Below are 57,478 nucleotides of genomic sequence, written 5' to 3' on the forward strand. Positions count from 1 at the left end.
CGCGGAGCCGAGGAACCCTGCGGTCGGTCGGCGCGTAGAGGGCGAGGAGGGCGTCGTCCGAGAGGGCCGGCGCCGCCGTGGGAAACAGCTCGTCGATGTTCACAGGTTGTGCCTCGGATCCGCGGGCGCGCGCCAGCCGAGGATCGCCTCGACCATGCGCATGGCATCGACCGACTCGCGGACCGCGTGCATGCGGACGATCCGAGCCCCCAACATCACGCTGACCGTGGCGGCCGCCAGGGATCCTGCGAGTCGGTCGGGCTTGTCGCGCTCGAGGCTCTCCCCGATGAAGTCCTTGTTGGACACGGCCGCGAGCGTGGGCAGCCCGAGCGACGCGATCTCGGCGAGGCGGCGCGTGAGCTCGAGGGTCTGCACGGTGTTCTTGTTCAGGTCGTGCCCCGGGTCGACGATCAGGCGCTCCTCGGGGACACCTCGCGACAGCGCGAAGTCGACCCGGTCTCGGAGGAAATCGGCGACTTCGAGCGCGATGTCGTCGTAGTGGGGGCGCGGCGACGGCTGGCGCGGCGCCGCGAGCGAGTGCGTGATGACGAGCGTCGCCTCGGAGGCCGCGACGACATCGGCCACCCTCGGATCGTGGATGCCCGTGGTGTCGTTGATGACACTCGCTCCGGCTGCGATGGCGCGCTCTGCCACCTCGGGCCGGAAGGTGTCGACGGAGATGACGACGTCCGACTGCTGCGCGAGCGCCGCGACGACCGGCACGACCCGGGCCGCCTCCTCTGCGGCGGGCAGCTCGGGCCCGGGAGCGAACGGGACGCCGCCGATGTCGACCCAGTCGGCGCCGTCACCCGCTGCAGCCACGGCCGCCTCGACCGCGCGGTCGAGGGCGAAGGTCGCGCCCTGGTCGAAGAACGAATCGGGGGTACGGTTGACGATCGCCATGACGGCGATCTGCCGATCGAAATCGAAGGTGCGGCGGCCGATCCTGCGCACCGGCGACCGGAGCGCGGGCAGCACGAAGCCGGCCGGGAGGGTGCTGTCGCTCACGCTTCGGCTCCGCCCCGGGACGCCGACGGCGCGATCAGCGCGATCGCCTCGGCCCGACCGGCGGGCTCGGAGAGGACACCGCGGCTGGCGATCGTGACGGTGGAGCTGTGCGTCTGGCGGGAGCCGCGCGAGGTGACGCACCCGTGGACGGCGTCGAGCACGACGAGGACGCCGGCCGCTCGGACACCGCTCTGCAGGGCCTCGGCGATCTCTTCGCCGAGCCGCTCCTGAAGCTGGGGCCGCGACGCGAGCGCATCGACGAGCCCGGGGATCTTCCCGAGTCCGACGATCTGCGTTCCCGGCACGTAGGCGACGTGCGCGACGCCGAGGAACGGCAGCAGGTGGTGCTCGCACACCGAGCGGAATTCGATGTCGCGCACGATGACGAGCTCACCGAGCTGACCTTCGTCGGCAGCGACGACGCTTCCGCCCAGCAGCGCGGACACGTCGACCTCGAGGCCGGCGAAGAACTCCTCGTAGGCGTCGGCGACCCGGCGCGGGGTGTCCACGAGGCCCGCGCGCGCGGGATCGTCGCCGATCGCGGCGAGGATCTCGGCCACGGCTCGTTCGATTCGCGGCCGGTCGAACTTCGATGTCATCGTGCTGCTGTACCCCTTCGTGTACCCCACCCGTGCAGGAGGTCCGGGGGAACAGTATCCCGAGTCCCCGGAAGGCGCACGCGCGTCAGGCGTCGGCGCCGATGACGCCGACGGGGAGTTGCCGGACGAAGATGTCCGCGGTCTTCGCTCCGACGCCCTTGTAGGCCGTGAGCGCCTGCCGCAGAGCCGCAACGTCTTTCGACGTACGGACGAGACGGTTGACCGACCCGTGATCGCTGACGATGCCGCCCATCACGTCGTGCAACTCGTCCGCCATGACGTAGTCGATGCGGGCGTAGTGGCCCTCGTCGAGGATCCTGCGCAGATTTTCGCGCCCCACCTCGGCGAACGTCGCCGGGCTCGTGAACCCGCGCTCGATCAACACCCTGTACGTCGCGGCAGACACCTGCTGCTGGACCGGCCGCCCGAACAGGATGCTCGCCAGGAGCCAGCGGTAGAGCGCCTGCGGCGTGGGCTCGTTCAGGTCGATGTCGAGATCGGTGGGCTGGAGATTGTCGGCCATGCGGCGACGCTACGCCGAGCCGGAAGGCCGTGTTCGAGCGCCCGCCGTCAGGACCGACCGAGCACCAGGCGGTCGAGGTAGCCGCCCGAGAACGTGCCGTCGGGGTCGTACTTCGCAACCAGCGCCCGGAAGTCGTCGAGGCGCGGGTAGCGCTCGGCGATCTGCTCGGGGGTGACGACGCTGACCTTGCCCCAGTGCGGACGCGGCGTGAAAGGCGCCAGGACCGCCTCGAGATCCGGCAGGATCGCCGCCACCTCGTCGGTGTGCTTGGCCCAGGTGAAGTGGATGCAGAGGGTGTCGCGACCCTGCGTCTCGCTCATCCAGAAGTCGTCGGCCTTCACAGTGCGGAGCTCGGTGACGAGGAGGTGAGGCTGGATGCGATCGGCGAGGGTACGCACGGCGGCAACCGCGGCTGCGCCGTCGTCGAGGCCGACGAAGTACTCGGTCTGGATCTCGTCGCCGTTCGACGGGGTGCGATCGATGCGGAAGTGCGGGAGGCGCTCCTGCCACGGACCGACCGAGCCGTCCATCGGCGTCGTGTTGTCGTCTTTGCCGACGAACTCGGCGCGGCGCGGGCTGCGCTTCGCACCGAAGTACTCGTCGGGCACCTCGACGTCGTCTCTGCCCTCGGGGATACGAGTCTTCACCCACATCTGCGTGATGTCGTCGCCGTAGACCGTGAAGAGGCTCACGCTGTAGCCGAGGCTCATCACCTCGCGCAGCTTCGCGCCCTCGATCGCCTCCCACGGGAGCCCGAGGTAGACGTCTTGGCGGACGCGGTAGCTCGGCTCGACGTCGAGCGACACGCGTGTGACGACGCCGAGCGCGCCGAGGTGGATGACGCTCCCGTCGAACTCCGGATCGCCGCGACGGACGGTGCGTAGACCGCCGTCGGCCGTCACGAACTCGAGCGCGTTGACCGCCGTCGAGAGCGAGCCGTTGCCGACGCCGGAGCCGTGCGTGCCCGTGGCGGTCGCGCCGCCGACGGAGATGTGCGGCAGAGAACCCATGTTGTGGAGGGCCAGCCCCGCCGCCTCGAGTGCGGTGGCGACGACCGCGTACCGGGTGCCCGCGCCCACGGTGACCGAGCGGCGGTCGTCGGCGATGACGATGTCGGCCGGGATCTCCGTGGTGCTGACCAGGACGCCGGGGCCGTCGGCGACGTCGTTGAACGAGTGCCGGGTGCCGAGAGCGCGCACGCGGGGCTCTTTCGCCACGATTTCTCGCAGCTCGGCGACGGAGGTCGGGTTGATGATGCGAGAGGCTCCGAACACGTGCGTGCCGGCCCAGTTCTGCTCGCGTTCGGCGGTGAACGTCATGCGGTCACTCTAGTCGATGTGAACGCTCACATCGAGGTCTTCCACCGTCGTGCCACCGACCTCGATCAGCTCGTCGCCGAGGTGCCGCGTGAAGATCCTGCTACCGCGCCCCTGGGTGATGTCGAGATCGCGTCCGAGCCGGGCCGTGATCGACACCGCGGCCGCACCGGTGGCTTCGTCTTCGACGATCCCCATCTCCGGAGCGAACATGCGAGACCGGAGAGCGCCCCGGCCCTCGTCGACCCAGGCGTACGCGTAGTGGTGGCCGTGCGTGAAGCCCGCGGGGTCGAGGGCGTCGACGTCGGCGGGCGAGTCGAGAGGGATCCAGGAGAAGTCCGGCGTCCAGGAGGCTCGGGCCGAGACCCAGGCCACGTCGCCGTCGAACCGGACACCGATATCGCCCGCGGGCACGACGAGGACATCCGCCGGAGTGCCCCGCTCGCGCAGCCACCACGCCGTGCCGACCGTCGGATGGCCGGCGAACGGGAGCTCTTTCGCGGGAGTGAAGATGCGGATCGTGGCGACGCTGCGCGCACCGGGCTCGTTCGCCGTATCGGCCCCGGCGGCGGTCGGGTCGATGAAGACCGTCTCGCTGAAGCCGAGCCGGCGGGCGATCTCCTGCTCGTGGCCGTGCCAGGCGGGGGCGGGGTGGTCGGGGTGGTCGGGGTGGTCGGGGTGGTCGGGGTGGTCGGAGGTTTGATCGCGGTCGGCGGCGTGGGGGTGTCGGTGTCAGTGACGCGGGCGGTGTCGGCGCTGTCGGCAGCCACGGTGGCTGCGGCGCTGTCGGCGACGGGGGCGCTGTCGGCGACGGAGGCGCTGTCGGCGACGGAGGCGCTGTCGGCGGTGACGATGCCGAGGGGTTGCCGAGCTCGCCGGTGTCGGTGGTGAAGACACGGACGACGTGGACCCTCACGGTCAGGCCTTGGGCGGGTGCGGCCGCGGTCGGGGCGTCGTGGTCTTCGGTCATGACTTCAGCCTGGCACGGCGGACCGCGCGTTTCGGTGGGTTACGGCGGCGCCTCAGCCTCGCGTCGTGAAAGCCGCGTAGACGGCCGAGATGTCGTCGCCACCGTGCCCGGACGAGGAGGCATCGGCATACACGTCTGCAAGTGCGCCGAGCAGGCGTCCGTCGACGCCGGCACCGAGGGCCGCGTCGGCGATCAAGCCGATGTCTTTGCGCAGACCGTCGAGCGCGAACGCCGGCTCGAAGGTACCGGCGAGCATGTTGCCGCCCTTCTGGTGGGCGTAGGGCGTATCGGATGCCCCGCCGTCGATGGCCTCGAGGAACAGCTCGCCTTCAAGGCCGAGCGCCTGCGCCAGAGCGAGTGACTGGGCGGTTGCCGCGGTGATGCTGGCGATCCACGCGTTCGCCGCGAGTTTGAGGGCCGAGCCGTTGCCGACTCGTGATCCTGTGTTCACCGTCTTCTGACCGATCGCGTCGAGCACCGGAGCGGCCTTCTCGATCAGTGCGGTGTCTCCGGCGGCGAGCATGACGAGTTTCCCGGTCTCGGCCGGCGCCTTGGTGCCCAGCATCATCGCCTCGATGAGCGGCACTCCCGCGCTCTCGGCCGCCTTGACCACGCGAGCCGTGCCGTCGAGCCCGATGGTGCTGGCCTGAACCCAGACCGCCTCGCCCGAGACGGAGCCGGCCGCTTCGGAGAGCACGCTCAGGACGGAGTCCGCATCGAAGACGATCGACAGGATCACCTCGGCATCGGTCACCGCCTCGGCGGGAGTCTCGGCGACCGCGGCCCCTTCGTCGGCGAACGGGGTGGCTTTGTCGGCAGAGCGGTTCCAGACGGTGACGTCGAACCCCTCGCGAATGAGGGTTCGGGCGACGCCCTGCCCCATGATTCCGAGCCCGAGGACTGCCACCTTCATCTGTCGATCTCCCTCCGCGGACCCCTGCGGCCCACAACCCCTAGGAGGCTACGCCGCGCGCCTTGGCCGACGGCGAGCGCTCAGGCCGTCGGCGAGCAGACGCGGCGACGCCCGGGTCTGCCCCGGAGCCGCGACTTCGAAACAACGCGCCCGCCACGACTGCTCCCAGCGCCATGGCAGCGAGCAGGATCGCGAAGCCGCCCGGCGCGACGCCGAACTCGACGCCGCGAGCGGCGCTCCAGCCGGCGTGCCCGACGCCCTGCAGCACGAGGTCTTCGGCGTCGGAACCCCCGAGCATCACGATCAAGAAGGCCAGGAGGATTGCGTCGAGCCCAGCCAAGAGACCGGCCAGGCCGCCTCCGACGAAGGCGAAGGACAGGCGCCGCCTCGGGACGGCCTGAAGTGACGTCGACATGAGCCTCCTCGGATTCGACAATGCGACATCCAATATGCTACATGACTCAGCCGTCGATGGCCAGGCTTTTCCGGAAGCGCAGATAGCTGATCTCTTCGAGATCTCCGTCCAGGTCGAACAAGGGTCGATACCCCAGCGCCAGATAGAGCCCCACGGCCTCCGGCTGGCGCGCACCCGTCGTCAGGGCGATGGTGGTGTAGCCGCGCCTGGCCGCTTCGGTCTCCAGCTCGGCCATGACGCGCCGACCGTATCCGTGCCGTCGATGGTCGGGGTGGGTCCAGATGCGTTTCATCTCGGCGGTCGTCTCGTCTTCTCGCAGGAAGGCTCCTCCGGCCAGCGCCTCGCCGTCGCGCTCGAGGATCAGGAACGCGCCGCCCCTGGCCTCCGTGAAGAGGTCGGCGGGGTAGCGGCTCAGCTCGACGGACGACGGGATCCCGTCGTTCAATCCGTACCGCTCGTCGTAGTCGCGCCCCAGGTCCGCGACGAGCGGCGCCGCGAGCGCGGAGTCGGGGCTCGTCCAGGTGACGCGTGGGACGGCGGGCCGTCGGCCTTGGGCGGGGGTGGCGGCGGCAGCGGGCTGTCCGGCGTGGCCGGGGTGGCCGGGCTCGGCGGTAGCGGTGGGCTGTCCGGCGTGGCCGGGGTGGCCGGGCTCGGCGCCGACCGGCTCTCCGGCGAGGCCGGGCTCGGCGGCGGCCGGCTCTTCGGGCTGCGGCGCGGTGGAACTCATGCGCCGACGCTAGATGGGGCCGCCGCCGCGCGTCAATTCGCGTGACTCCGTGCTGCTGCTTCGGGCCTCGACCCCCGTGTCGCCGAGATTGCAGTTCGGTCGTCTGTTCGGCCGGCACAGGCGGCTCAACCGTGACCTCACCACGCGCGACGCCCGCACTCGCGCCCGAGATCGCAGCAACTGTCGCCTCGCCGGCCCGCACCCGACATCTACAGCGATCTCACGCGCAGCCGGGAGTGCGGCTCCCCGGCGCCAGGCAGTTCCAGCCGCCGAGATCGCCCTCGAGCCCAACCCCGCGTCAGCGCAGGCGGCCCACCTGCGGCTTCGCTACCGCGCCACCGCGCGCGGCGACCCGCCGCCCCGCACCCCCGCAGCCCCGTAGCCCGACAGCCCACAGGCAGCGCGATCTCGCGCACGCGGGCAGCCGGACCGGGGAACCGCGGCGGGCGGCGGCGACTCAGCGCCAGTCGTCGGGCGGGACGGACTCGTCGTAGGGGTCGTCAGGTGGCGCATCGGGCCAGCCGGCGTCGTCGAGAGCCGGATCGGGGTCGGGCGAGAAACTCGAGACCGGCGAAGAAGACGCGGCCGCGGCCGCACCGTTCCGCCTGCTGCGCGGAGCCGGGCCACCGCGCGTCGAACCACCGGCCAGCGAGCCACCGGCGCCCGAACCACCCGAAGCACCGCTTCGCGCCCCGGCGCCAGCACGTGCACCCGCACCCGCGCTCCCGCCAACACCAGCACCAGCACCAGCACCAGCACCAGCACCACCAACGCCAGCACCAACACCACCACCAGCACCAGCACCAGCACCACCACCACCACCACCACCACCACCACCAGCAACGGCCTCCGGCGCACCACCGGCCACGAGGTCGAGCAGCTGCTGGCCGTAGGTGTCGAGCTTCTTCTGGCCGACGCCGGAGATGGCGGCGAGCTGGTCGAAGGAGGTGGGCTGGGCGGCAGCGACGCCGCGAAGGGTGACGTCGCCGAAGACGACGTAGGCCGGCACGCCGGAGGCCTTGGCCGTGAGAGAGCGCCACGACCTCAGCGACTCGAACAGGGGAACGGCCGAGGCGGGCAGGTCGACGGGCGCCGAGGAACGACCGCGGCCGGTGCGGGACGACCGCGCAGCGCGCGCCGGCTCTTTGCGGAGGCGCACGGGTCGGGAACCGCCGAGCACGGCCGTCGAGCCCTCGGTCAGGAGCAGCGTGCCGTAGCCGTCGGGCGACACCGCGAGGAGTTCTTGCGCGAGGAGCTGGCGGACGACGCCGCGCCACTCGACGTCGCTCAGTTCGGTGCCGATGCCGAAGGTCGAGAGGGCGGAGTGGCCGTTCTGTTCCATGCGCGGGGTGTTCTTGCCCAGCAGGATGTCGATGAGGTGGCCGGCGCCGAACTGCTGGTTGCGCTCGCGCTTGAGGCGGACGATGGTCGACAGGAGTTTCTGCGCCGGAACCGTGCCGTCGACGGCGGTCGGCGGGTTGAGGCAGGTGTCGCAGTTACCGCAGGCGGTGGACGCCTGGCCGAAGTACCCGAGGAGCTGCACGCGCCGGCACTCGACGGTCTCGCAGAGGGCGAGCATCGCGTCGAGGTGCACGCTGAGCTTGCGGCGGTGCTCGGCGTCGCCTTCGGACTGGTCGATCATCCGGCGTTGCTGCATGACGTCTTGCAGGCCGTAGGCGAGCCAGGCGGTCGAGGGCAGGCCGTCACGGCCGGCGCGGCCGGTCTCTTGGTAATACCCCTCGACGGACTTGGGCAGGTCGAGGTGAGCAACGAAACGCACGTCGGGCTTGTCGATGCCCATGCCGAAGGCGACCGTGGCGACCATGACGATGCCGTCTTCGCGGAGGAACCGCGACTGGTTTCGCTGGCGGGTGCCGGCGTCGAGACCCGCGTGGTACGGCAGCGCCGGGATGCCGTTGGCGACGAGCGCCTGGGCCGTCTTCTCGACGGAATTGCGCGAGAGGCAGTAGACGATGCCCGCGTCGCCCGCGTGCTCGGTCTGGATGAGGCGCAGGACCTGCTTCAGCGGCTGGTCTTTCGCCTCGATGCGGTACTGGATGTTGGGCCTGTCGAAGTCGGCCACGAAATGCGCAGCCCCGTCGAGCTGCAGCCGCGACGAGATCTCGCGGTGAGTCTGCTCGGTCGCGGTCGCCGTGAGAGCGATGCGCGGCACGGCGGGCCAGCGCTCGTGCAGCACCGAGAGCTCGAGGTAGTCGGGGCGGAAGTCGTGCCCCCACTGCGCGACGCAGTGCGCCTCGTCGATGGCGAAGAGGGCGATCGTGCCCTGGTCGAGCAGCTGCTTGGTCGACTCGAGCTTGAGGCGCTCGGGCGCGAGATAGAGCATGTCGAGCTCACCGGAGCGGAAAGCCTGTTCGACCAGGCGACGGGCGTCAGGATCTTGGGTGCTGTTCAGGAAGGCCGCGCGGACGCCGACGGCCTCGAGGGCGTCGACCTGGTCTTGCATGAGGGCGATGAGCGGCGAGACGACGATGCCGACGCCGTCGCGGACGAGCGCGGGCACCTGGTAGCAGAGCGACTTGCCGCCACCGGTGGGCATGAGAACGAGCGCGTCGCCGCCCGAGACGACCTGGTCGATGATGGCCGCCTGATTGCCGCGGAACGCGTCGTACCCGAACACTCTGTGGAGCACGTCGAGGGGCTGCGGGGAGCCCGGCCGATCGTCGAGGGTACTGGTGGAAGTCACTCGGCGAGTTTAGGAGAGACCACCGACGTGGCGCCCGGGTTGTCCACAGGGCTGACGCGTTCGGGCTCGTGCTTGCGGGCGACCCAGGTCACCATCAGGACGTAGGCCGCCGACGAGATCACCGTGATGGCCGCACCCGCGGGCGATCCGTCCGACTGGGACGTCGCCACGACCGGAGCCGCGAGGATGAAGACCAGGAGATTGTTGAGCACGTGGCCGACGAGGCCGGCCTCGAGACCACCGGTCCGCCAGGTCAGGTAGGCGAACGACACGCCCAGCGCGGCGACGTCGAGCTTGCCCCACGCGTTGTAGTTGTGGGCGAACGCGAAGCCCACGGTCGGCACGACGATGCCGACGACCGGCCACCGGAACCAGGAGCCGAAGGTCTGCATGCCGAAGCCGCGGAAGGCGAATTCCTCGCCGGCCGACTGAAGAGGCACGAAGAGCAGGATCAGCAGGATCGAGACCAGGAGGGGAACGAGCGGCGTCGCCTGCCCGCTGCTGTTCGATTCGCCCTGCCACGACGCCGGCACCGCGTAGTTCAGGCCGAAGGTCACGGCCAGGTAGACGAGCCCGGGCACGATGCACCGGGCGAGCCAGCGCCAGCGGATCCTGCCCCTGACGGAAGCGAGGGTTCCGAACGAGCCGAGCCCCAGGATCCTGACCGCGATGATCACCGAGGGCAGCATCGTCGCGAGGGAGCCGAGCGTGAACAGCATCACGAGCGGGTTCGAGGCGTCTTGCTGGTTGTGGTTCCAGGCCTTCAGAAGCTCGGTGCGGGCCCCTGCGCCGCCGACGGAACCGACGATCAGCAGCACGATCCACTGGTAGACGATCTGCAGCGCGTAGTAGAACCCGATGCCCACGACGAACGCGACCAGCGGCTTCCACCAGCGGTAGGTCGACCGGGCGCGGAACAGCCGGTGGTAGGCGAGACTCACCCACCGAGGGTAGCGCGCAGGATCGGGAGGCTCCCGTGCCCGGGTGGTCCCGCCCGCTCGGCGCGGGGCCGCTCAGTCGGCGATCAGGCGCTTGCCGAAGCCGAGGGCTCCGTCGGGGGTGAAGCCCAGGTGCTCGTAGAAGCCGATGACCCGGTCGTTGCCCGAACGGATCTGGATGTTGATCTTGGGGCAGCCGAGCTCGAGCAGCAGGCGCTCGGCCTCTGCCATCAGCTGCGCACCGAGCCGCTCGCCCTGGTGGTCGGGCGCGACGGCCACGTAGTACACCCAGCCCCGGTGGCCGTCGTAACCGGCCATGGCGGTCGCGATGAGGGGATCCTGGTCGCCTGCGCCGTCGACGCCGACGAGGAAGAGCTCGCGCTGGACGCGGAGTTTGCGAGCGATGTCTCGGCGAGGGTCGTTCCACGGGCGGGTGAGGCCGCAGGTCTCCCACAGCGCGACGACGGTTTCGGTGTCTTCCTCACGGAACGGGCGGATCAGCATCGCTCCATTCTGCCCGGTGGCAGAGCCGCTCTGCCTGGTGGCAGAGCCGCCGAGCGCGGCGCCGGACCTCCCGGCGCCCGATCCCGTCGCCGTCAGACGCCGGCCGTCGACGTCAGGACCGAGGAACCGTCGGGGCGCCGGCGCACCTCGATGCGGTCGGCGATCCGCTGTTTGAGATCTTCGACGTGGCTGACGATTCCGACGACTCGACCCGAGGCGGAGAGCCGCCCCAGCTCGGACATGACCGAGTCGAGCGTCTCGGGGTCGAGCGTGCCGAAGCCCTCGTCGACGAACAGCGTGCCGAGGTCGATGCCACCGGCCTCGGCCTGGACGACGTCGGCCAGGCCGAGGGCGAGGCTGAGCGAGGCGTAGAACGTCTCGCCACCGCTGAAACTCTTCGGATCGCGCGTGGTGTCGGTCGCGTTGTCGCGGATCGCGAGCGCGAGTCCGGTCTTGCGAGCTCGCGAAGAGGTCTCGCGGTCGGAGGCCTCGAGCTGGTAGCGGCCGCTCGACATGACTCCCAAGCGGGAGTTGGCGGCAGCGACGACGTCGTCGAAGCGCCGCAGGAGGACGTAGGTGCCGAGCGTGACGCCGGTGCGGTTCTCGGGGCCGGCGGCGGCAGCGACGTCGGCCATTCGGACCACGGCGCGCGTCTCGGCAGCGACGGACTGCTCGGCGGTGAGAGCCGCGTCGAACGCCCGGAGAGCACGGTCGGAGCGCTCGGCGCGGTCGAGGGCGACGGCGGCCTCGTCGGCCAGCACGGAGGCGACGGACGACGCCTCGGCCGCTGCCGCCGCGGCGGCCTCGACGTCGGGGTGCTCGTCGCCGGTCAGCTCGGCCACGTCGGGTGCGGCGAGCCCGGCTGCGACGACCGCCGACTCGCGGTCGTACTCGCCGACGCTCGCCTCGAGGCGGCGGAGCTCGACGGGGTCGACCAGCGCGGCGGCCGCCTCAGCGGCGGAGTCGAATTCGGCCCTCTCGACGGCAGCGGCGAGTTCGGCCGCGCGTTCGCGCTGATCGTCGCCAGCACGGTCGAGGGCGCGACGGGCGTCGACGAGCGTCGTGCACGCCCCTCGCTCTCGGCGTGCGGCGTCGACGAGAGCCACGATGTCGGTGCCGGGCGGGTGATCGGCGAGCGCCGCCGCAACCGCCCCGGTGGACTCGTCGATCGCCTCCCAAACGCCGTCGAGACGAGCGGACTCGGCAGCCAGCGCGACCCGAGAAGCCTGCAGGATCTCGCTCGCACGGCCCGTCTCGGCGTCGAACGTCGCGACCTCGGCCACAAGCCGGTCGTGCGCTTCGACGGCATCCTCGGCCGTCGCGAGCGCGGCCCGCGCGCCGGCGAGCCGCTGGTCGGCCGCAGCTTCGAGGGCAGCGATGTCGACGGCTTCTGCGGCGTGAGCCATGCCCGCGACCGGATCGCCGGGGGCGGCTTCGTCGGCGGTCTTGTCGTCGGCTGTCCTGGTGTCCGCGATCCGGTCGTCGACGACGTTGCCAGGGGTCGCGTCAGTGACGCTCTCGTCGAGGATGCTGCCGTCGGCGACGCTCCGGTCGGCGACAACAGCGCTCTCGCGAGCGGCCGCCACGGCGTCGGCGAGACGGCCGGCCAGGGCGCTCGCCTCGTCGCGCGCTTCTCCGAGGCTCCGCTCGGCGGCGCCCCGGTGGGCCTCTGCCCGCTCGACATCGTCGGACGTGGGGTGGTCGTCGACGAGCGGGGCCGGGGCGGGATGGGCGGTCGCGCCGCACACCGAACACGGTTCGCCGTCGACGAGAGCCAGAGCGAGTTCGCCGGCCATGCCGGTGATCCGGCGTCGACGGAGCGCGGTCTCTGCGTCGACCGCCGCGTGGGCGTGCGCGGCCGCATCGGCCACGCGCGCCGAGGCGTCTGCGGCAGCCACCCGCAGCTCGGCGAGTCGACGCACTCGGTCGAGTGCCGCCAGCGCCTCCCGCAGCGCCGTCCGGGCGGGGTCGAGCGCGCCGGCGCTCGTTGCCGCTGCCTCCACCGACTCGGCGAGTTCGACACGAGTAAGCGCGCGCCTCGCGAGCGCCTCCCCGTCTGCGGCCAGGCCGTCGCGCCTGACGCCGAGGGCAGCGACGTCGCGCTCGTGCGCCGCCCGCCGGTCGCCGAGGGTCGCCTCGACGGCAGCGAGGGCCTGCAGGCGTTCAACATCGGCCACAGCCCGGTCGCGCCGTTCGACCAGCTGATCGAGAGCCAGGGCGGCCAGGGCAGGATGCTCCGCCTCGGCACGCGAGAACACCTCACCCGCCCGTTCGAGAGCACTCGAAGCCGCAGCGAGGGCGGCCGCGGGCCCCTGCGCCGGTGCTGCGCGTCGACCGCCCTCGAGGCGGGACCGCTCGTCGTCGACATCCTCGTGGATCGCGGTCAGCGCGAGCCGACGATCGAGCAGGACGGCTCGCCGAGTCAGCGCCTCGGCGAGCTTCACCTGGGCCGACCGCGCGACTTCTGCGGCGTCTCGTGCGGCCCGCGCCTCATCGCGGAGCGCGGTCGCGGCGACAGCGGCGGCACCGAACGACTGGACGGCGTCGCGGGCCTCGGCGGCCTCGAGTTCGTCGTCGCCCGCGGCCCCGCGGAGCCCGGCGAGCGCCTCGGCGACGGCCACCTCGGCCGCCGCGACGGACGCGTGGGCCGCGCGACGCCTGGCCACCAGTTCGTCGGTCGTGCGGTCGTAGATCTCGGTGCCGAACAGCGACTGCAGCACCAGCCGTCGGTCTTCACCGCTGGCGCCGAGGAAGCGCGCGAACTCCCCTGCGGAAGCACGATCGTCTGGAGGAACTGCTCTTTCGTGAGCCCGATGATCCTGCGGATCTCGACTCCGACCTCTTGTGCGCGCGACGAGAGGGGTTCGCCGTCTGTCGCGTCGGGGCTCGCGAGGCGCACGAGTGTCACGGCCTGGTTGACCCGGGTCGTGCCTGTTCCGCGGGTCTTGGGGCGGTCCCATGCCGGGGTGCGACGAATGCGGTGGACGCCGGACGTCGTCTCGAAGACGAGCTCGACGTACGGCTCGACGGTCGGTGCGGCGTGATGGCTGTGGAGCCGGTCGTCGCTCGACGAGGAGCCGGCGAGCCCGCCGTAGAGGGCGAAGACGATCGCGTCGATGATGGTCGACTTGCCGCTGCCCGTCGGCCCCTCGAGAAGGAAGACGCCGGAGGCGCCGAGCGCCGCGAAGTCGATGGAGTACTCGGCCGCATAGGGGCCGACGGCGCGCAGGGTGAGCCGATGGAGATCCATCAGAGGCTCGTCTCGCGCGCGAGCGCCGTCTCGTAGGCCGTGCGCAGGACCGCCGCCTCGGTCTCGGTGGGTGCGCCGCCCGTGGCGAAGGCGACGAAGTCGACCGCGACCTCGACCGGGTCGGCGTCGGCCGCGACCGCTCGGCGATCGCTCACGGAGACCCCGCCGACGGGGGTGTGCTGGATGGCGAGGGCGTAGGGGAAGTGGTCGCGCACGAGGGCGTGGAGGTTCGCAGGATGCACGGGGTCGGTCACGAACACCCGAAGCCAGGCGTCGCGCAGGTCGTCGAACTCACCGCCGAGCAGGGTCGCCAGATCGCCGGTCACTTCGGCCAGCCGCCGGGGTACCGGAGCCGGGATCAACTCGACCTCGACTCGACCGTCTGAATCGAGGTCGACGAGGGCCGACGACTTGACCTGGTTCTTCTCTCCGAAGGAGAAGGCCAGAGGCGAGCCCGAATACCGGATGACGGGAGAGCCCGTGCCGATCGACTGCGCCCCGTGGAGGTGCCCGAGCGCCACGTAGTCGAAGCCCTCGAACGACGACGACGGCACGGAGTCGACCCCGCCCACGCGGATGTCTCGCTCGCTCTCGCTAGCGGTGCCACCCACGACGAAGGCGTGGGCCAGGACGACGGAACGCGTACCAGGACGCGTCGCGAGGTCGGCCCGCACCCGGTCGAGCGCCGCCGTGACGACGGCGTCGTGCGAACGCGCCAGCGGTTCGTCACCGTCGGCCGCGAGCAGTCCGCGCACCGAATCGGGGTCGAGGTAGGGCAGTCCGTAGAAGGCGACCGGGCCGTCGCCATCGGAGACGACGACGGGTTCGTCGAGCGCCTCGACCGACGCGAGCAGGTGGACGCCGTCGCGCATGAGCCCGGCGCCGAAACCGAGTCGCACGGCGGAGTCGTGGTTGCCCGGCGTGACGACGACGGTGGCCGCCTCGCTCAGGCGCCCGAGCGCCTCCGACAGCAGCCGAACGGTCGGAACCGCGGGAATCGCTCGATCGTAGACGTCGCCCGCGACGAGCACGACGTCGACCTCGCGCTCGCGCACGACCTCGACGAGGTGATCGAGAAACGCTCGCTGGTGCTCGAGCAGGTCGACGCCGTGCAGGGTGCGCCCCAGGTGCCAGTCGCTGGTGTGCAGGATGCGCAAGCGGTCGCCTCTCGAGATCGGAACGCTCGTCACTGTACCCAGCCCCGCCGACATCGCTGCTCGCCCGACAGGAGCAGTGGGCACCGCTCGCGGGCGGGGCAGGAGGCGCTCTCCGCGCCGAGTGCGCCGACCGCGGGCGACAATGGGCACCGCTCGCGGGCGGGGCAGGAGGCGCTCTCCGCGCCGAGTGCGCCGACCGCGGGCGGCAGTGGGCACCTCTCGCGGGCGGGGCAGGAGGCGCTCTCCGCGCCGAGTGCGCCGACCGCGGGCGGCAGTGGGCACCTCTCGCCGGCGGTGAGATCCCCGTATCCCGCCCTCGACGCCCTCGGCCAGCACGGGGTGATGAGGTGTTGTTCCTGCGGTGTCACCTGTGAGAGGTGCTGGGCTGAGTTGTGCGTGCGTGACGCGGTCCGCTGCCCATCGCGGGGACAGGTGAGGCGGGTTGGCCGCCGCCTCGTCGGCTCCGTGCTCGCTCCGGTGGCGTCTACCGACTCACCGCGCTCGCTCTGCCCGCCTGCCGACGGGCGGCTTTCAATCGGCCAGATCGGCCTCCCAGTTCGCCTGCTGGATCAGGACGTCGAGCTCACGGAGGCGCCGAGCGACGTCGTCGGCCTGCGATCGGACGGCTGCCGTGGGCAGGGCCGAGATCTGCCGCAGCTCGCTGCGAAGCTGACGGTAGCCGCCGAACTCTCCGGCGCCCGCGGCGGCGTCTGCCGCGGCGACGAGCACGGCGTGCCGGGTGCGGAGGACGTCGCGGTGCGCGAGGGCCTCGGTCATGGTGCGGCCGTCGTCGAGGATGGTCGAGGCGTTCGTGAGATTGACCGCGACGACGAGCTGCTCGAGCGCGTCGAGCACCCCGCCGATCTCGGTGAGCAGTGCGCCGGCGTCTTCGCCGGGTTCTTCGCCCTCCTGGTACCGCGCGTTGCTGACGATCCGCTGGCGCAACTGTTCGACGCGCTTCTGCAGATCTGCCCGGTTGATGAGTGCTTCGGCGAGCTTCATGCCAGCATCCTGGCACGACCCGGTGGCCGAGCGCTGCCCTCGTTCGGGGTATTTCGATTGTCGAGTAATCAGCTAGACTAAGATATCTCGATGTTCGAAGCACTTTCGCCCCAGGAGAAGCCATGACCACCAGCGAGGCACACAAGCTCACGCCGGCCACCGCTGTGCCGTCGACCACGTCCGCCTCCGATGAGAAGCTCGGCGAGCTCCTCCACTCGTTCCGGCTCATGCAGTTGCAACACGGGCGCGTGATCATCCACAAGAGCGAAGAACTCGCGATGGGAGCCACCGACATCCGCGCCCTGTTCTTCATCGCCGAAGCCGGCGAGCACGGCGCGACGCCGAAACAGGTCGCCGAGTTCCTCGAGCTGTCCACCGGTGCCACGACGAGCCTCGTCGACCGCATGGTCGAAGCCGGCACGCTCTTTCGCGAGGCTCACCCGACCGACCGGCGCAGCGTGATCCTGCAGGTCACTCCCGGCGGTCACGCCGCTGTCGCGACCGTGGCCGACGTCTACCGCTGCGCTCTCGCCCGCGTCATCCCCGAGGCGTCCTTCGACGCGATGTCGCAGCTGTTCCGCGACCTGGCCGCGGCGCTGACGGCCGGCTCGGGGTCCTCCGAGCCGTCAGAGAGCTGAGGGGCGCCCCCTCTCGCACGCGGGCGGCGATCTGAACGGCTGTCGGCGGCCGGTCGTAGCGTAGGTGCATGACGCCTGCCGAACTCCTCATCGAATCGTTCACTCGCATCCCCTCGATCATCGACCGCGCGACGGCCGATCTCGACGCTCAGCAGCTCTCCGCACGCCCCGGCCCCGGCACCAACACGATCGCGTGGCTCGTTTGGCACACTGCGCGCGGCCAAGACGTCCAGATCGCCGACCTCCAGGGTTCCGACGAGGTCTGGACGACCGACGGCTGGTACGACCGCTTCGAGTTGCCGTTCGGCCCCGACGAGATGGGCTACGGCATGAGCGCCGGCGACGTCGCGCGCGTCGTCGCCACTGCCGACCTCCTCACGGGCTACCTCGACGCGGTCACCGCTCGCACTCGTGGCTACCTGGAGGGCCTCACCGAGGCCGATCTCGACGACGTCGTCGACCCCGGCTGGAATCCCCCGGTCACCCGCGGCGTGCGCCTCGTCAGCATCGTGGACGACTGCGTGCAGCACGCCGGCCAGGCCAGCTACGCGCGCGGCATCCTCGACCGGCTGTAGCGGCGTCCCGCATTTCCGTGCGCCGGGGCCGCAGGATCCCGTGCTACCGCAACGAGTGGGTTGATTTGCTCGCTCCGAGCGCAGAAAGCGTGCATTTCCGCCCTTTCGCCGCGCCACCGCAGGGGCAGAGGCAAACGAAGGGCAGGGGCAGGGGCATGCCCAGACGCAGAACGGGCGCCCACCCCGCTTTCGCGAAGGGGACGCCCGTCGAGGCGAAGCGCCGGCTAGGCGCCGGCGAGCTCGTCGAGGAGCACGTCGCCGGGGCGGACGTCGACCATCTTCGCCTTGATCTCGGCGCGGTCGAGGAGCTCTTCCATCCGGCGACGGCGAGCGCGCGTGATCAGCGTGACGACGGTGCCCTCCTTGCCGGCGCGGCCGGTGCGGCCGGAGCGGTGCATGTAGGTCTTGTACTCGTCGGGAGCGTCGGCCTGGATGACCAGCTCGATGTCGTCGACGTGGATGCCGCGGGCAGCGACGTCGGTTGCGACGAGCACGTTGACGCGACCCGAGGTGAGCAGTTGGAGGTTGCGCGTGCGTCGCGACTGGTTCAGGTCTCCGTGGAGGCTGGTCGACGCGATCCCGGCGTCTTCGAGCTGATCCGCGAGCTGCTCGGCGAAGGCGCGGGTACGAGCGAAGACGAGGGTCTTGCCCTTGCCCTGGGCGAGCTGCTCGATGATGGCGCTCTTGTCGCGCTGCTCGATGAGGAGCACGCGGTGATCGATCGTCGAGGAGGCCTGGTCTTCACCGGCGACCTCGTGGACGGCCGGGTCGGTCAGGAACTCGTCGACCAGCTTGGCCACGCCCTTGTCGAGGGTGGCGCTGAAGAGGAGCTTCTGAGCGCGCGCACCGTGACGGGTGACCGTCGCGGTCTCGCGGAGGATGCGCTGCACCGGCTCGAGGAAGCCGAGGTCGCACATGTGGTCGGCCTCGTCGAGGACGGTCACGGTGACCTCGCTCAGGTCGAGACGGCCCTGCTCGATGAGGTCTTCGATGCGCCCGGGAGTCCCGATGACGATGTCGACGCCGCGCTGGAGGGAGTGGACCTGGCGCTGCTGCGGAACGCCGCCGTAGATCTGAGTCGTGAAGAGACCGACGGAGCGAGCGATCGGCTGCACCGTGTTGTCGATCTGCATCGCGAGCTCACGAGTCGGCGCGAGGATCAGCGCGCGGGGCTTCCGGCCCATCTTGCGGTCCTTGGCGCCGCCGTGCTCGAGGAGCTTCTCGGCCAGCGGTGCGCCGAAGGCGATGGTCTTGCCGGAGCCGGTGCGGCCGCGGCCGAGGACGTCCTTGCCTGCGATGACGTCGGGGATGGTCGCCGCCTGGATCGGGAACGGCGACGGCGCGCCCATCGCGATCAGCTGACGGGTCAGGTTGTCGCCGAGGCCCAGGTCGCCCCAGGTCTTGCCCGCGACCTCGCCGGCCGTGATGACCTCGGCCTGGAGCTTCTCGAGCTTCACGTCGTCTTCGGGGGTGAAGTGCGTATCGCGCTTCGGGTAGTAGTCGCTGCTGCGGCTGTCGCGGTCGGTGCGAGCCGCGCGGCCGCTGCCGTCGAAACGGTCGTTGCGGGGCGCACGGTCTTCGCGGTCGAAGGAGCGGGCCGGGCGGTCGTCGCGAGCCGGACGGCTGCTGCGCTCGTCGCGGTCGTAGGACCGGGCCGGGCGGTCGTCGCGAGCCGGACGGCTGCTGCGCTCGTCGCGATCGTAGGAGCGGGCCGGGCGGTCGTCGCGAGCCGGACGGCTGCTGCGCTCGTCGCGGTCGAAGCTGCGGGCCGGGCGGTCCGAGCGTGCGGGACGGTCGTCGCGGTCGGTGCGAGCCGGGCGGCTGCTGCCGTCGAAACGGTCGTTGCGGGGCGCACGGTCGTCGCGGTCGTAGGAGCGGGCCGGGCGGTCGTCGCGGGGCGGGCGGTTGCCGCGCTCGTCACGGTCGACGCCGCGGGCCGGACGCGTGTCGCGGTCGTAGCCGCGCGCCGGGCGGTCGGCGCGGTCGTTACGGGCCGGGCGGTCACGGTCGAACGAGCGAGCAGGACGATCGTATCCGCGGGCGGCACGGTCGGCGCGGTCGATGGAACGGGCCGGGCGGTCGAAGCGGTCGTCGCGGGGAGCGCGGTCGTCGCGGGCCGGACGCGAGTCACGGTCGTAGCCGCGGGCCGGACGCTCGTAGCGGTCGGTGCCGCGGGCGCCGTTGCGGGCGTCGCGGTCCTCGCGGTTGCCGCCGAAGCGAGGGTTCGAACCGGCGGGCTTGCGCGGTTCCCAGTTGGGGCGACCGGCGCCTCGGGTGTCACTGCGGCCGGCGTCACCGGAGCGGTTGTTGCCACGGGCGTCGCGGTCGGCGGCGTCCCAGCGCTTCTTGACGGGAGCGCCCTCGGCCTCGGGGCGGTACCCGCGGTGCTTGGGGCTCTTCGATCCTGATTTCGGAGCCGATCGGTCGGACTTGGGGCGCGCGGAGGCGGACTTGTCGTAAGGAGACATGGTTCTTCCTGGGTTCTGTCAGGTGACGCAATAAATGAAAAGCACCCGGGCAGCCATTGGCCAGGGACCGTTCGCGGTAGTTAAATGGTCACCGCGTGATTTCGTCTCAGCAGATCGCTGAGATTCCGGCCCCGGAGACATACAAACCCAACCGCGGCATCCCGCGGTGTCTCGAGCCGACTTGCCTACGTTACTCGACGCCTGTCCCCCGATCAAGTGGGCGGGCTACAACGGAGGGATGACCGAACTCCTCGTCCGGCAGGGCGACATCACCGTCTATCCCACCGACGTCATCGTGAACGCGGCCAACTCGAGTCTCCTCGGCGGCGGGGGCGTGGACGGCGCCATCCACCGCGCGGCAGGGCCCGAGCTCCTCGTCGAATGCCGCCGGATCGGAGGCTGCCCGACCGGCGATGCCAGAATGACCGGTGCCTACGGCATCACGACGGCCCGCAGGATCATCCACACGGTCGGCCCCGTCTATCGGAGCCACTCCCCCGCCGAAGCGTCGCGACTCCTCGCCTCCTGCTACAGCCGGTCCCTCGAGCTCGTGGCGGGCGGCGGGTTCGAATCGGTCGCCTTCCCGTCGATCTCGACCGGCGTCTACGGCTACCCGGTCACGCAGGCAGCTGGTGTGGCCGTAGCCGCCGTCCGCGCGTGGCTCGCGGCCCACCCGGCGACGAGCGTCAGCCGCGTGACCCTGGTCGCCCACAGTGCCGCCGACCTCGACGTGCTGACGGCCGCCGTCGCCTGATGTGCGGTCGGGCACCGTGCCCTGGTGCCTGGTCCGACGGAGATCTCGCGAGATGGCTGGTTCTGTCGGGACAGCTCGCCGCACCCGACAGAACCAGCCATCTCACGGCCCGACGCGCTCCGCGGGCGCCCGCCGACGACCGAGGGGCGGCGGGATCGCACGTCGACCGGCCCGACGCGACCGTCGCACGACCCAACGGCGATCCCGGCGAGCTAGTCCGCGGCCTCCGACGAAGCAGCAGCAGTAGCAGTAGCCCGACGATCAGCCCGCTTCTCGCGCGAGTGCTCGTAGAGGTAGTAAAGAATCGGCAGGACGATCAGCGTCAGCACCGTCGACGACACCAGGCCGCCGATCACGACGATGGCGAGCGGCTGGGAGATGAAACTGCCGTGGCCCGTGAGCCCGAGGGCCAGCGGCGTCAGGGCGAAGATCGTCGCGAGGGCGGTCATCAGGATGGGGCGGAGTCGCCGGGACGTGCCCTCGATGAGCGCCTCGCGCACCCGCAGCCCCTTGCGTCGGTACTGGTTGACGAGGTCGATGAGGACGATCGCGTTCGTCACCACGATTCCCACCAGCATCAGCACGCCGATGAGGGACGGGACGCCGAGGGGGATGTTCGCGATGAGCTGGAGCAGGATCGCGCCGGTGGCCGCGAACGGGATCGACACCAGCAGGAGGAGCGGCTGGAGCAGGCTCTTGAAGGCCGCGACCATGACGATGTAGACGATCAGGATCGCGATGACGAGGGCGATGCCGAGGTCTTGGAAGGCCGTGCCCTGCTGGGCGGTGACGCCGCCGATGGTGGCGTCGGCTCCCTTCGGCAGGCTGACCCCGTCGAGCGCCTTGGTGACCTGCGAGTTGGCCGACGAGAGGTCGTCGGAGGACGGCGTGATCGTGATGGTCGCACTGCGGACGGCGTTCTCGGTGGTGATCGAGGTGGGCCCGTCGGTCTGGCTGACACTCGCGATCGACGAGAGCGGCACGGTGCCCGTCGCCGTCGGGATCTTGATGCCTTTCAGCCCGTCGAGAGTCGTCGGCGGCGCGGTCGGAATGGTGTAGATGTCGACCGTCGATCCGCTGATCTCGAGCGAGCCGATGTCGAACGGCTGGACGGCCTGCGACACGAGGCCACCGACCTCGAGCTCGGTGAGCCCGTACGAGGCCGCTTTCGCCCGGTCGACGACGACACCGATGAGCGGCTGCGCGGCCGCGAGGTTCGACGTGGCGCTCGCGGTCGAGGAAGGCCCTGCATGGCCTTGAGCACACGCTCGGAGGCCGTCTGCAGCGTCGCGGCGTCGTTCGAGGTGACGTCGACCTCGATGTCGTTGCTCGACCCGAAGCCGCTCGACGGTTCGACGGTGATGTCGCCCGCGTCTTTCACCGCGGCGAGCTTCGTGCGCAGCGAGGCCGTCAGGGCGTCCTGGTCGGCGTTCTCGTCGGTGGTGATCTGGTAGGTCACCGTGCTGCCGCCGGTTCCGCCGAAGAAGGACGCGAGGGAGTTGCCGCTCGACCCGATGGTGAGCTGGACCGTCTCGACGCCCTTGGTCGACCCGAGGACCTTCTCGACCTTCTTCGCGGCGTCCGACTGCGTCTGGAGGCTGGATGCGGCCGGGAGCACCTGCGACACGGCCAGCGTGTTCTGCCCGCTGGAGCCGAGGAAGTTCGTCTTGAGGAGCAGCGCCGCGCCACCGGATCCGCCCAGGACCAGGACCGCGACGACGATCGTGACGACCGGATGCCGCAGAGTGCCCGTGAGGATCGGCAGGTAGGCGCGGCGCAGACGATCCAGCCGGTCGGCCGGAGCCCCGGAGCCCGGAGCAGAAGCACCACGAGGACCAGAACGACGGGCACCGGCACCTCCGGCATCAACGCCGCGGCCCCGCCCGTTGACGTAGTCGACGGCGGAGGTCGGCAGGGCGTCTCCTTCGAGCTCGGCCTCGCTCGCGACTGCATCGGCGTGCTTGTGGGCCTTCGGCGCGCGCATGAACCAGTAGCCGAGCACGGGCACGATCGTCAGCGAGACGAAGAGCGACGCGAGCAGCGCGATGACGACCGTCAGGGCGAACGGCCGGAACAGCTCGCCGACCTCGCTCTGCACGAATGCCAGCGGCAGGAACACGACGACCGTGGTGATGGTCGAGGCGGTGACGGCGCCGGCGACTTCGCGCACGGCGGAGGTGATCGCGTGGACGCGGTCGGCGCCCGGCACGAGGTGCCGCTTGATGTTCTCGGTGACGACGATCGAGTCGTCGACGACGCGGCCGATGGCGATGGTGAGAGCACCCAGGGTGAGGATGTTGAGCGTGTAGCCGGTGGCCAGCAGGCCGATGAACGTGATGAGCACGCTGGTCGGGATGCTGATGGCGGTGACCAGCGTCGACCGGATCGAGAGCAGGAAGATCAGGATGATGATCACTGCGAACACGAGACCGAGCAGCCCCTCGGTGGAGAGGCTGTCGATCGACTGCTGGATGAAGGGGGCCTGGTCGAAGACGACGGAGATCTTCGCACCGTCGCCCAGGTTCGTCTCGAGCGAGGGGATCTGATCGCGGATCAGGGTCGACACGTCGACGGTGTTCGACTCGAGCGTCTTGGTGACCGCGACGGTCAGGGCGTCCTTGCCGTCGACGCGCGAGATCGAGGTGACGGGTGCGCTCGTGAGCTTCACCGTGGCGACGTCGCCGATCGTGGTCGGATCGAGGGCGCCCGTCAGCGGCGACTTCGCACCACTCAGGGGCAGCCCCTTCACCTGGTCGACGCCGGTGAGCTTCTGACCCGCCTGAATCGAAAGGGTCTTGCCGTTCTGCGTGATCTGCCCGCCGGGCACCAGGCTGCCGTTGTCGTCGAGGGCGTCTTTGATCGCCGAGGTGGTCAGCCCGACGGCGGCGAGCTTGGACGCCACCGGCTCGATGGTCACGCGCTGGCCGGCGTCGCCGTACACGGAGGCCTGCCGGACGCCGTCGAGTTTCTGGAGGGCAGGCACGGTGATATTGGTGAGGTCGTCGACGAGCTTCTGCTTGTCGGCCGGGCCGCCCGTGACGGCCAGCTGCACGACGGGCAGATCGTCGAGGCTGCCGCTCACGACCTGGGTGTTGACGCTGTCGGGCAGCGAGACGGTGTCGATCGCCTGCTGGATCTTCTCCTCGGTCGCCGCGAGGTCGGTGCCGTAGGCGAAGGAGGCCGAGATGTTGCTCTCGGAGGTCTGCGACGTCGCGGTGGTCGACTGGAGACCGGGGATCACCTGGATCGCCTTCTCGATCGGACTCGAGACGCTGTCGTTCACCACCTGGGGCGATGCGCCGGGGTAGGCGCTCACGATCGCGATCTGCGGGAGCGTGATGTTCGGGATCAGCTCCTGCTTGAGGGAGGTGAGCGCGTAGCCACCGAAGATCGCGACGACGATCGTGATGAGAGCGATGAGCGCCCGGTTGCGCAGGCTGAAGACCGAGAGGAGATGCACGGACGCTCCGGAAGTGAGGAGAGGGAGAGGGGACGGTGCTCTTATCGAACACCCGTGGCGCTGAAGGCTCGCTGAAGCGGCGAGGTCCACTCGGGCCCGATTGGCTCTTGGGCCGCGGCACTCGACCGAGGACAGTAGCGGCATGCCCTCCTCGCTCGTCTGGACCCGTCGCATCCTGCAGCTCTTCGTCGGCCAGTTCGCCTACGGCCTGGGCGCCGCCCTGATGATCCGGGCCGACATCGGCCTCGACCCCTGGGACGTCCTCACGCAGGGGATCTCGCGACGCACAGGCCTCAGCTTCGGCACGCTGACGGTGATCATCGGCGCACTCGTCCTTCTCGCCTGGATCCCGCTCCGGCAGCGCCCGGGCTTCGGCACACTCCTCAACGTCGCCCTCGTCGGGCCCGCGATCGACGTCGGGCTGGCCTGGTTCCCGAGCGCGAACGGGTGGTGGCCGCAGGCCCTCGAGTTCGCCGCCGGGCTCGTCGTCCTCGCCCTCGCGTCGGGCCTGTACATCGGCGCGCGCCTCGGCCCCGGCCCACGCGACGGTCTCATGACGGGGCTGCACTCGCGCCTCGGCTGGCCCCTCTGGCTGGCGCGCACTCTGGTCGAGGGGACCGTCCTCCTCGTCGGCTGGCTCCTGGGCGGCAGCGTCGGCGTCGGCACGGTGGCCTTCGCCGCGCTCATCGGGCCGATGGTGGGCAGGACCATCCCGTGGCTGCGCGTGCCGGACGCCTCCTCGGCCCCGAAATCACCCGGAGCACCGGCGCCCTCGAAGACCGACTCGAGGTCGCGCGTCTCCTGACCCGGGAATTGGGGGAATACCCTGCTGGCGTCCAGTGTTGACAGGCCCTTCGACAGGATTAGGCTTGCGGCTCGTGACTAACGACGTACGGTCTCCCAAGCGTTGGCTGATCGGCGAACCCCTGTCTTCCGAGAAGCTCGAGGGGCAACTCCTCCCGAAGCATCTCGCCCTGCCCATCTTCGCGAGCGACCCGCTCAGCTCCGTGGCCTACGCGCCGCAGGAGCTCCTGATGATCCTGCTCATCGGTGGCGTCGGGTTCCTCACGCTTGCTCCGGGTGTCGCAGCCGCCGTCGTGATCCTGCTCATCGTCGTCGTCCTGTCGTACCGCCAGCTCATCAAGGCCTACCCCTCGGGCGGCGGCGACTACGAGGTCGCGCGCAAGAACCTCGGCGAGAAGCCCGGCCTCATCGTCGCCTCGGCCCTGCTCGTCGACTACGTCATGACCGTCGCCGTGTCGGTCGCGTCGGGCGTCGACAACATCATCTCCGCCGTCCCCGAGCTCAACGGGATCCGCGTCGAGATGGCGATCTTCTTCGTGATCCTGCTCGCTGCCGTCAACCTCCGCGGGGTCCGCGAGTCGGGCAAGGCCTTCGCCGTGCCGACCTACCTCTTCATCACGAGCGTGTTCGTGATGATCGTCGTCGCCCTCATCCGCACCGCCGCCGGCAACCCGCCCGTGGCCGAGAGCGCGAACTTCACCGTGCACGGCGACCAGGTGGCCCACGCCGCGTTCATCCTGCTCCTGCTGCGCGCCTTCGCGAGCGGCTGCTCGGCCCTCACCGGAGTCGAGGCCATCGCCAACGGCGTGCCGGCCTTCCGGTATCCCAAGGTCAAGAACGCGCAGAAGACCCTGGCCCTGATGGGCGGTATCGCGATCGTCCTGTTCGCCGGTCTCGTGAGCGTCGCCCTGATCTCCAAGGTGCACTACGCGGAGGCCTCCTGCGACCTGATCGGCCTCAAGAACTGCGCGAACACTCCGCAACCCAGCCTCATCTCGCAGATCGCGACGAGCGTCTTCGGCGCCGGGAGCCTGCCGTTCTACATCATCCAGGCCGTCACGGCGGCGGTCCTGCTCCTCGCGGCCAACACGGCGTTCAACGGCTTCCCGCTGCTCGGCTCCATCCTGGCTCGCGACACCTACGCCCCCAAGGCCCTGAACAGCCGCGGCGACCGCCTCATCTACTCCAACGGCGTCATCGTGCTCGCGATCATCGCCAGCGTGATCATGCTGATCTTCCGCGCCAACGTGACCCAGCTGATCCAGCTGTACATCATCGGCGTCTTCGTGTCGTTCACGCTCGGACAGTCGGGCATGGTCCGGCACTGGATCCGCCTGCTGAAAGACCCGTTGACGGTCGACCGGGGGCAGATCAAGCGGTCGCTGACGATCAACATGATCGGAGCGATCCTGACCTTCACGGTCCTCGTCGTCGTCACGATCACCAAGTTCACGCACGGCGCCTGGATCGTCTTCGTCGTGATGCCGATCCTCTTCACCCTCATGCTCGGTGTGAACCGGTACTACCGCGACGTCGACGTCGAGGTGGAGGTCGATGCCACGACGACCTTCGGCGCGTCGGGCGACCACGCGATCGTGCTCGTGGGCAAGATGCAGAAGCCCGTGCTCAAGGCGATCGACTACGCCATCGCTGCGCGCCACGACTCGCTCGAAGCCATCCACGTGAGCGTGGAGCAGGAGGCGACGGAGAAGCTGCAGAAGCAGTGGGACGACATGAACATCGAGATCCCGCTCATCATCATCCCGTCGCCGTACCGCGACGTGGCCGTGCCGGTGATCAAGTACATCAAGGCGCACCGCGAGGAGTTCGGCGCCGAGGTCGTCACCGTCTACACCCCGATCTACATCGTCGGCCACTGGTGGGAGTCGCTGCTGCACAACCACCGCTCGCGCCGCATCCGCCAGCGCCTGATGCTCGCGCACGGCGTCACGGTCGCGCTGGTGCCGTGGCTCCTCGACTCCTCCGAGCTCCTCTACGGCCGGCGCTCGCGCTTCCTTCCCGGGCAGGATCGCCGCGGTGAACCGGTCCGTCCGGCCAAGCCGCTGCCCCGGACCGCGCACGCGAACGCGGCCGCTGCCCACCAGGCGCAGGAAGCCGCCGACGCCGCGGCAGCGGCAGCTCACAAGGAGTTCGCCGGAGCCGGCAAGGCCTCCACCTCGAAGGCCCGCCGCAAGGCCGCGGCCGCGCGCTCGACAGCCCGCAACAGCGCGTCGGCGCCCTCCAAGAAGTCGCAGGACGACGGGTCCGCCGGCCGCTGACGGCCCCTCCCACCCGGCTCCGCCCCCCGCCCAAGCCCTCCACGTTCGTCGTGCGCAACCGACCGCCGTCGGCGAAAGCGAGCGGCAAGCCGCGCATGGCCGAGGGTGCCGAGCAGTTCTCAGCGCCAGACGACCTGGGGGCGCAGCAGACGGTGCCGCGGGTCGCCCGCCGAGGCGACGTCTCCCAGCACCGGCTCGTCGGCCACGTCGTCCAGCAGCAGCTCCAGCGCCGCGGCGGCCACCTGCTCGAGCGGCTGCTCCACGCTCGGCAGGCCGACGGCGCTGGCCACGGGCGTGTTGTCGTAGCCGACGATCGGGACCGAGGCTCCGAGCACCATGAGCGCTCCGAGAGCCAGCGAGTCGCTCGCGCAGACGATTCCGTCGAACTCGACGCCGCGCGCCAGAAGACCTCGGACCGCGTCGGACGCGAGCGAGACGCCGTCCTCGCAGGCCAGCTGGAGGTCGTCCAGGGTCGCGGAGTCGAGGGGAGACGGCGCCGCCTCCATGGCCTCGCGCCAGCCGCGGCGGCGTTCGTCTCCGGTGCCGGACGGCGACGGCCAGCCCAGGTAGGCCACGCGCCGAGCGCCGAGCTCGAGCAGCGAGCGCGTCGCCTCGGCGAGCCCGTGCCGCCCGTCGACGTCGACCCAGCGGTGCGCGCCGTCGGCCATGTCGTCGACACCCCAGGGCCGTCCGAAGGTGACGAACGGGGCGTCCTGCGCGATCAGCCACTCCGTCCGAGGGTCGTCGTAGGTGGTGGAGGTCAGCACGAAGCCGTCGACGTCGGCCCCGTCGAGCAGACGCTCGAACTGGCGGATCTCGTCTTCCGGATCGGTGGCGGTGAAGAGCAGGATCCGCAGGCGGCGAGCGTCGGCCTGCTCGGTCACGGCGTGCAGGAACCGGTCGAGCACCGATCCCGAGATGCCGTTGGTCACCGGGTCGAGCCGGATGCCGATCGTCGAGCTCTTGCGGGTGCGGAGGCGACGAGCCGAGGCGTGGGGCCGATAGCCGAGTTCTTTGATGGCGTGCTCGACGCGCTCCCGAGTGGCGCCCTTCACGATGTCGGGCGCGTTGAGCACGTTCGACACGGTCTGCCGCGAGACGCCTGCGAGGGCGGCCACGTCGTACACCGTGGGCTGGCGAAGCACGCCACCCCGCTTGGCTGGAGCTGACACGGGCACCTCCTTGTGAGCCTGCTGCACCTGACCCGTACGTTACCGGACTGTTTCCCTCTTCTGGAGGGCGCAGGATCCTGCGCCTTGACAGGTCGGGACGCCGCGGCCTACAGTCTTGCTCAGAAAGTTTGATCGTTCAAATTCTTGCACCGAAGCAACGCCGGAGCAGACGCCGAGGCGCTGACGATCACCTCGCAGAGCCGCGATGCACCACACACAAGGAGAAACACCATGCAACGACGCAAGTCCTCCCGCCTGCTCGCCATCGGCGCGCTCGCGGCCGCGACGGCCCTCGGCCTCACGGCCTGCGGTTCCGGATTCTCGAGCTCGTCGGGCTCGACCTCCGCAGCCAGCACCAAAGATCTCACCCACAAGGACACCGCGCTGAGCGTGCTGATCGGTTCGTCCGGCCCGGCCGAGACGAAGGCCGTCACCGACGCCGTGTCGTCGTGGTCGAAGTCGAGCGGCACCAAGGCCTCGGTGACTGCCGCCTCGAGCCTCGATCAGCAGCTCGCCCAGGGCTTCGCCTCCGGCAAGCCGGCCGACGTGTTCTACGTCGCGAGCTCGGCCGTCGCCGGGTACGCCAAGGCCGGCGACCTGCTGGCCTACGGCAAGATGCTGCCGAAAAAGAGCGACTTCTACCCGACGCTCGTCAAGAGCTTCACGGTCAACGGCACGTTCTACTGCGCGCCGAAAGACGTCTCGACCCTCGGCCTGGTCATCAACACCGACATGTGGAAGCAGGCGGGCCTCACCGACGCCGACGTGCCCACCACCTGGGCCCAGCTCAAGACGGTCGCCGCCAAACTGACCACGTCCGGCCACGTCGGACTCGCCATGAGCCCGCAGTACGAGCGCCTCGGCGCGTTCATGGCCGAGGCGGGCGGCACGATCACGAACGCCAAGGGCACCAAGGCGACGATCGACTCCGCGGCCAACGCCAAGGGCCTCTCGTACGTGCAGGACATGCTCAAGGCGGGCTCCGCGAAGTTCTCCACCGACCAGGGCACCGGCTGGGGCGGCGAGTCGTTCGGCAAGGGTCTGGCTGCGATGACCGTCGAGGGCAACTGGCTCACGGGTGCGCTCCAGACCGACTACCCGAACATCAAGTACAAGGTCGCCGAGATGCCCGCGGGACCTGCGGGCAAGGGCACCCTCCAGTTCACCAACTGCTGGGGCATCGCGAAAGACAGCCCGAACCAGGCCGCAGCGCTCAAGCTCGTCGAGAAGCTGACCAGCGCCTCTCAGCAGCTCAGCTTCTCGAAGCAGTTCGGGGTGCTCCCGTCGATCCAGTCGGCCGCCTCCACGTGGAAGTCGCAGAACGCGGCCCTCGTGCCGTTCCTCGACTCGGTCGCCTTCGCTGACGGCGTGCCCAACCAGGACGGCTCCGCCGACGTCGTGACGGCGTTCGACACCCAGCTGCCCTCCCTGAAGACAGGCGACCCGAAGGCGCTGCTCGCGACGTTCCAGAAGAACTTCGCAGCGGTCCTCGCGAAGTAGGACGACATGGCCATCTCACTCAGAGCGCCAGGGCGCTCGAACCAGGCTCCGCAGAAGAAGAGGGCGCCCAGGCGCCAGGGCATCGCCGGCTGGATCTTCGTCTCGCCGACGCTGATCATCCTCGGGCTCTTCCTGCTGATCCCCGTGCTCATGGCGCTCTGGGTGAGCTTCTCCGACTGGTCGGGCAACGGTTCGCCGTTCTCCGCCGGCGTCCATTTCATCGGCACGAAGAACTACCAGCAGCTCCTCTCCGGAGGAGGGCTCGCCGAGACGAACCTCGGCACCAGCCTCCGCAACAACGCGTGGTACGTGCTTCTCGTGGTGCCGATCCAGACCGCCGTCTCGCTGTTCCTCGCGGTCCTGGTCAACCGCGCCGTGCTCCGCGGTCGCGGCTTCTTCCGCACGGCGTTCTACTTCCCGTCGGTCACCAGCTCGGTCGCGATCACCGTGCTCTGGCTGTTCCTCTTCTCCACCACGGGTGCCGTCAACAAGGCGCTCTCGTACTTCGGCCTGCACGGGCCGAACTGGTTCAACGACCCGAACGGGCTCGTCCACATCGTGTTCGGCTGGTTCGGGGTCCACACCGGCCCCGCGGCCTTGACGCAGCACACGGCCCTCGGCGTCTCCTGGTGGGACTGGCTGGCCGGCCCCTCGGTCGCCATGACGGCCTTCATCATCATGGCCGTCTTCACGACGAGCGGCACCTTCATGCTGCTGTTCATCGCCGCGCTGCAGAACCTCGGCGGCGACGTGCAGGAGGCCGCCATGATGGACGGCGCGAACGGCTGGCAGCGATTCTGGCGGATCACGCTCCCGCAGCTGCGCCCCACCCTCTTCACCGTTCTCACTCTGGGCCTGATCGGCACCTGGCAGATCTTCGACCAGATCTACACCGGCACCAAGGGCGCCCCGGAGAACACCACCCTGACCCCCTCGTACCTGTCGTACACCTCCGCCTTCGGCAATCAGGAGTGGGGGCAGGGAGCGGCCATCGCCTTCATCCTGTTCATCATCATCGTGGTGCTGACGATCCTTCAGCGCGCCGTCCTCCGCGAGCGCCGGGTCTCCAAGCGCCGGATGCGTCAGTACGACCCGAGCCTCCAGTCCACCTCGTCGAAGGAGCTGTCCCGATGAGCACCAACGCGTCCATCGCCGACGTCACCGCCGCGGGCGCCGAGATCGAGACCGCCGACGAGCGGGTCACGCCGCTCAAGCCGAAGCGCACCAAGGCGTTCTTCGCGTCGTCGATCGTGATCTACCTCATCCTCGTCGCGATCGCCGTCCTCTACATCTTCCCCTTCCTGATCAACATCGCGACCTCGTTCAAGACGGAGTCGGACGCGGCCGCCGACCCGCTGTCGCTGATCCCGCAGACCTGGACGACGGCTGCTTTCCGGACCCTCTTCATCAACAGCGACTTCCCGACCTGGGCGAAGAACTCGGCCATCGTCGCCGTGTTCGTGACGGCGGGCAGGGTCTTCTTCGACTCCCTGGCCGGCTACGCGCTCGCCCGATTGACCTTCCGCGGTCGCAACGTGATCTTCGCGTGCCTCATCGCGGTCATGGCGGTTCCGAGCGTCGTCCTGCTGATCCCCAAGTTCCTCGTGATCAACCAGCTCGGCATCTACGACTCCTACGCGGGGATGATCATCCCCCTGCTGGTCGACGCGGCCGGCGTCTTCATCATGAAGAACTTCTTCGAGTCGATCCCGGCCTCCGTGGAGGAGCAGGCGGCCATCGACGGTGCCGGCACATTCCGGATCTTCTGGTCGATCGTGCTCCCGATGGCGCGGCCGGCGCTCATCACGATCATCATCCTGTCGTTCCAGGGGTCGTGGAACGAGCTCGCGCAGTTCATCATCTCGGCCCAGAATCCGGCCCTCACGACCCTGACCAAGGGCGTCGCCAGCCTGGCCTCCGGATCCCTCAGCGCAGGCACGCAGTACCCGCTCAAACTCGCCGCCGCCGCCATCATGACGATCCCGGTCGCCGTCATGTTCTTCATCTTCCAGAAGCAGATCATGAACACCAGCGAGGGCGCGGTGAAGGAATGACGGCCGTCGCGCCGACGATCCTCGCGACCTGCGGCGGCCTGAACCCCGGCACCTGGACCGACTCCGTGTACGGCCCGCTCGTGCTCGAGGCGATCCGGCTGGCGCGCGTGCCCTCCGACCGGACCCCGCGGGTGCTGCACGTCAACACGGCCGGAGGCGACCAGCGGTTCGTCGAGGGCCAGGAGGTCGAAGCGAGCAGGATCGCGGGCGCTCACGCCTCGCACCTCCGCTTCTTCCCCAAGCGCAACGCGCAGGATCTCGCGGCCACCGTCCGTGACGCCGACGTCGTCTGGGTCTCGGGAGGCAGTCTCGTCAACCTGCTCGCCGTCTGGCGGGCGCACGGCCTCGACGAGGTCCTGCGCGACGCCTGGCGCAACGGCGTCGTCCTCGCGGGAGGCTCGGCCGGCGCGCTCTGCTGGCACACCGGCGGAGTCACCACCTCGTTCGGGCCCTCCGCCTCTGTTGTCGCCGACGGGCTCGGCTTCGTTCCGGGCTCGTTGGCGGTGCACTACGACTCGGACGAGTCCCGGGCTCCCGCGTACGAACACGGCATCGCCACGGGAGTCCTCGCCCCCGGCATCGCGCTCGACGAGGGGACCGGGGTGGTCTTCCGGGACGACGGCGACGGCCCCGCACTCGTGGACGTCGTCAGCGAGCGCACCGACGGGCGCGTGCAGAGCGTCGAGCCGACCACCGACGGGCGCACCGTGACCCGCGCCCTCACCCCACGCATCCTGCCCTGACCTCTCCCTTCTTCCCCCGACTCGACCTTGGAGCCGAATCCATGACCGACACCCTCCCCCAGACGGCGCTGCAGCCGTTCCTCGACGCCGAGACCGTGGTGCTCCGCGCCCCGGCGCAGGCCTGGTCGGCCTCGGACGGCACGATGGGCGCGGCTGCGATCCACGGCGTGTACCTGGGCGACGTGCGCCTGCTGTCCGGCCTGACCCTCGAGGTGGGCGGCGCCGTCCCGGAGCCGATCGCCACGGTGCCGCTCGGTGCTTCCGCCGTCCGATTCGAATCCCTCCTGCGCGGCCTCGACGATCCGGGCGCCGACCCGGACGTGCGGGCGAGCCTCGCGCGCATCACGGCGACCACGGGCATCCACGAACGTCTCACGCTGACCTCCCGGCTCGACCGCGAGGTGACCACGGTGGTGCGGATGCAGCTCGTGCCCGACACGACCACCATGGAGACGATCAAGTCCGGGCGCGGTCCGGCGGGAGCCCCTGCCGTGTCGACGAGCGCAGGATCCGCGAGCTGGCAGGGCGAGGCGGCTCACGTCACCCTCGACGGCCGCGGCGCCGAGATCGAGGTGGACGCCGCCGGGCTCACCCTCACCTGGCCGGTCACGATCCCGGCGGGAGGGGCCGTGACCGTGGGGTTCGACCTCCAGGCCACCGTCGACACCGCTGTCGTGGCGGGAGTCCGCGCGCCCGCCCGCTGGAGCGCGCTGGATCCTGCACCCTCGGACGACCGCCTGGCCCGCTGGCTCGAGCGCGCCCTCGACGATCTCGAGGCGCTGCGCCTCACGACGAGCTCGGCCCCCACCGACGTGTTCCTGGCCGCCGGAGCCCCCTGGTTCTTCACCCTGTTCGGGCGCGACTCCCTCTGGGCGGCTCGATTCCTGCTGCCGGTCGACGATGGCCTGGCCCTGGCGTCCGGCACCCTGAAAGTCCTCGCAGGACTCCAGGGCACCGAGTCCGTCGCCGACACGGCCGAGCAGCCGGGCAAGATCATGCACGAGCTGAGGTCGCAGACGCTCACCCTCGGCGACAGCGGCATCAGCCTCCCGCCGCTCTACTTCGGCACCGTCGACGCCACGGCGCTGTGGGTCTGCCTGCTGCACGACGCGTGGAGCTGGGGCCTGCCCGACTCGGTCGTCGTCGAACTGCTGCCGCACCTGTCGCGCGCGCTCGAGTGGATGCGCGACGACGGCGACTCCGACGGCGACGGTCTTCTCGAGTACGTCGACGAGACCGGCCACGGCCTCTCGAACCAGGGCTGGAAGGACTCCGGCGACAGCGTGCAGTGGCGCGACGGAACCCTCGCCGAGGGGCCGATCGCGCTCGTCGAGGTGCAGGCCTATGCCTACGAGGCCGCGACGCACGGCGCCGACCTGCTCGACCGTTTCGGTGAGCCCGGGAGCGGAGCCCCGTGGCGCGCCTGGGCCGCGCGCCTTCGGGAGCAGTTCCACGAGAGCTTCTGGATCGACGACCCCGACGGCGCCTACCTCGCCATCGCCCTCGACGCCTCGAAGCGCCCGGTCGATACCGTGACCAGCAACCTCGGTCACGTCCTCGGCACCGGGCTGCTGTCTCCGGAGCAGGCCGCGCTCGTCGCCGCCCGGCTCGTGTCGCCCGCCATGTCGTCCGGATTCGGCCTCCGCACCATGTCGACGGACTCCGCGGGCTACTGGCCGCTCAGCTACCACGGCGGCAGCGTCTGGACCCACGACACCGCCATCGCCATCGCCGGGCTCGCCCGCGACGGCTTCGACGCCGAAGCCCGCGAGCTCGCCGAGGGCCTTCTGGCCGCGGCACCGGCGTTCGACTACCGCATGCCCGAGCTGCACTCCGGCGACGACGCCCGCGAGATCCCTCGCCCCGTGCCGTATCCCGCCGCGTGCCGCCCCCAGGCCTGGTCGGCCGCCGCCTCGGTGGCCGTCTGGCAGGCGCTGCACGGCGTCACGCCGCCGAGGGCCTGACCGCCAGGAGTCGTCGACCTTCGGGCCGCGCCGGCCCGCACACGCGACGTCGATCCACTCACGCGGGCGGATCGACGTCGCGTGTGCGGACCGGCGCCTGACGGCTCGGAGAGCGCCTCGTCGACAGGGCCAGGAGCACCTGGCGGGCGATCACTCGGCCGGCACGGTTGGCTCCGATCGTGGAGGCCTGCGGCCCATACCCGGCGAAGAACAGCCGCGGATCGCTCTGCGAGGCGCCTCGCGCGACGACCAGGCCGCCGTCGCCGCTGCGCAGTTTGAGCGGCGCCAGGTGCCGCAGCTCGGGGCGGAACCCGGTGGCCCAGAGGATGGCGTCGGCGCGCCGGAAGGTCCCGTCGACGAAGCGCACCCCGTCGGGCTCGATCGACGTGAACATCGGGTGCTCGACCAGGATGCCGCGATCGATTCCGGCGCGGTTGCGGCGGCTCAGGGGCACACCGGTGCCGCTCACGATGCTCGGCAGGGCGAAGCCGGCCCGCGCCGCTTCGTCCTGCTCGGCGACCGCAGCGGCACCCATCTCGACACCGAGCTCCTGCTGGTCGAACCAGTCGACCGGGCGCCTGGTCACCCAGGTCGTGTGCGCCTCGACCTTCTCGAGCTCGAGCAGGAAGCCGATCGCGCTCGTGCCGCCGCCCACGACGACGACGTCCTGACCCGCGAACTCGGCGGCGTCGGTGTACTCGGCCGTGGTCAGCTGCCTCCCCGCGAACGAGTCGCGGCCCGGGTACCAGGGGCGGAAGGGCGACCCCCAGGTTCCCGTGGCGTTCACCACGATCTCGGTGTCGAGGAAGTGCGGAAGGCCGGCGCCGTCGAGGGACCGCACGGTGAGGGCGTGATCCTGCGCCTCGTCGACGGCCCGGACGTCGACCGGTCGCCGCACCTGGAGGTCGTAGAACCGCTCGTAGCGGTCGTAGTAGTCGGACACGACGTCTTTGGCGGGCGCGGACCTGTCTGCCGTCTCGAAGCTGAGCCCGAGGTCGGCCATTCCGGGGAGGTCGTTGACCCTGTGGGCCGTGCCCAGACGCAGGGCCCGCCAGCGGAACTGCCACGCCCCACCCGTGCTCGGACCGCGGTCGAGGACGACGAAATCACTCCCCGGCTGGAGGCCGAGACGCCTGAGGTAATAGGCGACCGAGAGGCCGGCCTGACCGGCCCCGATCACGACGACACGGGTGCGTTCGGTGTCTTCGCGCACCTCGGGACCGACTGCCATGACTCCATTCTGGCCGGGACGGAACCCTGAGCCTGGCACCAGAGGCACATGCTAAGGTTGCGACTAGTTTTGCACCATTTACCTGTCGGTAGTTCCCGTTGCTCGACGTGCTCGTCAATCTCGTTTTGACCTGGCGTCGCCCGGGGCCAGAATCACGAGGGGGTCTCGCATGGGGCGCGGCCGTCAAAAAGCTAAGCACACCAAAGTTGCCCGTGAGTTGAAATACTTCAGCCCGGACACCAACTATGGTGCGCTCGAAAAAGAGCTGTCCACGCCGCACCCCGACGGTGAACAGTATGTCGACAAGTGGGCCGACGAGGTCGACGACGAGACCGACGAGTACGTCGACCGCTACGCGGACGACTTCGACGCCGAGCACGAGCAGCACAAGAGCGCGTAACCGCGGCTCGAGCGCTTTCTTCGGCGAACTCGCACCGACATGGCGCCAGGTTCGACGCGGCTCCGAGCCGTCCGCCCCCTCGCTCGGTGCCCGCTCGTCTCGTCGCTCAGTGGAAGAGGCGTACGACCTCGGGCATGAGCGCGAGCACGACGACGAACACTCCCGCAGCGGCGGTCAGCGCCGCCGTGCGACGGCCCCCGGTGATTGCGGTGAACGACTCGGTCTTCTCGTCCGGCACTTCGACGGTGCGAACGGTGACCTCGTGGTCGTGAACGGTGACGGTTCGGGTGAGTGACATTCGGGCCTCGTGGATGTTCTAGCCACTCCTCGTTGAGCAGCGCTCAATAGTAAGCCCATCGAGCCCGTTTTGTCCCGCGTTCTGCGGACAGACCTGTTCCCCCTGTGCCCCGGAAGTCCCCCTGCCGATCACGCGGTGCAGAATGAACGAAATCCGCCCGACGGCGCAGGCCGTGGGCGGATTTCGTGCAGGCGACGAGGGGTCAGCCGGCGTAGTCCCCGACCAGGCGCACGGCACCGCCGTCGACTCCCTTGGCACCCTGCTCGAAACCGGTCAGGTCTCGCACGGAGGTCGAGACGACGCCGACCTGCCAGGTCGGAATGCCCGCCCCGGACAGCAGCGCCGTGATCGTCTCCGCGTGGGCCGCCGAGACCACGGCGATCATCCCGATACCGAGGTTCCAGGTCCCCTCACTCGACTCGAGGCTCGAACCCGCGATGTCGCTGAGCACGCGGAAGACCACCGAGGGCGACCAGGATGCCCGGTCGAGCTCCGTCCAGGAACCCACAGGCAGGACCCGCGCCAGGTTCGCGGCGATGCCGCCACCGGTGACGTGGCTGAGCGCGTGCACGCCCCCGGCCACCGAGACGTCGTCGAGCACGTCGAGCAGGGGGTCGTGTAGAGCCGCGTGGGCTCGAGCAGCGCCTCGCCGATCGGACCGCCCAGGTCGGCGTTCGCATCGGTGTAGCCGAGGTCGGCGGAGCGCAGGATGTGCCGCACCAGCGAGAACCCGTTGGAGTGCAGCCCCGACGACTCGAGCGCCAGCACGACGTCGCCGTCTTCGACCAGGTGCGGGCCGAGCTGCTTCGTGGCTTCCACGGCACCGACGGCTGCGCCGGCCACGTCGTAGTCGTCGGGACCGAGCAGACCGGGGTGCTCCGCCGTCTCGCCGCCGACGAGGGCGGTACCGGTGGCCGAGCAGCCTCGCGCGATCCCGGCGACGATGTCGGCGATGCGCGACGGCACCACTTTGCCGCAGGCGATGTAGTCGGTCATGAAGAGCGGGCGGGCACCGACCACGACGATGTCGTCGACGACCATGCCGACGAGATCCTGACCGATGGTGTCGTGTTTGTCGAGCGCCTGCGCGATGGCGACCTTCGTCCCGACGCCATCGGTGCTGGTCGCCAGGAGGGGCCTGTCGAACGCCTTCAGGAAGGACACGTCGAAGAGACCGGCGAATCCTCCGACACCGCCCAGGACATTCGAGGAGTGCGTCGCGGAGACCGCCGATTTCATGAGCTCTACGGCGAGATCACCCGCTGCGGTGTCGACCCCGGCCTCGGCGTAGGAGCTCGAGGACGTCGTCGGGACCGAGGAGGTCGGGGGGAGTTCGCCAATTCTTCATCCAATCGCAGGCATGACAGACTGTGTGGGTAAGTCCAACTCTACGGTCTGGAGCCAGCTGCGCATGTGCGGCATCGTCGGTCTCGTCGCGCACGAGCCAGCAAACCAACTCGTCTACGACTCGCTTCTCCTCCTCCAGCACAGGGGTCAGGATTCCACCGGCATCGCGACCGCTGAAGGCAGCGTCTTCCACGTGCACAAGACGCGGGGTCAGGTCCGGGAGTCGTTCCGAACCCGCGACATGAGGGCTCTGCTGGGCAACATGGGCCTCGGCCACGTCCGCTACGCCACCAAGGGCGCGGCATCGAACGAGCAGGAGGCGCAGCCGTTCTACGTGAACGCCCCGTACGGCCTGGTGCTCATCCACAACGGCAACCTGACCAACACGCGCGAGCTCACCAGCGAGCTGTTCCACATCGACCGCCGGCACCTCAACACCAACAGCGACACCGAGCTGCTGGTCAACGTCCTCGCCCACGAGCTGCAGGAGCAGGTCAACGGGCACGAGCTCGATCCCGAGCAGATCTTCGCCGCCGTCACGCGCGTCCACGACCGCGTCGAGGGCTCCTACGCCGCGATCGCCATGATCGCGGGGCACGGCCTGCTCGCCTTCCGCGACCCCTTCGGCATCCGACCCCTCATCCTCGGCAAGCGGCTCGCCGAGAACGGCTCCGGCAAAGAGGAGTGGATCGTCGCCTCCGAGAGCCTCGTGCTCGAATCCGGCGGCTACGAGGTCGTCCGCGACGTCGCTCCCGGCGAGGCCGTCTTCATCTCCCTCTCGGGCGAGATGGTCTCCAAGCAGTGCCACGCGAACCCGCGCCTCGTGCCGTGCTCCTTCGAATACGTCTACCTGGCCCGCCCCGACTCGGTCATGAACGGCATCTCCGTGTACGACGCACGGCTCCGTCTCGGCGACCGCCTCGCCGACACCATCGCGAAGTACGCCCCGACCGGCGACATCGACGTGGTCATGCCCATCCCCGACTCGTCGCGCCCGGCCGCATCGCAGGTCGCTCAGAAGCTCGGCATCGAGTACCGCGAGGGCTTCTACAAGAACCGCTACGTCGGACGCACCTTCATCATGCCCGGTCAGGCCGAGCGCAAGCGCTCGGTGCGCCAGAAGCTCAATGCCATGGGCTCCGAGTTCAAGGGCAAGAACATCCTCATCGTCGACGACTCGATCGTGCGCGGCACCACCTCGCGCGAGATCGTCGAGATGGCCCGCGCCGCCGGCGCCAACAAGGTGACCTTCACCTCGGCCGCCCCGCCGGTCCGGTACCCGCACGTCTACGGCATCAACATGCCGACCCGGCAGGAGCTCATCGCTCACGACCGCAAGATCCCCGAGATCGCCCAGGTGCTCGGCGCCGACCACCTCATCTACCAGGAGGTCGAAGACATGCGCTCGGCCATCACCGAGGGGTCCGGCGTCACCGACCTCGAGATGAGCTGCTTCACCGGCGACTACGTCACCGGCAGCGTCAGCCCCGAGTACCTCGCCTGGGTCGAGGCCAACCAGCTCAGCTAGGGCGTTTCTGCCACGTGGCCCGCGGTAACGCCCTGGCCCCACTTCCCCTCCACGCCGTTCCGCCGAAAGGCCGCGGTCTGCCCCAGCGTCTCGTCGCGCCGGGCAGGCCGTGGCCTTTTCGTTGCGGTCGGAGCAATGGCCGTCGACTCGGCAGGTCGACTTGCGCCGTTCGTCAACAGACCTGTACGTTTCATGGAATCCGGAGTGCAATATTTCGGGATGACACATGGATACGAGATCTACAACGGATCTCGGAGAGAAGGAGAGAAGATCAATGAAAAAGACTCTGGCGGCTTTCGCTGCGACGACTCTGGCCGCAGGTCTCGCGATCGGAGCTGCCGTGCCGGCACAGGCGGGCATCGTGCTTTATCAGTACAGCGATTACAAGACGTCACTCGGCGATTTCGGGCGGGGCACGTCATTTGTCGGAACGAAGGCCAACGACAAGGCGTCATCGCTAAAGGTGTCGGCGCCAGCGGGCTACGCCATCTTGCACCAGCACCGCGACTACGTGGGTAAGCGCACCGGCAAGTTCCTTCTCGGAACCCCGAGCCTCTCGAGCTGGAGCTTCGACAACACCACGAGCAGCGTCAGCTGAGCTCGGCGGATCGCCAGCGGAGACGTTGGCGATCCGCGCTCGCCCGCGTTGATTCACCAAACGAGGAATCCTATGAATAACCGAACGCTCACGTCGCTCGCCCTCGCATTCGCCAGCTTTATCGGGCTGACGGCATGCACCGCAGCCGAGCCGGAAAGAACCAAGTCCAACGCCCCACTTCCGCCAGTAAGCATCAAAAAATACGGCGATGTCGTCGCCGCACTGGACTTCGACCACGCGACCGCCCAGACGCCTCTCAGTCGCATCGATCGCAACGCTCCTCGATTCAGTACAAAAATCTTTCACGCCATTGCAGTGGGGACTGATCGGTGCCTCACCGAGCAAGGCTTTCAGGAAGTCTCGTCGAAGACGGATTGGAGCCCGTATCCCGAGTCGGAAGACCGCCAGTACGGTCTGTGGAGTGTGGAGTACGCGAGTAAATATGGCGTCTCGCTCGCTCCGAACAGGGGCCCTCGCGAGCTCGACACTCTCGCCCTGGGTGTGGAATTCAACAAGGCCTATGCCGATTGCATGGATTCGGCGAAGGACGACCTGAAAGAGATTCTCACCTACACCGACAGCCCTGATATCGACAGCACAATCAAGTGGCAGTCGCACGACAGGACTCGGGCAAGTAAGGCGGGCAAAAAAGCTCTTGTCGACTGGCGCGCTTGCATGGAGAAAGCCGGTGTCGTACTCGACCCCGACGACAGCAGACCGTCCGCTCAGTATCAGGTGAGAAGCAAGGAGGCGGAGATCAAAGTTTCGGTCTTGGAGGCGAAATGCGGAGTCGACACCGGCGCTGTGCGGACCTTGTACGACACGCAGGCGAGATACGAGGCGGCGTACCTGGACGCCCAGGCGGCCCAGGTCAAGGCGTTCGTGAAGAAGCGTGACAAAGTGCTCCACGAGCTCGACGAAGCGATCGCGGGCCGGTGACGGCAAAGACAGACGAGGTGGATGGCGTCGAAGTCGCCCTGCAGCGAGTCAGGCACCCGGCGCGGCTGTTCGGGTTCGGTGTCGCGATGGCGGTCGTGCTGGTGGGAGCGTTCGTCGCCGGGCTCTTCGTGAAGGCGCCCACCGACGACGCCCTCGAGGCAGCGAAGACCGTCGTTCCCGTGGTCGTCACGGTCGAGAATCGGGTGGTCGACGACGGATTCACGATTCCGGCCTCGGTGACCGCCGGCAAGACCCTCGACGTCACGATCACCGAAGCGTCGATCCCGGCGCCGGCGTCCGCGGGCAGGCAGGAAAGCAGCGCCACGGGCGCATCCGATGAGAGACAGCAAGCTGGCGATCGCGTCCTGGTGACGGCGACGGCGATCACACCGGGCGACACCATCGGCTACGGGCGGCTGCTCGGCGAGGTCTCCGGGCGACCGGTCTTCTCGCTGCCGTCCTCTGTGCCCCTCTATCGAGATCTGCTCCCCGCGGCGGAGGGCAACGACGTGTCCGCACTTCAAACCACGCTCATCGACCTCGGCTACTACGGCGTGCGCAAGACCGGAGTGCTCGACGCCGGAACACTCGACGCAGCACGTCGCCTTTATGCGAAGGCCGGCTACAGCCTTCCGTTCGTCGCTGCCGGCGTTCCGGGCATCGCGTGGCGGGAGTTCGCGGGCCTTCCGACGCCAGACACGAAGGTGGTGTCGGCGGCACCCGTCGGAACGACGCTCTCCAGCGACATCGCCCTGCTGCGGCTCCAGATCTCGCCCGCGGTCCTGACAGCACGGATCACCGCCGTCCTCAAGGACGACCTGCTGGCCGGGACACCCGTCGGCGTGTCCGTGAACGGGGCCGATCCGGCGAAGTCGTCCGTGCTTGCGGTCGGTGCCTTCACGACAGACGAGGAGTCGGGTGCCTCCGGCTATCCGATCACCGTGGGCCTGCCCAGCGATGCGGCCATCGCTGGCGATTCCACCATCGCGCTCACGCCCCTCGAGAAGCCCGCTGCCGGTCCGGCCATACCTGTCGTGGCACTGCGTCAAGGCACCGAGGGCGTCTCCGTCACCGTCGAAGCCGAGAAAGCGGCCGTCGACGCCGCGAAAGCGACCGCGGCTCACAACCTGGTCCGCGTCGAGGTGTTGACGCAGCAGAACGGCTGGGCGTCGATCAAGCCGAACCCGAAGCTTCCGGTGGGCACGAAGCTCGTGGTCGAGCCGTGACGAGCTCTCGATCCTCGGCCGAGCCGATCCTGCAGCTTCGAGATGTCGAGCGCGTCTACGGCGCAGGATCCTCGGCGACGTTCGCGCTCAGAAGGGTCTCTCTCACTGTCATGCCCGGCGAGTTCGTCGCCATCGTCGGACCGTCCGGCGCCGGGAAGTCGACCCTGCTGAATGTCATCGGGCTGCTCGACACCGCCACCGGGGGCACCCATCGTCTCGCAGGAGTCGACGTGCGGACGCTCCGTGAAGTCGACCGAAACCGGGCGCGCTCGGAACAGATCGGATTCGTCTTCCAGGACTCCCACGTGCTCCTCGACGACTCCGCAGCCGTCAACGCGTCGCTCGCGCTGAAGATCCAGGGACTCCCGCAGCCGGAGCGGCGACGACGAGTCGGCGCCGCTCTCGGCTCCCTCGGCATGCTTCACCGAGCGACCGAAAGAGCGGCCAACCTCTCGGGCGGCGAGCGCCAGCGCGTCGCCATCGCCCGTGCCATGGCCACGCGGCCCGCACTCCTGCTCGCCGACGAGCCCACGGGTGCCCTCGACTCGGAGAACACGCGGCGGATCATCGACCATCTGCTCGAACTCAACCGAGCCGGCGTCACCGTCCTGGTCATCACGCACGAGGAGGAGGTCTCGCGTGCTGCGAGCCGGGTGGTCCGACTCGTCGACGGCCGACTCGACGACGGGATCAGCGACGCCGCGCTCGAGCCGTCACTCTCGGGCGCGGATACCACAGCACCAGCGGCCACAGCGGCCACTCACGGATCACACGACCGACCCGCACGACGTCGTCTGCGCCGTTTCGCGGACGAGCTGCTCGACGCCGTCTCGAGCCACAGCGGGCGACCCGGTCGAACCGCGCTGCTCCTGACCGCGTTCCTGCTCGGCACGGGCGGGCTCGTCTGCTCGCTCGGCATCAGCCAGAGCGCCGCCGCACAGGTCGCCGAGCGGCTCACGGCGGCCAGTCTCGACGAGGTCGTGGTGCGATCTGGCGACGAACGCACCGCACTCCGGAGCGGGTTCTACGACCGCCGGGACCCCGCCAGTCCGATCCTCGCGATCAGCGAGCTCGAAGGCGTCCGCGAGGTCGGCTACGTCGCCTCCGTCCCTCCGAGCAACGCCCGGCTAACGCTCCTCTCGCCGCTGGCCGTGAAGTCGCAGCCGTCGTTCCTCGGTCCTGTTCGGGTGGCCGACGCGCAGTACCTCATTGCGCAGGGCGCCGTGACGTCAGGGACGACGAGCCGCGCCCTTCTGAACAACTCGTGGAGCGGCGACGTCGCGCTCGTCGGCAGGGCGGCGGCGAAAGACCTCGGTGTGGCTGGCAGCGGTCCGGGCGCGGCCGTCTGGATCGGCGGCAGCCCCGTCGACGTCGTCGGCACCATCGTCGACGGCGGCCGTGATCCGCTGCTCGAGCGCGCTGTGATCCTGTCGCCCTCTGTCGGCGCGCGGCTGAACGTCGAAGACCCTCACCTCGTCGTGCGCACCGAACCCGGATTCCCCGCGCCCCTCGCAGAGGCGATCCCCGTGGCGGCGTCGGCCGGAAACCCCGAGTCGGTCCGAGTCGAAACCGTCGCCGACCTCCGATCGCTTCGCATCGGCGTGGCCACCGACCTCGGAACCCTGGTCGCGATCAGCTCCTGGATCCTGCTCGCCCTGGCCTCGCTCAGCGCCGCGACCGCGATGTACCTGTCGGTGCAGTCACGGGCGCCGGAGATCGCGCTGAGACGGGCCGTCGGCGCGAGCCGCCTGTCGATCTGGCGCATCTTCACATTGGAGGGATTCGTCATCGGCACGGCCGGGGCCTTGCCGGTGGCGCGGTCGGCCTGTGCGGCATCCTGGTGGCCTGCGCGGCACAGGGTTGGACGCCGTCGCTCGATCTCACCGTGGTCGCGACCGGCGTCGGGGCGGGCTCCATCACCGGCATCCTCTCGGCGGCCTACCCGGCACTGGTCGCTGCACGATCCGATCCTGCAGCGGCCATCCGGCGGTGAGCATCCAGAAATGGGGGCCCGCTCCTCCGGCGCTTTGCATAGGCTGAACCGCATGTTCGACGCGCCCCCGCCGGATCCTGCCACCCGACTGGTCGAGGATCGTCCTCTCGATGGCGTGTCCGCGGTGCGGATCCGCGGGCTCTTCAAGCGCTTCGGCGACAAGATCGCGGTCGGCGGGATCGACCTCGACGTGCCCGCCGGGTCGTTCTACGGGCTGGTCGGACCCAACGGAGCCGGCAAGACGACCACGCTGTCGATGGCGACCGGGCTGCTGCGCCCCGACGCCGGGCAGCTGAGCATCCTCGGTGTCGACGTGTGGCCGGATCCCCTCGCGGCCAAGCGCCTCGTCGGTGTTCTCAGCGACGGAATCGCCCTCTTCGACCGCCTCAGCGGCGAGCAGCTCGTCACCTACCACGGGCTTCTCAACGGAATGGACCGCGAGACCGTACGAGCTCGCACACGCGATCTCCTCGAGCTTCTCGACCTCACCGAGGCCGCCGGCAAACTCGTCGTCGACTACTCGGCCGGAATGACGAAGAAGATCGCCCTGGCCACCGCTCTGATCCATGCGCCGCGGCTGCTGGTCCTCGACGAGCCGTTCGAATCCGTCGACCCCGTCTCGGCGGCCAACATCCGCGACATCCTTCACGGCTACGTCGACTCGGGCGGCACCGTCATCGTGTCGAGCCACGCGATGGACCTCGTGCAACGCATGTGCGACCACGTCGCGATCATCGCCGGCGGCCGAGTGCTCGCCGCCGGCACCGTCGACGAGGTCCGCGCGGGCCAGGACCTCGAAGACCGGTTCGTCGACCTCGTCGGCGGCCGCCACTACTCGAAGGGCCCGGAGTGGTTGCGCACCTCCTGAGGCTCCGTCTCCTCGTGCTGCGGAACACTCTCGCGAGGAGCCCGTGGCAGCTGGTCGCCGTGATCATCGGGGGCGTCTACGGCCTCGGGATCCTGCTCGTGATCCTGCTGGGCCTGATCGCCCTCAGTTTCGCGTCGGCCGAGCTCACCCGGACCATCACGGTCCTGGCAGGATCGGCCACCATCCTCGGCTGGATGATCGTGCCCCTGTTGACGTCGGGCATCGATCAGACCCTGAGCGTCTCCCGCCTCAAGATCTTCCCGCTGGCTCCGACCCGTCTCGTCGTCGCGCTGGCGGTGTGCGGCGTGCTCGGGATCCCCGGCGCCGTGACGCTCCTCGCGGGAGCCTTCACCGCCGCCGCCTGGTGGCAGCAGCCCGCGGTCGCCGTCGTCGCCGTCGTCGCGGCGTGCCTCGCGGTGCTGACCTGCGTCTGCGGGTCCCGGCTGATCGAGTCGCTCAACGCGAGCCTGAGCGCGCGGCGGCGCTACCGCGAGATCTCGGGCGTGCTGATCCTGATTCCGCTCCTCCTGCTCGGACCGCTCATCACGGTGCTCTCGACGGGGCTCCAGGGGGCGTCGCAGGCGCTGCCCCGGCTCGCCGAGGGGCTCTCCTGGTCTCCGCTCGGCGCCGCCTGGTCGATTCCCGGCGACCTCGCGACCGGCCACGGCGGTGCAGCCGCCCTGAAAGCCCTGATCGCCCTGGCGACGTTGGCGCTGGTCGTCCTGGCCTGGCGCCGCAGCCTGGCCGCAGCGCTCGTCTCGACCCTCCAGCCGGTGACCAAAGCCGCCGCGAGCGGCAGGATCGGCCTGTTCTCACGGTTCCCTGCGACCCCGACCGGGGCCGTGGCCGCGCGGGCCCTCACCTACTGGGTGCGCGATCCTCGCTACAGTCGGCAGCTGATCCTGATTCCCATCTTCCCGATCCTGCTCTTCGTGAACAGTCGGACCACGGGGCTGGACGGCCTCGTCTCGGCGTCCGGCCCGATCGTCGCCGTGCTCGTCTCCCTGTCGATCTTCACCGACCTGTCGTACGACTCGACCGCGTTCGCCGCCCACCTCTCCGCCGGAGTATCGGGGCGGGCCGACCGCACCGGCCGCGTCTTCGCGGCGGCGACGTTCGCGCTGCCGATCGTGATCGGGATCACCATCGGCTCCGTCGGCGTCACGGGCACCTGGTCGGCGCTCCCCGCGCTGCTGGGCCTGTCGCTCGGACTCCTGCTGAGCGGGTTCGGTCTGTCGAGCGTGTCCTCCGCTCGGATCGTCCTCCCCGTACCGGCACCCGGCGACAGCCCGTTCGCGGCGAAGACCGGCGCGGGCTTCACGACGTCGGTGACGACGCTGGCCACGTGGGGCATTCTCGCGATCCTGGCCCTGCCCGAGATCGTCCTGGCGATCACCGCCGGCGCGACTTCGAGCCTTCTGCTGGGCTGGATCGCCCTCATCGTCGGCCTCGGGCTCGGCGGATCACTGCTCCTGCTGGGGATCAGGATCGGCGGGCGCGAACTGGATCAGCGCGGCCCGGAGCTCCTGACCCGACTGCGCGTGCAGAAGTAGCTTCGACTACTCGAGCTCGCCGTCGACCGGGTCGGCCTCGTTCTCGGCCGGCTCGGGGCTCTCGACGACGGTGCGCTCCGTCTCGATGCTGCGGGCACGCCGATTCGCGACGGCGTCGAAGATCACCGCGACGATCGCGCCGAACAGGGCACCGATCGCTATCCCGTAGAGGACGAAGTAGCCGAAGGCCTGTACGAAAGGGGTCTCGTCGCTGCCGGGAGCAACCGCCACGGCGATGAACGTCGCCACGATGCCCAGCACGATTCCGCCGAAGATGAAGACGGGGTATTTCGGCGCCCGCCGCACTCGCACCTCGTCGCGGGTCGTTTCGACCTGCGGTTCGGGTTGCTGGGGACTCTGGGGTGCCGTGCTCACCGCTCCATTGTCGCAGGATCCCGCGAGCCACCCGGCCCGGCCTCTTCACGGCGAGCGGTCGTCCCCCTGCCGTAACGCGTTTGGCGGACATCTCAACCCGCCGCGGCGGGTTGGATTGTCTGCCAAACGCGTTACGGCAGCCTTTGTCACCTCCAGGGGATCGGCAGGAAAGCGCTGATGTCAGCACGGCTGCCGGACGCGGAGACGAGAGCGCGGTCGACGGCCTCGGCCCAGCTGAGCCTCCCGTCGGCGAGCGCCACGAAGGTGAGCGCGTCGGTCTCGACGACGTTGGGCGGGGTGCCGCGGGTGTGGCTGAGCCCCTCCATGAACTGGACGGCGCCGAAGGGTGGGACTCTCACCTCGACGGTCGCCCCCGGCTCACGGTCGCCCAGCATCTGCAGCAGGTACCGCACGGCCGTCGCCTTCACCGGTCGGGCAGCCGCGTCCCCCTCGGCGAGCGCCGCGGCAACGGCGGCGACGCCCGCCGCGGGGTCGATCCGTACTTTTGCCATGGCCAAGAGCCTAAGGCGGTGAAGATAGGATCCTCGGGTGCGCATTCTCGTCCTCGGTTCCGGTGCTCGCGAGCACGCCATCGTCACGGCTCTCCTCCGCGAAGGCGCAGGGCACCACATCATCGCCGCCCCCGGCAACGCGGGCCTGGCAGCCGACGTCGAAGTGGTCCACCTCGACGCGACCAACGGCAAGGTCGTGACGGAGTACGCGCTCGAGAACGACATCGAGCTCGTCGTCGTGGGTCCCGAGGCCCCACTCGTCGCCGGCGTCGCCGACGTCCTGCGCGCCCACAGCATCCCCGTCTTCGGCCCCGGCAAGCGCGCCGCGGCGCTCGAGGGCTCCAAGACCTTCGCCAAGCGGATCATGGACGAAGCGCGCGTGCCCACCGGCCGCGCCGTCCGCACCGGCAACCTGGCCGAGGCCACCGCCTCGCTCGACGAGTTCGGCGCCCCCTACGTCGTCAAGGCCGACGGTCTCGCCGCGGGCAAGGGCGTGCTCGTCACGGACGACCGCGACGCCGCCCTCGAGCACGCGACGTACTGGCTGCAGCACGGCTCGGTCCTGATCGAGGAGTTCCTCGAGGGCCCCGAAGTCTCGCTCTTCCTGCTCTCCGACGGCCACACCGTCGTCCCGCTCAGCCCTGCGCAAGACTTCAAACGCCTGCTCGACGGCGACGGCGGCCCGAACACCGGCGGCATGGGCGCCTACTCGCCGCTGCCCTGGCTCGCCGACCGCTTCGGCAGCGAAGGCGACTTCGTCGAAGAGGTCATCGAGACGATCGCCCTCCCGACGGTCCGCCAGCTCGCCAAAGAGAACACCCCGTTCATCGGCCTCCTCTACGCGGGTCTCATCCTGACCGAGCAGGGCATCCGCGTCATCGAGTTCAACGCCCGCTTCGGCGACCCCGAGACCCAGGTCGTGCTGCCCCGCCTCGAGTCGCCACTCAGCACGCTGCTTTTGGCCGCTGCCAACGGCTCCTCTCCTCGCACGCCGCGCCGGTGTTCTCCACCGACGTCGCCGTCACCGTCGTCCTCGCCAGCGAGGGCTACCCCGAGGCGCCGATCACGGGTCGCGCCCTCACCGGCCTCGAAGACGCCCTCACCGTGCCCGGCGTCACGATCGCGCACGCCGCCACCGCGCGCGGCGACAACGGGCTCGTCGCCACCGGCGGCCGCGTCCTCAGCGTCGTCGCGACCGGCGCAGGATTCGCCGAGGCCCGCTCGCGCGCCTATGAGGCCCTGTCGAAGATCGGGCTCGACGGCGGCCAGTACCGCCACGACATCGCCGAGAAGGTCGCCCGATGAGCGCTCCCGCACTCCCGGGCTGGAGCCACGTCTACTCGGGCAAGGTCCGCGACCTCTACGTTCCCGAGGGCTTCACCGGGCTCGGCGACGCCCCGGCCGTGCTGGTCGTCGCCAGCGACCGGGTCAGCGCGTTCGACTTCGTCCTGGAGCCTGGGATCACCGACAAGGGCGCGCTGCTCACGGCACTGAGCACCTGGTGGTTCGGTGAGCTGCACGATGTGGCCAACCACCTCCTCGATCCTGCGCTCTCCCCTCGCCCGTGCCGGAGGCGGTCCGCGATCGGGCCATGCTCGTGAAGCCGCTCGACATGTTCCCGATCGAGTGCGTCGTGCGCGGCTACCTGGTCGGCTCCGGCTGGGTCGAGTACCAGGAGTCGGGCACCGTCTGCGGAATCCCCTGGTCGAAGGCCTCACGTCCGGCGACAAGCTGCCCGAGCCCATCTACACGCCGGCCTTCAAGGCCGATCTCGGCGACCACGACGAGAACATCACGTTCGAGCGCACGGTCGAGTTGGTCGGTCCCGAGGTCGCGGCGACGCTCCGCGACCTCTCGCTGCACATCTACACGACCGCGGCGTCGATCGCGGCCGAACGCGGCGTGATCCTGGCCGACACGAAGTTCGAGTTCGGGCAGGATCGCGCGACCGGCGAGATCACGCTGGCCGACGAGGTCCTGACCAGCGACTCGAGCCGCTACTGGGACGCCTCGGTCTACGCCTCGGGCAACCGCACCGACAGCTTCGACAAGCAGATCGTGCGCAACTGGCTCTCCGCCAACTGGAACAAAGAGGGCACGCCCCCGGCCCTCCCACCCGAGGTCGTCGAGCAGACCGCCGCCCGCTACCGCGAGCTGCTGGAGCGCCTCACCGCCTGAACGGTTGCTTCGGAAGCACATCAATAGTGCGGCTCCGGAGCTGGACACGCTGTTATCGCATCTTCGCTGTCCTCCAGTGGCACTTCCGCCCACGGATACCAAGCATCCGAGTCGTAGGTGTCTTTGAACGTGACATAGGTCGGCGCCCTCGAAATCTGCCAGCCAGCCGACCGCAAGCATTCCGCGCCCGCTTTGGATTCTTTGTATGCCCTTTTCAAAAGGGCGTCCGATGGAGGCGCGTCTACGTCGACCCCCAACTCTTTCAAACACGTTCTGTCGTCATCGTCGTAGGACTCCTCCGTGCCCGGTCGGAGATTTGCAGAAATCGAGGCATCCTCGGAGACCGAGACCGGCCAGCCCTTCGAAGTCAGGCAGGCGGCTCTGGCGCGGGCCAGATCGATTTGCTCCGGATACTTCTTTCGGAGCGCACTGAGCGATGACGTCGACACCGCCTTGGGTCGTTGATCCGAGCATGCTGACGTGAGAAGGATCAGGCACAGGGTCGTCGTCACCACACCAGCCAGACCGCGGCATCCGATCCGGTTCACTCGCACTGAACCCGCGCAGACTTCACGTCCGATCCGAACACCCTGCCACCCTTCGATTTCCACTCCCACACGTCGTGCGCGTTCCAACTCACAGACGTCGCCGAGTAGCCGAGCATGACCGAATTCGTGTGGTCCCAAGGCGCCTCCGCTCCCTGCGAACCAGAGATCTGCGCAGTGACAGTCGCCTTTGCGGACGTTGCGGAGTGAACCTCCTCGGCATTGACCGATCCGCCCTGGCCGTTGTTCGCCCCGGTTGCCTGAGGAGCGGCCAGCACACCGATCCGCCTCGACCTATCGTCCTCTCCTGCGTCGGGCGCGGCCGCAGCCACGGAGGTGCCGGAGAGAGTCGAGCCCACAGCCAGAACGCCCATCACGCCTATTCGCGCCTCCAAAGGATTACCTCCTCGTCAAGATCTCTACCCACAGTAGAAGACATGGAGTATTCATATCTTAAAGAGCACATTCGATCAAGGCGGAACCGTCTGTGCTCGATCGCCTGAATGGTTGCTGGGCAGTTCGCCCTGAGCTGAGGTTTCTTCTCGAATCTGTGTCCGCGTGATTAACGTTCGGCCGACGGAAGATGCACAATTACGGAGTGACGAACGTACTGACGACGGAGATCCAGATCGAGGATCGACCGTGGACCGACCCCCAGGGTGCGCACCTCCGCTGCGAGCAGCGGGCGGAGATCGCGATCCGCTACGGCACCGACGACTCCGAGCCGGGCGTCAAGCCCACGGCCGCCGACATCGCCGAGTTCGTCGTCGCGTACATCGACGGCAAGCCCGTCGGGTGCGGCGGTCTGCGCGAGCTTCACGGCGAAGATGGCGACGCCGAGATCAAGCGGATGTTCGTCCGATCGTCGAATCGTGGCAGCGGTGCCGCCGTGGCGGTCCTTCGGGCCCTCGAGGAGCGCGCGAAGAAGCGCGGCTGGACGAGGCTCCTGCTCGAGACGGGCGTCGCTCAACCCGACGCGACTCGCTTCTACGAGCGCGAGGGTTACGTGCGCGTGCCGGCGTTCGGGCACTACAAAGGCAGCGCTGATTCGGTCTGCTACGGCCGCACCCTCCCGCGGGAGTAAAGCGCTTCGCTCCGTCCCGCAGTTCGGCGACAGCGCTGATTCGGTCTGCCACGGCCGCACCCTCCCGCGGGAATAGAGCGCTTCGCTCCGTCCCGCAGTCCGGCGACAGCGCCGATGCGGTCTGCTACGGCCGCACCCTCCCGCGGGAGTAGACGCCAGCCACCTGCATCCCGCGTCCGGACGGGAGCGTACGGTGAAGCGATGACCGATCAGGCGGCCTCGGCGGCGACCCGCACGCCCTACGAACCCCACTTCACCACCATCGCCGAGGGATCCCTCGGGCTCGACGACCACGAGGCCATCGCGGCCATGCTGTCCCGGGCCTTCCCCGACTATGCGCACTGGTACCAGGGACCGCGCAGTTGGGCGGGCATGCAACCGGAGTTGCGCGTCGTCGCTCGCTCCGGCGAGATCGTCGTCGCCCACGCCGGCGTCCGCCGCCAGTTCGTCACGGTCGGCGAGACCGACCTCCTCGTCGGCTGCGTCGGCATGGTCGCCGTGTCCCCCATCCTGCAGGGCACCGGCCTCGGCGGCCAGCTCCTGCGACTCGTCGACGCTGCCCTCGATCACCTGGCGGTACCGTTCGGCGCACTCGAAGCCGCCGAACGCGTGCAGCCGTTCTACCTCAAGCACGGCTGGGAGCTCCTCGAGGGAGTGACCGGCCACTACAACGACTTCACGGCCGACGGCGCCTCGACCCTCGTGTCGTCCGACAGCGGCTGGCTGATCCGACCCGGCAACGTCGTCCGACCGGACTGGCCCGCCGGAGACCTCCACTGGAACGGTCAGCTCGTCTGACCCCTTCGTCGTGCGCAACCTGCCGCTCCCCTTCGGCAGACGCCGTCACGTGCGCACGACCGCGGGGCCGGGACGGGGGCAGAACCGCTACTGCAGGATCCCGACGGTCGCGGGGTCTTCGTTCGAGCCGGGAGCCGACGGCTTGATCCCCTCGGCGACGCGGCGGCCGAGCTCTTCGTCGACGCTCGACCAGTAGTCGAGAACACGGAGCAGCAGGTCGGGCCGAGTCACCTTCGAGACGTGGCCGACGATGTTGCCGACCAGGCGGTCACGGGCCGCGTCGTCGAGAACGTCGCGGACGAGGGTGCCGGCCTGACCGAAGTCGTCGTCTTCGGCGTGAAGGGTCGCCGCCGAGCGCTGGAGGACGCCGTCGCTCTCCCAACCCGAGTCGTCTCCATGCGCCGACGGCGACGCGGCAGGCCCGCCGACCGAGTTCGGCGCATAGACGGGCGTCGTGGCCGACGAGAACTGGTAGCGCGCTGCGCCGTCCTTGGAGTAGTCGTTGACCGCGGTGTGGGGCAGGTTGACCGGTAGCTGCGCGTGGTTGGTGCCGACGCGGTAGCGGTGCGCGTCGGCGTAGCTGAAGATTCGGGCGAGCAGCATCTTGTCGGGGCTCGCAGCAATACCGGGCACGAAGTTCGAGGGGGCGAAGGTGGCCTGCTCGATCTGCGCGAAGTAGTTCTCGGGGTTGCGGTTGAGCTCCATGGTGCCGACCTCGTGCAGCGGGTAGTCGCTGTGCGGCCAGACCTTGGTGAGGTCGAACGGGTTGAAGCGGTAGGTGGCGGCGTCGGCGTACGGCATGATCTGCACGCTGAGCTTCCAGGTCGGGAAGTCGTTGCGGTCGATCGCCTCGGCGAGGTCGCGGATGTGGAAGTCGGCGTCTTCGCCGGCGATGCGGTCGGCGTCGGCCTGCGACAGGATCTCGTTGCCCTGCTCGGTCTTGAAGTGGTACTTGACCCAGAACTTCTCGCCCTGGGCGTTGATCCACTGGTAGGTGTGGGATCCGAAGCCGTCCATCATGCGCCACGAGGCCGGAAGGCCGCGGTCGCCCATCAGCCAGGTGACCTGGTGGGCCGACTCGGGCGACAGGGTCCAGAAGTCCCACTGCATGTCGTGATCGCGCAGGTGCGAGCCCGGCAGCCGCTTCTGCGAGTGGATGAAGTCGGGGAACTTGATGCCGTCGCGGATGAAGAAGACCGGCGTGTTGTTGCCGACGAGGTCGTAGTTGCCCTCGCTCGTGTAGAACTTCAGCGCGAAGCCGCGGGGGTCGCGCCAGGTGTCGGGCGAGCCCTGCTCGCCGGCGACGGTCGAGAAGCGCGCGAGCATCTCGGTGGTGACGCCCGGCTGGAACAGCGCCGCGCGGGTGTACTGCGAGACGTCGGCCGTGGTCGTGAAGGTTCCGAAGGCCCCGCCGCCCTTGGCGTGGACGATCCGCTCGGGCACCTTCTCGCGGTTGAACTGTGCCAGCTTCTCGACCAGGTACGCGTCGTGGAGGGCGATGGGCCCGTCGGCTCCGACACTCTGCGAGTGCTCGTCGCTGGCGACGGGGGCGCCCGCCTGCGTGGTGGTGAAGTCGGTGTTCTCGTCAGTCATCTTGTCTCCTTGTTGATCGGACGGGTTGGTCTAGAGAGCCCCGGAGGGCGCAGGATCATCGGCACTCGCCGCAGCCTCGGCCGCCAGGCACGCGGGACAGAGACCCCAGAACATGACCTCGGCGGTCTGGACGCGGTAGCCGGCCGCGTCGGACGGGGCCAGGCAGGGGCTTCGCCGACGACGCAGTCGACGTCTTCGATCGCTCCGCAGAGCGAGCACACGACATGGTGGTGGTTGTCGCCGATACGGAGCTCGTAGCGCGCTGCCGATCCGGCGGGCTCGATCCTGCGCAGGATCCCCGCGCCGGTCAACGCTGCGAGGACGACGTACATGGCCTGCAGCGATGTGCCGGGCAGCGATGTGGCCACCCGCTCGAAGACCTCGTCGGCGGTGGCGTGCGAACCGGACCGCAGAGCGTCGACGGCCGCGACGCGCGGTGCCGTGACCCGGAGGCCGGCGGCCCGAATGGCCTCGCTCGCGTCGATCGACTGCATCGCCCCAGTCTTGCACGCTCTTTTGAATGGTTCAAAACAAGCGAGGAATGCTCGCAGGATCACGACACCGCGACAGGCGCATAATTGTTCCGCCCCCGCAGGTTAGGACTCCTCACGCCTCCCGTCACCACACTCCTGTTCACCTTCCGGCTCGACCCGGTCGCCCTCGTCGCGATCGTCGTCGCCCTCGCGCTCTACGTCGCCGGGATCGTCCGCGTCGTCCGCTCGGGCGGCCACTGGAAGATCCTGCCCACCCTGGGCTTCGTGCTCCTCGGGCTCGGGTCGTACGCCGTGATCTCGTTCGGGTTCCTCGGCGCTTACAGCCACGACCTCCGCTTCGCGTTCACCACCCGGATCGCACTGCTGCTGTTCGTCGTGCCCGCGCTGCTCGCACTCGGCCGGCCCGTGCACTTGGCCAGGATGGCGCTGTCGACCGCGCCCCTCGCGATCCTGGAGGCGTTCTTCACCTCCCGCTTCATGAAGGTGGTCGGAAGCGCCATCTTCTCGCCCCTGTTCGCCCTAGCCGCGTTCGCGATCTTCCTCACACCGGTGGCATTCTTCCTCCGCGACAACTCGTGGTCGGAGTGGATCATCACCCTGCTGGTGCCGCTGGTCGGACTCCTGATGATCCTGCCGGTCTTCGACAACACGCTGCACCACACGAGCCTCTACATCACGGCCGAGTTCATGCTCGCGTTCGTGGAGCTGATCCTGGACGCGATCCCGGCGATCGTGCTCAGGATCACGCCCCACGTGCTCGACCAGGGGCACGCCGTGGCGAGCTTCCTGCCCGGGTGGTTCCCGTCGCAGCTGCGCGATCAGCAGCTCTCGGGCGACCTGCTCTGGCTGATCGCCGAGGTGGCGGACATCCCGGTGCTGATCTACCTGTTCATCCGGTGGAATCGCACGGACCGGAGCGAGGCGAAAGTCCTCGACGAACTCAGCGACGAAGAGATGGAGCGTCTCACGCAGGAGCACCTCAGGGGCTTCGCCCGCGACTGAGTTCACTCGCCCTGTCGGCGTCGCGCGTTCGGCGCCGTCGGCAGCTGGAGTGCGTGCGCGCCACCGCCCGCCGCCCCGGCCTCCCTGCCTCCCTCCCTCCCCTCCCTCCCTCCCTCCCGAAATCGAAGGGGATTCTTCGCCGGCGTCGCGTTCTATCGGCCTGACGGGGCCTTCGCGCGAAAATCCCCTTCGATTTAAGGAGGGGACGGCACCAGCTGGAGGAACAGGGAGAGGCCCGGCTATCGGGGGAAATAGCCGGGCCTCTTCGCGCCACCAGAGTGGATCAGATACTCCGGGGCGAAGCCGGAACGGACCCGATCACAAGGTCCATGCGTTCCGAACAAGCTCCACTCTCGCGGCGGCGCATAAGAGCCCGCTGGTAGGAGCCTTGGCGGCAGCCGCCAATGGCAGAACTTGTAGACTTGACCGGTCCGCGCGCGTCCTCACTCATTGGAGCAAATCAGTGCCCACGATCGTCGTCGAAGTCATGCCGAAGGCTGAACTGCTCGACCCCCAGGGCAAGGCCGTGACTGGCGCCCTCTCCCGCATGGGTCGTCAGGCCTACTCCGAGGTGCGCATCGGCAAGCGCTTCGAGCTCACCGTCGCCGAGGTCACCGACGAGATCCTCGAAGACGTCAAGGTCCTCGCCGACGACGTGTTCTCCAACTCCGTGATCGAAGACGTCGTGTCCATCACGGTCCAGGACGAAGCCGCGACGGTCTCCGCCTGATGCGCATCGGGGTCGTCACCTTCCCGGGGTCGCTCGACGACCGCGACGCCCAGCGCGCCGTCCGCCTGGCCGGGGCCACGCCCGTCGCCCTCTGGCACGGCTCGCACGACCTCGAAGGCGTCGAGGCGATCATCCTTCCCGGCGGCTTCAGCTACGGCGACTATCTGCGCGCCGGTGCCATCGCGAGCCTCTCGCCGATCATGACCGAGGTCGTCGACGCCGCGAACAAGGGCGTTCCCGTCCTGGGCATCTGCAACGGCTTCCAGATGCTGGCCGAGGCCCGCCTCATCCCCGGCGCCCACACGCGCAACGCGCACCAGCAGTTCATCCGCCGCGACCAGCGGCTCCGCGTCGAGAACGCGGCCACCGACTGGACCAACGGCTTCGAACAGGGCCAGGAGATCACGATCCCGCTGAAGAACGCCGACGGCCGCTTCATCGCCGACGACGAGACCATCAAGCGCATCGAGGGCCAGGGCCAGGTCGCCTTCCGCTACGTCGGGGTCAACCCGAACGGGTCGTTCGACGACATCGCCGGCGTCTCCAACGAGCGCGGCAACGTGGTCGGTCTCATGCCGCACCCCGAGCACGCCACCGAGCCCGGCTTCGGCCCCGACACCCCCGCCGCCATGTCGTCGGGCGTCGACGGTCTCACCTTCTTCACCTCCGTCATCGCTGCGTCCCTGAAAATCGAGGCTCCCGTCAAGTGACCACCGAAACCGAACTCACCCAGGCTCCCGGCACGCACGTCCCCGACACCGTCGCCAACGCCGCCGCGACTCCCGACCGCGAGCAGCCCTACGCCGCGCTCGGCCTCAAGGAGGACGAGTACCTCTCGATCCGCGAGATCCTGGGACGTCGTCCCACCAGCGGCGAGCTCGCCATGTACTCGGTCATGTGGAGCGAGCACTGCTCCTACAAGTCCAGCAAGATGTACCTCCGCCAGTTCGGCGAGAAGGTCTCCCCGACCATGAAGAAGAACCTCATGGTCGGCATGGGCGAGAACGCCGGCGTCGTCGACGTCGGGGGCGGCTGGGCCGTCACGTTCAAGGGCGAGAGCCACAACCACCCGAGCTACATCGAGCCGTTCCAGGGTGCCGCGACCGGCGTCGGCGGTATCGTCCGCGACATCATCTCGATGGGTGCCCGCCCGGTCGCCGTGATGGACCAACTGCGGTTCGGCGACATCGACGCCGACGACACCCGTCGCGTCGTCGACGGCGTCGTCTCGGGCATCAGCTTCTACGCCAACTGCCTCGGCCTGCCGAACATCGGCGGCGAGACGGTCTTCGACAAGGTGTATCAGGGCAACCCGCTGGTCAACGTCCTCAGCGTCGGAGTCCTGCGCCACGAAGACCTGCACCTGGCCAACGCCAAGGGTGCGGGCAACAAGGTCGTGCTCTTCGGGGCGCGCACGGGTGGTGACGGGATCGGCGGGGCGTCGATCCTGGCCTCCGACACGTTCTCGGCCGGCGGCCCCACGAAGCGGCCCAGCGTCCAGGTCGGCGACCCGTTCGCCGAGAAGGTGCTCATCGAGTGCTGCCTCGAGCTGTTCCGCGACGAGCTGGTCGAGGGCATCCAAGACCTGGGTGCCGCCGGCATCAGCTGTGCGACCTCGGAGCTCGCCAGCAACGGCGATGGCGGCATGTTCATCGAGCTCGACAAGGTGCTGCTGCGCGACCCCACGCTGACCGCCGAAGAGATCCTGATGAGCGAGAGCCAGGAGCGCATGATGGCCGTCGTGCACCC

The 57,478-nt window shown here is 69.4% G+C and carries 45 protein-coding genes and 9 pseudogenes (2 of these 54 only partly in view); 27 read left to right on the forward strand and 27 right to left on the reverse strand.

Annotated features, from left to right (window positions below; translation table 11 throughout):
• The 6 genes from QUE79_RS01475 to QUE79_RS01500 all read right to left on the reverse strand — a co-directional run.
• A protein-coding gene (locus tag QUE79_RS01475) for a dihydrofolate reductase family protein (protein WP_286345105.1) crosses the window boundary here: on the reverse strand, positions 1–103 show its beginning. Its footprint begins 470 nt before the window's first position; the window shows 103 of its 573 coding nt (coding positions 1–103); its start codon is at positions 101–103; its stop codon lies beyond the left edge, outside the window.
• The gene (gene folP / locus QUE79_RS01480; protein ID WP_286345106.1) at positions 100–1,008 is read right to left on the reverse strand and encodes a dihydropteroate synthase; all 909 of its coding nucleotides are present in this window, start codon (positions 1,006–1,008) and stop codon (positions 100–102) included. The genes QUE79_RS01475 and folP overlap by 4 nt, the downstream gene beginning before the upstream one ends.
• Positions 1,005–1,607 carry a GTP cyclohydrolase I gene (gene folE, locus QUE79_RS01485; RefSeq protein WP_286345107.1) on the reverse strand — a complete coding sequence of 201 codons (603 nt, stop codon included), beginning with the start codon at positions 1,605–1,607 and terminating at the stop codon, positions 1,005–1,007. Before folE ends, folP begins: the two co-directional genes overlap by 4 nt.
• 85 nt (positions 1,608–1,692) lie before the next feature.
• Entirely contained in the window at positions 1,693–2,130 is a 438-nt protein-coding gene (locus tag QUE79_RS01490) for an HhH-GDP family DNA glycosylase (protein ID WP_286345108.1), read from the reverse strand.
• Positions 2,131–2,177: 47 nt separating this feature from the next.
• Positions 2,178–3,449, reverse strand: a complete 1,272-nt coding sequence (locus tag QUE79_RS01495) for a D-arabinono-1,4-lactone oxidase (protein ID WP_286345109.1) — start codon at positions 3,447–3,449, stop codon at positions 2,178–2,180.
• A 9-nt stretch (positions 3,450–3,458) separates the two neighbouring features.
• Complete coding sequence (locus tag QUE79_RS01500; RefSeq protein WP_286346813.1) at positions 3,459–4,028, reverse strand: PhzF family phenazine biosynthesis protein; 570 nt, start codon at positions 4,026–4,028, stop codon at positions 3,459–3,461.
• Here QUE79_RS01500 and QUE79_RS01505 point away from each other — a divergent pair.
• The gene (locus tag QUE79_RS01505) at positions 3,921–4,337 is read left to right on the forward strand and encodes a hypothetical protein (protein WP_286345110.1); all 417 of its coding nucleotides are present in this window, start codon (positions 3,921–3,923) and stop codon (positions 4,335–4,337) included. The genes QUE79_RS01500 and QUE79_RS01505 overlap by 108 nt on opposite strands.
• A gap of 131 nt (positions 4,338–4,468) precedes the next feature.
• On the opposite strand, the gene QUE79_RS01510 is transcribed toward QUE79_RS01505, so the two are convergent.
• The 10 genes and pseudogenes from QUE79_RS01510 to QUE79_RS01555 form a co-directional block, all read right to left on the reverse strand.
• Positions 4,469–5,329 carry an NAD(P)-dependent oxidoreductase gene (locus QUE79_RS01510; RefSeq protein ID WP_286345111.1) on the reverse strand — a complete coding sequence of 287 codons (861 nt, stop codon included), beginning with the start codon at positions 5,327–5,329 and terminating at the stop codon, positions 4,469–4,471.
• 40 nt (positions 5,330–5,369) lie between these two features.
• The gene (locus QUE79_RS01515) at positions 5,370–5,744 is read right to left on the reverse strand and encodes a hypothetical protein (RefSeq protein ID WP_286345112.1); all 375 of its coding nucleotides are present in this window, start codon (positions 5,742–5,744) and stop codon (positions 5,370–5,372) included.
• Positions 5,745–5,790: 46 nt separating this feature from the next.
• Complete coding sequence (locus QUE79_RS01520; protein ID WP_286345113.1) at positions 5,791–6,471, reverse strand: GNAT family N-acetyltransferase; 681 nt, start codon at positions 6,469–6,471, stop codon at positions 5,791–5,793.
• 853 nt (positions 6,472–7,324) lie between these two features.
• A pseudogene (gene recQ, locus QUE79_RS01525) lies at positions 7,325–9,175 on the reverse strand (DNA helicase RecQ); the annotation flags it as partial.
• Positions 9,172–10,116: a CPBP family intramembrane glutamic endopeptidase gene (locus QUE79_RS01530; protein ID WP_286345114.1), complete on the reverse strand. Its 945-nt coding sequence runs from the start codon at positions 10,114–10,116 to the stop codon at positions 9,172–9,174. The gene QUE79_RS01530 and the pseudogene recQ, both read right to left, overlap by 4 nt.
• A 72-nt stretch (positions 10,117–10,188) precedes the next feature.
• Positions 10,189–10,617, reverse strand: coding sequence for a GNAT family acetyltransferase (locus QUE79_RS01535; protein WP_286345115.1), 429 nt, complete (start codon positions 10,615–10,617; stop codon positions 10,189–10,191).
• 92 nt (positions 10,618–10,709) lie between these two features.
• Positions 10,710–13,337, reverse strand: a complete 2,628-nt coding sequence (locus QUE79_RS26065) for an SbcC/MukB-like Walker B domain-containing protein (RefSeq protein WP_434011024.1) — start codon at positions 13,335–13,337, stop codon at positions 10,710–10,712.
• A 104-nt stretch (positions 13,338–13,441) separates the two neighbouring features.
• A pseudogene (locus QUE79_RS26070) lies at positions 13,442–13,867 on the reverse strand (AAA family ATPase); the annotation flags it as partial.
• Positions 13,867–15,024 (reverse strand): exonuclease SbcCD subunit D, encoded by a 1,158-nt coding sequence (locus tag QUE79_RS01550; RefSeq protein WP_286345117.1) that lies wholly within the window; start codon positions 15,022–15,024, stop codon positions 13,867–13,869. The gene QUE79_RS01550 and the pseudogene QUE79_RS26070, both read right to left, overlap by 1 nt.
• A gap of 531 nt (positions 15,025–15,555) precedes the next feature.
• A complete protein-coding gene (locus QUE79_RS01555; RefSeq protein WP_286345118.1) occupies positions 15,556–16,026 on the reverse strand; it encodes a DIP1984 family protein in 471 nt (156 codons plus the stop codon).
• Positions 16,027–16,148: 122 nt separating this feature from the next.
• Between QUE79_RS01555 and QUE79_RS01560 the strand changes: the two genes are divergently transcribed.
• Both QUE79_RS01560 and QUE79_RS01565 read left to right on the forward strand, forming a co-directional pair.
• The gene (locus QUE79_RS01560; protein ID WP_286345119.1) at positions 16,149–16,664 is read left to right on the forward strand and encodes a MarR family winged helix-turn-helix transcriptional regulator; all 516 of its coding nucleotides are present in this window, start codon (positions 16,149–16,151) and stop codon (positions 16,662–16,664) included.
• A gap of 68 nt (positions 16,665–16,732) precedes the next feature.
• Positions 16,733–17,239: a mycothiol transferase gene (locus QUE79_RS01565; RefSeq protein WP_286345120.1), complete on the forward strand. Its 507-nt coding sequence runs from the start codon at positions 16,733–16,735 to the stop codon at positions 17,237–17,239.
• Between the two features lie 224 nt (positions 17,240–17,463).
• Here QUE79_RS01565 and QUE79_RS01570 read toward each other — a convergent pair whose 3' ends face one another.
• A complete protein-coding gene (locus QUE79_RS01570) occupies positions 17,464–19,707 on the reverse strand; it encodes a DEAD/DEAH box helicase (RefSeq protein ID WP_286345121.1) in 2,244 nt (747 codons plus the stop codon).
• A 238-nt stretch (positions 19,708–19,945) separates the two neighbouring features.
• On the opposite strand from QUE79_RS01570, the gene QUE79_RS01575 reads away from it, so the two are divergent.
• A complete protein-coding gene (locus QUE79_RS01575) occupies positions 19,946–20,461 on the forward strand; it encodes a macro domain-containing protein (RefSeq protein ID WP_286345122.1) in 516 nt (171 codons plus the stop codon).
• A gap of 212 nt (positions 20,462–20,673) precedes the next feature.
• Here the strand turns inward: QUE79_RS01575 and QUE79_RS25035 are convergent.
• A pseudogene (locus QUE79_RS25035) lies at positions 20,674–23,921 on the reverse strand (efflux RND transporter permease subunit).
• Between the two features lie 142 nt (positions 23,922–24,063).
• On the opposite strand from QUE79_RS25035, the gene yczE reads away from it, so the two are divergent.
• Together yczE and QUE79_RS01595 are read left to right on the forward strand one after the other, a co-directional pair.
• Positions 24,064–24,726, forward strand: a complete 663-nt coding sequence (yczE, locus tag QUE79_RS01590) for a membrane protein YczE (RefSeq protein ID WP_286345123.1) — start codon at positions 24,064–24,066, stop codon at positions 24,724–24,726.
• 64 nt (positions 24,727–24,790) lie between these two features.
• Positions 24,791–27,004: an APC family permease gene (locus tag QUE79_RS01595; RefSeq protein ID WP_286345124.1), complete on the forward strand. Its 2,214-nt coding sequence runs from the start codon at positions 24,791–24,793 to the stop codon at positions 27,002–27,004.
• Positions 27,005–27,123: 119 nt separating this feature from the next.
• Here QUE79_RS01595 and QUE79_RS01600 read toward each other — a convergent pair whose 3' ends face one another.
• Positions 27,124–28,176 carry a LacI family DNA-binding transcriptional regulator gene (locus QUE79_RS01600; RefSeq protein WP_286345125.1) on the reverse strand — a complete coding sequence of 351 codons (1,053 nt, stop codon included), beginning with the start codon at positions 28,174–28,176 and terminating at the stop codon, positions 27,124–27,126.
• A 231-nt stretch (positions 28,177–28,407) separates the two neighbouring features.
• Between QUE79_RS01600 and QUE79_RS01605 the strand changes: the two genes are divergently transcribed.
• From QUE79_RS01605 to QUE79_RS01625, 5 genes are read left to right on the forward strand one after another with little or no spacing between them, the layout of a single operon-like run.
• Positions 28,408–29,676, forward strand: a complete 1,269-nt coding sequence (locus QUE79_RS01605; protein WP_286345126.1) for a sugar ABC transporter substrate-binding protein — start codon at positions 28,408–28,410, stop codon at positions 29,674–29,676.
• A gap of 6 nt (positions 29,677–29,682) precedes the next feature.
• Positions 29,683–30,810, forward strand: coding sequence for a carbohydrate ABC transporter permease (locus QUE79_RS01610; protein ID WP_286345127.1), 1,128 nt, complete (start codon positions 29,683–29,685; stop codon positions 30,808–30,810).
• Positions 30,807–31,730, forward strand: coding sequence for a carbohydrate ABC transporter permease (locus tag QUE79_RS01615; protein ID WP_286345128.1), 924 nt, complete (start codon positions 30,807–30,809; stop codon positions 31,728–31,730). Before QUE79_RS01610 ends, QUE79_RS01615 begins: the two co-directional genes overlap by 4 nt.
• Positions 31,727–32,473 (forward strand): Type 1 glutamine amidotransferase-like domain-containing protein, encoded by a 747-nt coding sequence (locus QUE79_RS01620; protein WP_286345129.1) that lies wholly within the window; start codon positions 31,727–31,729, stop codon positions 32,471–32,473. The genes QUE79_RS01615 and QUE79_RS01620 overlap by 4 nt, the downstream gene beginning before the upstream one ends.
• Before the next feature lie 41 nt (positions 32,474–32,514).
• Positions 32,515–34,437 carry a glycogen debranching N-terminal domain-containing protein gene (locus QUE79_RS01625; protein ID WP_286345130.1) on the forward strand — a complete coding sequence of 641 codons (1,923 nt, stop codon included), beginning with the start codon at positions 32,515–32,517 and terminating at the stop codon, positions 34,435–34,437.
• Positions 34,438–34,495: 58 nt separating this feature from the next.
• Here QUE79_RS01625 and QUE79_RS01630 read toward each other — a convergent pair whose 3' ends face one another.
• On the reverse strand, positions 34,496–35,668 hold the full coding sequence (locus tag QUE79_RS01630; protein ID WP_286345131.1) for an NAD(P)-binding domain-containing protein: 1,173 nt from the start codon (positions 35,666–35,668) through the stop codon (positions 34,496–34,498).
• 169 nt (positions 35,669–35,837) lie between these two features.
• Between QUE79_RS01630 and QUE79_RS01635 the strand changes: the two genes are divergently transcribed.
• On the forward strand, positions 35,838–36,068 hold the full coding sequence (locus QUE79_RS01635) for a DUF3073 domain-containing protein (protein ID WP_286345132.1): 231 nt from the start codon (positions 35,838–35,840) through the stop codon (positions 36,066–36,068).
• Between the two features lie 106 nt (positions 36,069–36,174).
• Here QUE79_RS01635 and QUE79_RS01640 read toward each other — a convergent pair whose 3' ends face one another.
• Positions 36,175–36,366 carry a hypothetical protein gene (locus QUE79_RS01640; protein ID WP_286345133.1) on the reverse strand — a complete coding sequence of 64 codons (192 nt, stop codon included), beginning with the start codon at positions 36,364–36,366 and terminating at the stop codon, positions 36,175–36,177.
• A 202-nt stretch (positions 36,367–36,568) separates the two neighbouring features.
• Positions 36,569–37,605: pseudogene (gene purM, locus QUE79_RS01645) on the reverse strand (phosphoribosylformylglycinamidine cyclo-ligase).
• Positions 37,606–37,777: 172 nt separating this feature from the next.
• On the opposite strand from purM, the gene purF reads away from it, so the two are divergent.
• The 7 genes and pseudogenes from purF (at position 37,778) to QUE79_RS01680 (ending at position 46,418) form a co-directional block, all read left to right on the forward strand.
• Entirely contained in the window at positions 37,778–39,241 is a 1,464-nt protein-coding gene (gene purF, locus QUE79_RS01650) for an amidophosphoribosyltransferase (protein ID WP_286345134.1), read from the forward strand.
• 274 nt (positions 39,242–39,515) lie between these two features.
• Positions 39,516–39,839, forward strand: coding sequence for a hypothetical protein (locus QUE79_RS01655; protein WP_286345135.1), 324 nt, complete (start codon positions 39,516–39,518; stop codon positions 39,837–39,839).
• A gap of 72 nt (positions 39,840–39,911) precedes the next feature.
• Entirely contained in the window at positions 39,912–40,778 is an 867-nt protein-coding gene (locus QUE79_RS01660; RefSeq protein ID WP_286345136.1) for a hypothetical protein, read from the forward strand.
• 17 nt (positions 40,779–40,795) lie between these two features.
• A complete protein-coding gene (locus tag QUE79_RS01665; RefSeq protein WP_286345137.1) occupies positions 40,796–42,004 on the forward strand; it encodes a peptidoglycan-binding domain-containing protein in 1,209 nt (402 codons plus the stop codon).
• Positions 42,001–43,827: pseudogene (locus QUE79_RS25040) on the forward strand (ABC transporter ATP-binding protein/permease); the annotation flags it as partial. The gene QUE79_RS01665 and the pseudogene QUE79_RS25040, both read left to right, overlap by 4 nt.
• A 222-nt stretch (positions 43,828–44,049) precedes the next feature.
• Positions 44,050–44,865, forward strand: a complete 816-nt coding sequence (locus QUE79_RS01675) for an ABC transporter ATP-binding protein (protein ID WP_286346815.1) — start codon at positions 44,050–44,052, stop codon at positions 44,863–44,865.
• A complete protein-coding gene (locus tag QUE79_RS01680; protein ID WP_286345138.1) occupies positions 44,847–46,418 on the forward strand; it encodes a transporter in 1,572 nt (523 codons plus the stop codon). The genes QUE79_RS01675 and QUE79_RS01680 overlap by 19 nt, the downstream gene beginning before the upstream one ends.
• Positions 46,419–46,424: 6 nt before the next feature.
• Here the strand turns inward: QUE79_RS01680 and QUE79_RS01685 are convergent, their stop codons facing one another.
• Both QUE79_RS01685 and QUE79_RS01690 read right to left on the reverse strand, forming a co-directional pair.
• Positions 46,425–46,793: a hypothetical protein gene (locus tag QUE79_RS01685; RefSeq protein ID WP_286345139.1), complete on the reverse strand. Its 369-nt coding sequence runs from the start codon at positions 46,791–46,793 to the stop codon at positions 46,425–46,427.
• A gap of 146 nt (positions 46,794–46,939) precedes the next feature.
• Positions 46,940–47,305, reverse strand: coding sequence for a sterol carrier family protein (locus tag QUE79_RS01690; protein ID WP_286345140.1), 366 nt, complete (start codon positions 47,303–47,305; stop codon positions 46,940–46,942).
• Positions 47,306–47,342: 37 nt separating this feature from the next.
• Between QUE79_RS01690 and purD the strand changes: the two are divergent.
• Together purD and QUE79_RS01700 are read left to right on the forward strand one after the other, a co-directional pair.
• Positions 47,343–48,610, forward strand: a pseudogene (gene purD, locus QUE79_RS01695) (phosphoribosylamine--glycine ligase).
• Positions 48,607–49,483: pseudogene (locus QUE79_RS01700) on the forward strand (phosphoribosylaminoimidazolesuccinocarboxamide synthase). Before purD ends, QUE79_RS01700 begins: the two co-directional pseudogenes overlap by 4 nt.
• Before the next feature lie 20 nt (positions 49,484–49,503).
• On the opposite strand, the gene QUE79_RS01705 reads toward QUE79_RS01700, so the two are convergent.
• Positions 49,504–49,995 carry a hypothetical protein gene (locus QUE79_RS01705; RefSeq protein ID WP_286345141.1) on the reverse strand — a complete coding sequence of 164 codons (492 nt, stop codon included), beginning with the start codon at positions 49,993–49,995 and terminating at the stop codon, positions 49,504–49,506.
• Positions 49,996–50,626: 631 nt separating this feature from the next.
• Here QUE79_RS01705 and QUE79_RS01710 point away from each other — a divergent pair.
• Together QUE79_RS01710 and QUE79_RS01715 are read left to right on the forward strand one after the other, a co-directional pair.
• On the forward strand, positions 50,627–51,112 hold the full coding sequence (locus QUE79_RS01710) for a GNAT family N-acetyltransferase (RefSeq protein WP_286345142.1): 486 nt from the start codon (positions 50,627–50,629) through the stop codon (positions 51,110–51,112).
• Positions 51,113–51,313: 201 nt separating this feature from the next.
• Positions 51,314–51,910, forward strand: a complete 597-nt coding sequence (locus QUE79_RS01715) for a GNAT family N-acetyltransferase (protein WP_286345143.1) — start codon at positions 51,314–51,316, stop codon at positions 51,908–51,910.
• A gap of 87 nt (positions 51,911–51,997) precedes the next feature.
• Here the strand turns inward: QUE79_RS01715 and QUE79_RS01720 are convergent, their stop codons facing one another.
• Together QUE79_RS01720 and QUE79_RS01725 are read right to left on the reverse strand one after the other, a co-directional pair.
• On the reverse strand, positions 51,998–53,503 hold the full coding sequence (locus tag QUE79_RS01720) for a catalase (protein ID WP_286345144.1): 1,506 nt from the start codon (positions 53,501–53,503) through the stop codon (positions 51,998–52,000).
• 30 nt (positions 53,504–53,533) lie between these two features.
• Positions 53,534–53,997, reverse strand: a pseudogene (locus tag QUE79_RS01725) (Fur family transcriptional regulator).
• A gap of 84 nt (positions 53,998–54,081) precedes the next feature.
• Here QUE79_RS01725 and QUE79_RS01730 point away from each other — a divergent pair.
• From QUE79_RS01730 to purL, 4 genes and pseudogenes are all read left to right on the forward strand, one after another.
• Positions 54,082–54,999 carry a cytochrome c oxidase assembly protein gene (locus tag QUE79_RS01730; protein ID WP_286345145.1) on the forward strand — a complete coding sequence of 306 codons (918 nt, stop codon included), beginning with the start codon at positions 54,082–54,084 and terminating at the stop codon, positions 54,997–54,999.
• Positions 55,000–55,462: 463 nt separating this feature from the next.
• Positions 55,463–55,729 carry a phosphoribosylformylglycinamidine synthase subunit PurS gene (locus QUE79_RS01735; protein WP_286345146.1) on the forward strand — a complete coding sequence of 89 codons (267 nt, stop codon included), beginning with the start codon at positions 55,463–55,465 and terminating at the stop codon, positions 55,727–55,729.
• Positions 55,729–56,439, forward strand: a complete 711-nt coding sequence (purQ, locus tag QUE79_RS01740) for a phosphoribosylformylglycinamidine synthase subunit PurQ (protein WP_286345147.1) — start codon at positions 55,729–55,731, stop codon at positions 56,437–56,439. Before QUE79_RS01735 ends, purQ begins: the two co-directional genes overlap by 1 nt.
• Positions 56,436–57,478 (forward strand): annotated as a pseudogene (gene purL / locus QUE79_RS01745) (phosphoribosylformylglycinamidine synthase subunit PurL); it runs 1,286 nt beyond the window's last position. The gene purQ and the pseudogene purL overlap by 4 nt, the downstream one beginning before the upstream one ends.

The sequence above is a fragment of the Frondihabitans sucicola genome, assembly GCF_030296615.1.
Lineage (GTDB): Bacteria > Actinomycetota > Actinomycetes > Actinomycetales > Microbacteriaceae > Frondihabitans > Frondihabitans sucicola.

What these genes read in the sequence shown, in the direction of transcription:
- folE (WP_286345107.1), bottom strand. Translation starts at nt 1,607, where the DNA reads ATGACATCGAAGTTCGACCGGCCGCGAATCGAACGAGCCGTGGCCGAG.
- QUE79_RS01490 (WP_286345108.1), bottom strand. Translation starts at nt 2,130, where the DNA reads ATGGCCGACAATCTCCAGCCCACCGATCTCGACATCGACCTGAACGAG.
- QUE79_RS01495 (WP_286345109.1), bottom strand. Translation starts at nt 3,449, where the DNA reads ATGACGTTCACCGCCGAACGCGAGCAGAACTGGGCCGGCACGCACGTG.
- QUE79_RS01505 (WP_286345110.1), top strand. Translation starts at nt 3,921, where the DNA reads ATGGCCGGCGAACGGGAGCTCTTTCGCGGGAGTGAAGATGCGGATCGT.
- QUE79_RS01510 (WP_286345111.1), bottom strand. Translation starts at nt 5,329, where the DNA reads ATGAAGGTGGCAGTCCTCGGGCTCGGAATCATGGGGCAGGGCGTCGCC.
- QUE79_RS01515 (WP_286345112.1), bottom strand. Translation starts at nt 5,744, where the DNA reads ATGTCGACGTCACTTCAGGCCGTCCCGAGGCGGCGCCTGTCCTTCGCC.
- QUE79_RS01520 (WP_286345113.1), bottom strand. Translation starts at nt 6,471, where the DNA reads ATGAGTTCCACCGCGCCGCAGCCCGAAGAGCCGGCCGCCGCCGAGCCC.
- QUE79_RS01535 (WP_286345115.1), bottom strand. Translation starts at nt 10,617, where the DNA reads ATGCTGATCCGCCCGTTCCGTGAGGAAGACACCGAAACCGTCGTCGCG.
- QUE79_RS01555 (WP_286345118.1), bottom strand. Translation starts at nt 16,026, where the DNA reads ATGAAGCTCGCCGAAGCACTCATCAACCGGGCAGATCTGCAGAAGCGC.
- QUE79_RS01560 (WP_286345119.1), top strand. Translation starts at nt 16,149, where the DNA reads ATGACCACCAGCGAGGCACACAAGCTCACGCCGGCCACCGCTGTGCCG.
- QUE79_RS01565 (WP_286345120.1), top strand. Translation starts at nt 16,733, where the DNA reads ATGACGCCTGCCGAACTCCTCATCGAATCGTTCACTCGCATCCCCTCG.
- QUE79_RS01570 (WP_286345121.1), bottom strand. Translation starts at nt 19,707, where the DNA reads ATGTCTCCTTACGACAAGTCCGCCTCCGCGCGCCCCAAGTCCGACCGA.
- QUE79_RS01575 (WP_286345122.1), top strand. Translation starts at nt 19,946, where the DNA reads ATGACCGAACTCCTCGTCCGGCAGGGCGACATCACCGTCTATCCCACC.
- yczE (WP_286345123.1), top strand. Translation starts at nt 24,064, where the DNA reads ATGCCCTCCTCGCTCGTCTGGACCCGTCGCATCCTGCAGCTCTTCGTC.
- QUE79_RS01605 (WP_286345126.1), top strand. Translation starts at nt 28,408, where the DNA reads ATGCAACGACGCAAGTCCTCCCGCCTGCTCGCCATCGGCGCGCTCGCG.
- QUE79_RS01610 (WP_286345127.1), top strand. Translation starts at nt 29,683, where the DNA reads ATGGCCATCTCACTCAGAGCGCCAGGGCGCTCGAACCAGGCTCCGCAG.
- QUE79_RS01615 (WP_286345128.1), top strand. Translation starts at nt 30,807, where the DNA reads ATGAGCACCAACGCGTCCATCGCCGACGTCACCGCCGCGGGCGCCGAG.
- QUE79_RS01620 (WP_286345129.1), top strand. Translation starts at nt 31,727, where the DNA reads ATGACGGCCGTCGCGCCGACGATCCTCGCGACCTGCGGCGGCCTGAAC.
- QUE79_RS01625 (WP_286345130.1), top strand. Translation starts at nt 32,515, where the DNA reads ATGACCGACACCCTCCCCCAGACGGCGCTGCAGCCGTTCCTCGACGCC.
- QUE79_RS01630 (WP_286345131.1), bottom strand. Translation starts at nt 35,668, where the DNA reads ATGGCAGTCGGTCCCGAGGTGCGCGAAGACACCGAACGCACCCGTGTC.
- QUE79_RS01635 (WP_286345132.1), top strand. Translation starts at nt 35,838, where the DNA reads ATGGGGCGCGGCCGTCAAAAAGCTAAGCACACCAAAGTTGCCCGTGAG.
- QUE79_RS01640 (WP_286345133.1), bottom strand. Translation starts at nt 36,366, where the DNA reads ATGTCACTCACCCGAACCGTCACCGTTCACGACCACGAGGTCACCGTT.
- purF (WP_286345134.1), top strand. Translation starts at nt 37,778, where the DNA reads ATGTGCGGCATCGTCGGTCTCGTCGCGCACGAGCCAGCAAACCAACTC.
- QUE79_RS01655 (WP_286345135.1), top strand. Translation starts at nt 39,516, where the DNA reads ATGAAAAAGACTCTGGCGGCTTTCGCTGCGACGACTCTGGCCGCAGGT.
- QUE79_RS01660 (WP_286345136.1), top strand. Translation starts at nt 39,912, where the DNA reads ATGAATAACCGAACGCTCACGTCGCTCGCCCTCGCATTCGCCAGCTTT.
- QUE79_RS01675 (WP_286346815.1), top strand. Translation starts at nt 44,050, where the DNA reads ATGTTCGACGCGCCCCCGCCGGATCCTGCCACCCGACTGGTCGAGGAT.
- QUE79_RS01690 (WP_286345140.1), bottom strand. Translation starts at nt 47,305, where the DNA reads ATGGCAAAAGTACGGATCGACCCCGCGGCGGGCGTCGCCGCCGTTGCC.
- QUE79_RS01715 (WP_286345143.1), top strand. Translation starts at nt 51,314, where the DNA reads ATGACCGATCAGGCGGCCTCGGCGGCGACCCGCACGCCCTACGAACCC.
- QUE79_RS01720 (WP_286345144.1), bottom strand. Translation starts at nt 53,503, where the DNA reads ATGACTGACGAGAACACCGACTTCACCACCACGCAGGCGGGCGCCCCC.
- purQ (WP_286345147.1), top strand. Translation starts at nt 55,729, where the DNA reads ATGCGCATCGGGGTCGTCACCTTCCCGGGGTCGCTCGACGACCGCGAC.